Origin of the sequence: Carboxylicivirga longa (assembly GCF_050589825.1) — a bacterium.
GTDB lineage: Bacteria > Bacteroidota > Bacteroidia > Bacteroidales > Marinilabiliaceae > Carboxylicivirga > Carboxylicivirga longa.
The window spans coordinates 1-57,671 of the sequence record NZ_JBNGOZ010000012.1; the positions used below are offsets into that span (position 1 = coordinate 1).

The window sequence follows — 57,671 nt, forward strand, 5'->3', positions numbered from 1 at the left end:
TTCTTTTATTTTGGCGGTATCCATGGCATTTTCTCATTAAGTTACAAAATTAAAACGCTATTGTAAACTACAGCCTTATGAAAACCTTATTACTTTACCTCTGTTTACCCCTTTTGACCCTTGTCTTTACAAACTGCTCACCCAAAGTTGAAAAAAGCCAATTAGTTCAAGAGAAAATTCTTAATTACCCGGTGCTCAAGGGTAAGGAAGATAATCCCCTGTTGCGAATAGCCATCGAAGGTCAGTTGCAGGATGAAACTAAGCTAAGTGCCATTGGTATTGATTTGGGATCAGTATCAGCAAAGCAATTTAAAAACTTTCGGGTTTATTATACAGGGCAGGATTCTGCATTTAGTAAAGCCGTACAGTATGGTAAATCAGTCGATCCAAAACAACAAACCACCATTAAGGGTCAGCAGGAGTTGCAGCCGGGTCTTAACTATTTTTGGCTGGCTGGAGAGTTAATGGAAGATGCCAACCTGGATGCATTTATTACAGTTAATCTTGATTTTGTTGAGGTGGAAGCTAAACGCCTGAAGCCGATCTTTCAGGAGGATAAACCTCTTCGCATGGGCGTTGCTGTGCGTCAGCATGGCGACGATCAGGTGCATACCTACCGTATACCAGGTTTAGCAACGAGTAAACAAGGCACTCTTTTGGCAATATATGACGTACGCCGCGAATCAGGGCGCGACCTTCAGGGAAACATGGACATTGGTCTCAGTCGTTCGATAGATGGTGGCAACACTTGGGAACCTATGCAAATTGTATTGGATATGAAAACATGGGGTGGTTTACCAGAAAAGTATAATGGGGTGAGTGATGCCTGTATTTTGGTTGACCAATATTCTGATGCGATTTATATTGCCGGCCTGTGGATGCATGGCGTCATTGATTCAAAAGGGCAATGGCTGGAAGGCTTAAATGAAAACAGTAATGCCTGGAATCATCAATGGCGCAACAAAGGTTCTCAGCCTGGCATAGGTGTGAAACAAACCAGCCAGTTTTTACTGACCAAAAGTACCGATAACGGTTTAAGCTGGAGTAAAGCGGTGAATCTGACAGCCATGTGTAAAAAACCTGAATGGTGGTTATGGGCACCTGCGCCCGGTCATGGTATCACTCTTCAAGATGGTACTTTAGTCTTTCCAACTCAAGGACGTGATATAAATGGCCATACTTTTTCAAATATCACTTATAGTAAGAATGGTGGTGAAACCTGGAAAACCAGTAAAGCAGCCGGCACTAACACAACTGAGAGCATGGCTGTGCAGCTAAGTGATGGCAGTCTGATGCTTAACATGCGAGATAATAGAAACAGACAAGAAAAAGGAATAAAGAACGGTCGTGCCATTGCTACTACATACGATTTAGGTGAAAACTGGCAAGTACATCCTACTTCCAACGGCGCATTAATTGAGAGTGTATGCATGGCCAGCATTCATAAGCATGAATACACGGATGCAAATGGCCAAAAGAAAAGTTTGCTGCTGTTTTCTAACCCCAATTCGAAATATCAGCGGCACAAGCAAACTCTTAAGGTAAGTTTTGATGATGGCCAAACGTGGCCTGAAAAATATTGGATTGAGCTGGACGAAGGAAGTGGCGCTGGTTACTCATGCCTGACATCAATCAATGAAAATACCATTGGCATTTTGTACGAGGGGAGCCAGGCTCAGATGACCTTTCAGCGAATTTCCTTGAGTGAAATTATGAAGCATTAATTCTATTCCTACAAATTTTCCCGAATTTCCGTGCTGTTATCAAGACGGAAATTTGGGGATGTATAAATTTAAGCAAACCAGATACTTTAATGAGGTAAATGTAGCTTGACTTAGATATTCAATTAAGTGGGTTATGAATTTCCATTTTTTACTTGCCTTCGGCCTTAAGCAGCGTACGAATAGTATAGATAAAGATGCGTAAGTCGAGCGCCAGGGAATAATTACGCAGATAAAATAGTTCGAGTTTGACCCGTTGCAGCATCTGCGTTTTATTTTCGGCATAGCCAAACAGCACTTGCCCCAATGAGGTAATGCCCGGCCGTACAGTGAATAACTCAAAGATTGCCGGTTCTTCCTTTGCGAGTTGATCAATATAATAACGTCGTTCCGGGCGGGGACCAATGAGCGACATATCTCCTTTCAGTACGTTAATAAATTGCGGAAACTCATCGATTCGCCAGCGACGAAGAAAGCGGCCAAAAGGTGTAACACGGGCATCATCAGCAGAAGACAGTGCTGGTCCGTCCTTTTCGGCATCCACATACATGGTTCTGAATTTCAGTATCTGGAAGGGCTTGCCTTCCTTACCTAAGCGCTCCTGACGGTAGATTCCTGGACCTGACGATTCTCTTTTTATTTTCCAATAGATAAACGGAAGGCAGGGGCTTATTATGAGCAGCCCAAGGCTTGATAGCAGCACGTCGCTACCTCGCTTAACGGTTCGGTTAACAAACAAACGAAAAGGCGTAGTGCTCGCCGGGGCTGGTGTTTTTTGCTTTAGCACTTTGTTCAGCACCTGCTCATAATCACATGTATAGCTTGTTGTTATTTCCATTATTCTTTCCCTGTCCTTCAATATTCCCGTTCTTTACTGCTAAATATAACGCCCCGTTTAACCTTTTATTACATTCGTTTTTCATTTAACTAATAACTGGCAAGTATGTTTTTATTGATGCCTTATGCCGAGGGCTTGTCAATCATTTGTTTACTGTTGTGGCGGCCATATGCAGTATATTGGCCAATGACGCGTAATTCGAATAAAACACTATTTTTGCCGCTATGGAGCGTAATGATTCATATAGGCATAAAGGAATGCGCAATCGTCTTGTGCAGGAATTAGTGGGCAAGCGGATACATGATAAAAGAGTATTGCAGGCCATTGGCAATGTACCCCGTCATCTGTTTCTTGAGAGTAGTTTCGTTAAGTTTGCTTATCAGGATAAGGCTTTCCCCATCGGTGCCGGGCAAACCATATCACAGCCCTATACCGTGGCTCTGCAGTCGCAGTTATTGGCCTTGCGGGGTGATGAAAAGGTATTGGAGGTAGGTACCGGATCGGGTTATCAGGCGGCCGTATTGATCGAAATGGGGGTTAAACTTTTTTCCATTGAAAGGCAGGCTGAACTTTATCAACGCTCTACGCGTTTGCTGAGAGAGATGGGCTATCAGGGGCGCTTTTTCCTGGGTGATGGTTACGAGGGACTGGCAGCACAAGCACCCTTCGATCGTATTATTGTAACTGCTGGGGCACCCGTCATTCCACGGTCTCTGCTTTTGCAACTTAGGGTGGGGGGCATCATGGTGATACCGGTAGGTGAGCAACAGCAAATATTGACCCGGATAGTGCGCCTTGATGAAGATGAATTTGAGCAGGAAGAAATAGAATCCTGTGCCTTTGTGCCCATGCTCAATGGAATAGTGAAAGATTTATGACGAGGGGATTGATGATGTAAGATGTTGAGATCGATGAGTTGTAGTCTGAGGCACTATGGTTTGAAAATATAAGAAATGTAGCTGATTACATTGGAAGTTATGCAATTGTTTGAGTCATCATTAAAATTAAATACCTTACCCAATCAAAAATATCCATAATCCATCCGTCATAAATCATATATCATAATTCAAAAATCATAAAGCAAACTATGAATATTCACATACTATCTATCAATCCCTGGCAAGAGAATACTTACATCTTGTCAGACGAAACCAAGGAATGTGTTATCATCGACCCCGGTTGTTTATCGCCCGAAGAACGTGAGGCATTATCCGATTTTATTAGCCAGAAAGGCTACAAACCTGCGCGTTTGTTGCAAACACACATGCATCTCGACCATGTTTTTGGTAGTCGTTATGTAGCCGAGAAATATGACCTGAAGCTGGAGGCGCACAAAGACGACGCTTTTTGGGGTGATCAGACCGTTGAGTACGCAGCTAATTTTGGGATGCAGCTCGACTCAAATCCTCCGGCCATTGGTAATTATCTCGAAGACGGTGATACAATAAGCTTTGGTAATTCATCATTAAAGGTGATTCATGTGCCGGGGCACTCACCCGGAGGCATTGTTTTTTATAGCGAAAGTGATAAGCTGGCCATTGTGGGCGATGTGCTTTTTAAAGAGAGTATCGGACGTGCCGATTTGCCCGGTGGTAACTTTGACCTACTAGTATCCGGTATTAAAGAAAAATTGCTGACGTTAGGCGATGATGTGGTGGTTTATCCCGGACATGGTCCCTCTTCCACCATTGGTCATGAGCGTGCCAATAATCCATTTCTCACATGATAAATCTGGTGGGAACAGAGAAACGAATAAACGAGGCTGCATCAAATTCATTTTGATCAGCCTCGTTTTGTTTGATAATTATTTTCTAATAAACAAGCAAATATCATTTTCTTTTAGGGATTTTATTCCTCATTTTGAAAGCATCAATCAGTGTTTAATAAACTAGCTAATAAATACAAAAAATATGGGATACGAAAAGTTTGTCAATCGTCATATTGGTCCCAGGGATCATGAGGTAGATGCGATGCTTGCTAAGTTGGGAGTGTCGAGTCTTGATGAGCTCATCGAGCAAACGGTGCCGAAGGCCATACGTCTTGATAAGCCATTGAATATCAATAAAGGGCTTACTGAACGTCAGTATTTCAGGAAGATACACGACATTGCCCAACAGAATAAGGTGTACAACACCTATATTGGAATGGGCTATTATGATGTGATAACCCCCGCGGTAATTACGCGTAATGTACTCGAAAATCCGGTGTGGTATACCTCATATACACCCTATCAGGCCGAGATATCACAAGGCCGTCTTGAGGCCTTATTGAATTTTCAAACTGTGGTGACAGAGATGACCGGCATGGAGCTGGCCAATGCCTCGCTGCTCGATGAAGCAACGGCAGCAGCAGAAGCTATGATTATGCTGTTTAACGCCCGTAGCCGCAAGCATGCCAAGGCCGGTGTTAATACTTTATTTGTGGATGAAAACATGTGGCCACAAACCAAGGAGGTGCTGATTACCCGTGCCAAGCCGCTGGGTATTGAGCTCCAATTTGGCGACATTCATAATTTCGAATGCAATGAGCAGTTGTTTGCCGTGATGGTTCAGTATCCTAACTCCAATGGCAATATCGAAGATTATAAGGCCATCACCGACAGGGTACATGCCCAAGACTGTCGCATTGCCGTGGCTGCCGATCTACTGTCATTGGCTTTGTTAACACCGCCGGGAGAGTGGGGTGCCGATGTGGTTTTTGGCACCACACAGCGCTTTGGTATACCCATGGGCTATGGAGGCCCTCATGCCGCCTATTTTGCCACTAAAGAAGCCCTGAAGCGTCAACTGCCTGGTCGTATCATTGGTATTACCAAAGATGTAAATGGTAAGCGAGCTTTGCGCATGGCACTGCAAACGCGCGAACAGCATATTAAGCGCGAACGTGCTACATCCAATATTTGCACTGCGCAGGCCTTACTGGCCACCATGGCCGGTTTCTATGCAGTTTACCATGGAGAGGAAGGCATTCGTCAGATTGCTGAGCGCATTCATGCCATCGTCTTTCAGATTACCCGCGAGGTGGAGAAGTTTGGCTATAAGCAGTTGAATGCTGACTATTTCGATACCGTACGTTTCGCCCTGCCCGAAGGGGTGAAAGTGGAGGATATTGAGCGCTACAGTCTCGATCTGGAAATGAACTTCCGCTATTATGAAAATGGTGATGTGGGCATCAGTATCGATGAAACCACTAACCTGTTCGACCTGAACTGGATCATCGAAGTATTTGCTAAGGCCGCTGGTAAGGAAGTTCCTGTTATTGGTGACTTTAGTGAAGATATGTGCATTAAGCCTGAGCTTAAGCGCACAAGTGCTTTTCTGACACAGGATGTTTTTAAGAAATACCGTTCCGAAGCGGAAATGGTTCGTTACATCAAAAAGCTGGAGCGCAGAGATATATCGCTTACCCACTCTATGATTTCACTGGGATCGTGCACCATGAAGCTCAATGCTTCAACCGAGATGTTCCCACTGAGCTGGATTGAGTTCAATGATTTGCATCCCTTTATTCCTACCAATCAGGCGTTGGGGTATCATATGATGATGGATGAGCTGCGCAATGACCTGGCTGAAATTACTGGTTTTGCCGATGTTAGTCTTCAGCCTAATTCTGGCGCTGCCGGTGAGTATGCCGGTCTCATGGTGATACAAGCTTACCACGAGAGTCGTGGCGAAGGACATCGCAATGTGTCGCTTATACCGGCATCGGCGCATGGTACCAACCCTGCTTCAGCAGTGATGGCAGGCATGAAAGTAGTGGTGGTAAAATGTGATGATAAGGGCAATATCGATGTGGATGATTTACGAGCCAAAGCCCAGGAGCATAAAGATCACCTGTCCAATCTCATGGTGACTTATCCTTCTACTCATGGTGTGTTTGAGGAGTCCATCATTGAGGTGTGCCAGATCATACATGATAATGGTGGTCAGGTGTATATGGATGGTGCTAATATGAATGCACAGGTTGGATTGACCAGCCCCGGACATATCGGGGCCGACGTGTGTCACCTGAACCTGCATAAAACATTCGCCATTCCGCATGGTGGAGGCGGGCCTGGCGTTGGTCCCATTGGTGTGGCAGCGCACCTGGTTGATTTCTTGCCTACCCACCCGGTCATTGATAACGGACGTAAAGGTATTACAGCCGTGGCTGGAGCACCATGGGGCAGTGCCAGTGTGTTACCCATCACCTACGGATACATCAAAATGTTGGGCGGCGAAGGCTTAACGCAAGCCACTAAAATTGCCATTCTTAATGCCAATTACATGGCTGAAGCGCTCAAAGAGGATTACGGTATTCTGTACACCGGTAAAAATGGTCGTGTGGCTCATGAAATGATATTGGAGTGCCGTCATTTCAAAGCTTCTTCAGGCATTACGGAAACGGATATTGCCAAGCGCCTGATGGACTATGGCTTTCATGCGCCCACCCTTTCATTCCCTGTGCATGGTACCCTGATGGTGGAGCCTACCGAGAGTGAGTCAATGGCTGAACTGGATCGTTTCATTGCTGCCATGAAATCCATTCATGCTGAGATAAAGGAGGTAGAGAGTGGTACTGCCGATAAGGAAGATAACGTTCTGAAGAATGCGCCACACCCCGCTTATAAAGTGGTGGCGGATGAGTGGCAGCATCCTTACGGACGCGAAAAAGCAGCTTACCCACTGCCTTATATCCGCGAAAATAAATTCTGGATTGATGTGGCCCGTGTGGACGATGCCTACGGTGATCGTAATCTGGTGTGTGCCTGCGAGCCCATTGAGAGTTATATGGAATAATTTTTTTTCAATTTGTAAGTATCAGCCTGATCGTTCCTTGTGGATGGTCAGGTTTTTTATTTTAAAAATCGAAGATTATGTGTTGTAACCTTTGTGCGCTATGAGCGTAGCAGAAAGGGTTATAATTGATAATTAAAAGGATGATGAAACAAATTTTTCTATTTCTGTTACTGACTATGCCGCTGGGTCTTATGGCGCAGGATATGCCGCTTGTGGCAAGTGCCAACGAATCGTATAGCAATGTATCGGCCATTAGCGTTGAAGGCGAGTTTTGCAAGGTGGATGTTCGCCGCGGTGAAGCGATAACACTAAAAGCTGAGTTGAGAGCCGCTAAAGAGCTAGAGGGCTATGGCGTACAAACCACTCAGGAGGCCGGTGTGTTGAAAGTGGTAATCACAAAGCCCGAGTCCGGATGGACTTCCCATGCCGGGTTTGTAAATCTTACCGTGGCCGAAGGATTGCCTGTTACCATCAATACAACGTCCGGTTACATTACCCTCGACGGACTTGCAGGAGGAGATATCAAAGCGCAGTCTAAATCGGGTAAGATAAATGCCGCTAATATCACAGCCAATACTGCTTTGACCTCCCGTTCTGCCTCCATCAAAGCAGAAAACATTAAGGGTGAGCTTAAGATGAAATCCAAAGGAGGTAGCCAGATTGCCCGCAATATTGAAGGAGCTACTTCATTTTACACCAGTAGCGGTGCCATGACCGTTGAAGGAGTGAATGGTGCACTCACTACCGAGTCAACCGATGGCGAACAGGTGATTAAAAATATAAAGGGCGATATTTATTTGAAAACTAAATCGGGTGCTGTGAAACTGTCAGATTCGCAGGGAAGCATTGGTTTGTTGTCGGCATCGGGTACACTCAATTTATTTAATGTGGAAGGTGTTTTTAACCTTGTAGCAACAAAAGGTTCAATCATTGGTACCCGTGTTAAACTTAGTGAGTCATCTACCTTTAACACTACCGAGGGGAAAATAAAACTTAAGTTTGTGAACCCTAAGGAGCAATTTACCTTCGCTTGCCAGTCCGATCATGCTTATATTGTGGCCTACGGAAAGTCAAAAAAGAAGAAACTGAAAATGGGAGATGGCCCTATTGTGGTAACTGCCATCAGTACCACAGGCGCCATGAATTTCAATAAGTAAGATTTTTTAGTGTTGTATGAAGATGCTCAATGTTCTTTTATGCAGTAAAAATAGCTGGCATAAAATAATCTTGAGCACCTTCTTTTTTGTCTGTGATGGATGTAATCTTTATCTCATCCATCTTGCACTCCCTATTTTTAAGAAATACTTTCTCTTTTTGGAATTGCAAGGTGGTTTATTGTTGATCTTCAATAATCTCGCAAAACACCTCTTTAATATTGAGTCCGGCGGCTTCAATCTGCTGAGGGATAAAGCTGGTGACGGTCATGCCGGGTGTAGTATTCACCTCTAGCAAGAAAATTTTATTGTCGTTTATAATGTAGTCGATGCGGACAATTCCCTTGCAGGCAAGTATGTCGTAAATGAGCGACGAGATAGATTGGATGCGGTCACGTACCTTGTCATCGACGCGGGCAGGGGTGATCTCCTCCACTTTACTAGCCGTGTACTTTGCCTCGAAGTCAAAAAACTCATTTTGACTTACCACTTCGGTTAGGGGCAGCAGAGTCTGGCCTTTTTGGGTTTTGTAAAGGCCACAGGTAAGCTCTGTTCCGCCAATAAATTGCTCTATAATTACCTGATCGCTTTCCTCAAAGGCCTTTTCAATGGCCGCCAATAACTGTCCTCCTTCCTTCACTTTCGTGATGCCAAAGCTGGAGCCGCCAGCATTGGGTTTTACAAAACATGGTAAGCCCAATTGCTCAATTATGTTATTGCTATTGAATTGATGGCCTTTGCGAACAAGTACCGAGTCGGCCACAGCCACGCCAAAACCCTTCAGGTAGGTGTTACAGGTAAACTTATTAAAAGTAATGGCAGCTGCCTCTACATCGCAGGTGCTATGGGGTATACCCAGCATATTGAAATAGCCTTGCAAAAGGCCATTTTCGCCCGGTGTGCCGTGTATGGTAATATAGGCATAGTCTATATTGATCTTCTCACCGTTTTTTACAAAAGAAAAATCATTCTTATCGATGACATATTCCTCTTTTTCAATGACGGCACACCATTTTTCGCGTGTGATTAAAATGGGGTAGCGATTGTATTGGGTGGCATCAATAAAGGACATGACACCGTCCTTGCTTTTTTCCGATACAATTATTTCTGATGAATAGCCTCCGTAGATTACTCCAATATTTTTTTTACTTGTGTGCATGTCTGCTTCAATGATATAACACAATTAAACCCGTTATTTTTATGTTGATGGTCGCAGGCGATAGTCGGCACTGCCTGATGATGATTCGCTCTGCTTTTGACCTGATTTTTAGTCGTTCTCGCGGCCGGCAATATAGGCCCGCCATTTTTCAATGCATTCCATCATATCATCAGGTATCTCGGTATTGAAATCGATGTATTCTTTGGTACTTGGATGTACAAAACCCAGTGTTTTGGCATGCAGAGCCTGTCGAGGCAATATCTTAAAGCAGTTCTGAACAAACTGTTTGTACTTGGTAAAGGTGGTACCCTTCAAAATATTGTGGCCGCCATAGCGCTCATCGTTGAACAGGGGATGCCCCAGGTACTTCATGTGTGCCCTTATCTGGTGAGTACGACCCGTTTCCAGGCGGCATTCAACCAGGGTAACATAGCCCAAGCGCTCCAGTACTTTATAGTGTGTTACTGCATGTTTACCGCGGTCACCCTCCGGAAAAACAGCCATTTGTTTTCTGTCTTGCAGGCTGCGGCCAACATTGCCGGTGATCGTTCCCTCGTCTTCTTTAAGCTGACCCCATACAAGAGCTACATAGGTGCGGGTCGATGTCTTCTCAAAAAACTGACGCGCCAGAAAGTTTTTGGCTTGCTCTGTTTTGGCTACAACCAGTAAGCCCGATGTGTCTTTATCAATACGGTGGACAAGGCCGGGGCGTGGGTCTTCTGAGTTAAATAGTTCCACATCTTTCAGGTGCCAGGCGAGGGCATTTACCATTGTGTTGGTATAGTTGCCATGGCCGGGGTGCACCACCATACCCGGTTTTTTATTGATGATGATGAGGTCATCGTCCTCGTACGGTATCTCCAGCGGAATATCTTGTGCAATGATTTTCAGTTCACGCCGCGGAAATGACATTACGATGGTAATCACCTCGTTGGGTTTAATCTTATAGTTGGATTTTACAGGTATATCGTTCACCCGAATATTACCAGCTGCTGCTGCATCTTGTATTTTATTGCGCGATGCATTCTCAACTCGGTTAACAAGAAACTTATCGATGCGAAGGGGTTTTTGTCCCGCATCCGTTACAAAGCGATAATGCTCATATAATTCATTACTTTCTTCCAGTTCGTCAAATTCCTCTTGTGCAATATGCTCTGCCATGGGTTGATAATTTGTTGATTGTATATCAAGGGAGGCATGGGGTAATTAAAGTGTATTTCTACCGGTATCTGCCTCTTTTTTTTATGTTCCTACTATTAGTTAGGTATTATTCCATATCAAACAAATGATTGACGATGGCCGTGTCAACACTGAGCCATACATCGATGGATGCACCTAAGGGCATGCGTGCTCCGGTATCGGCCGATGGCTGCTGCTGCCAGATAACGGCTGCTGTGGAGTCTTCTGCTGTTTGCACCGATTCATCATACATGATTGCGCCCACATTGAGCGATACAGATACAGAGTAGTCGCGCGCCTCGTTTAGCGTTAACGCTCTCAGGTCAGGTACGTTGGTGCGTTCGTTGCTCAGCCCTTTCCCAATATGAAGGTCAATTACTGAGCCTTTCAATACCACCGTGCCGGGTTCCACCGGTTTGCCTTTGTATAGCTGCTGAAGCACCAGGTTGCGAAATTCGCTGGGTACATAAATCAGCTCGCCGGGCACCAAGCCATAAGACTCAAGAATCACCTTGGCATTGCGTAGCGAGTAATCTACCAGGTTAGGTATTTGCACCCGCTCAGGAGCAATGGCCTTAATCGTGAAATGGATGTTACGGTTTTCTTTCACCATGCTGCCGGGTGCCGGTATTTGCTCAATTACAGCGCCCGGCAAAAAGCCATCAACGTGTGCCGAGTCAATAATCTTATAGCGAAAGCCTTTTTCCTTTATCAGCTCACTGAACTGATCCTCAGTAAGGCCTTTAAAATCAGGAACCGGGTAGTACTCGCCATGATTGGTGTATATATTTAAGCTTACGAAGGTGGCAATAAGGGCTACTGCAATTACCACAAAGGCCAGGGCAATGTTTTTCACAAATACATTACCAAATATTTTTTTAATTATCGACATACGCAATTTAGTATTATGGGTCGTTAGTATCTGAAGCCGTCCTTTGTCTGCTTTGTTATTATCATACACGCTGTTTATCAGTTGTATGATAGGTGTTGCAGTCGCAAAACGAGTGATCACCTGTTTACAGCGAGGCAAAAATAGTAAAACTTCTGCAATCTGTGTGGAAATGTTGCTTTGTGTGCTTAAGCTTGGATCTATACTATGGTAAAACTAAGGTTAGCCAAACAAGCGACAAAGGAATTGATGATGCTCTGATGTTATAGTAGGTAAGGATAGCAGCTTTTGTTTGCATAATGGGAATTGAATGCGGTCCTGAAATAGCGGAACGGTTTCTCGTATGCATCTTAAGGGTGGACAAGAATTAACAAATCCATAAAAGTGGGTATTGGTGACTATCCAACTTTTTGCTTAGAAACAGAATTGTCATCCGACCCCTGAAGAATTCAGGTGGGGTATCCTTACGGTGGGGGCAAAAAAAAAGTAAAGAATCCAAATTGGGACTCTTTACTTTTTATATTTTAAAAGCTAATAATTAAGCTTTGTGTCTTTTTTCGCTTGAAACGCTTAATTTCTTACGTCCTTTAGCTCTTCTGGCAGCTAATACTTTACGGCCACTTGCGCTAGCCATTCTTTCGCGGAAACCATGCTTGTTTCTTCTCTTTCTGTTCGAAGGTTGAAATGTTCTTTTCATTGCTATGTAATTTTTTTATTCTCATTGTGCAAACATTCCAAAAGAACAAGTTCGGGAGCATTATTCTTCCGGATTGCTTAAAAAGCTAATACGTTAACTTTTCGGACTGCAAAAATACACGTTTTTTTTATCTTCCAAAAAAAAAAAGGATGCTTTTTTAAGATTGCTTAATCTTAGTACATCAGGGTGCTTACATCGAAAGATGGATCACTTTTTTTGTTTCGAAAAATTCTTCTTCAAAGTAATTGGTAAGCGGCGTTACCGAGATACGGCTTTTAAAAGCTGCTATTTCAGCATTAAAATCACCCCCTTTTAAATAGATAATACCATTGCTGATGGCATTTTTGTTCTCGGGCGAAATTCTATTGCGGCAAAGCTTCACAAAATCAGGGAAGGCAGTTACGGCGCGGCTAATGATAAAATCGTATTGTCCGGAATGGTTCTCCACACGCACCTGCTCGGCACTTAAGTTATCCAGTCCCAGAGTCTCAGCTACACCTTTCACCACCTTAATTTTTTTGCCAATAGAATCTACCAGGTGAAAGCGACATTGTGGAAACATGATGGCCAGGGGTATGCCAGGAAAACCGCCACCACAGCCTACATCTAAAATGGTGGTGCCTTCCGTAAATTGAATGTAGGCAGCAATACCCAGCGAATGCAATACATGGCGTTCGTAAAAATGATCCATGTCTTTGCGCGATATCACATTGATTTTCGCATTCCATTCCGTATACAGATCACCTAGCATGGCTAAGCGTTCTTCGCACAGCGTATCTAAATCGGGAAAATATTTTTTAATTATGTCCATAGTAAAGTAGAGGGTGTATTACCCTTATTGGTATTATAACCTGCAGCTTTTGTTATCTTAGTTGACTTTGATATCCGAGTTTTTCAGGGTGTTAAAGAGTAGCTCGCGTGCCCTGAATAACTGAGCTTTCACCGTGCCCAAAGGGAGGTCTAACTCTTCGGCAATTTCTTCGTAAGAAAATTCTTTGAAGTAGCGTAATTCTATTAAAATGCGGTAACGTGGCTTCAGTTTTTTTACTACGGTCCGCATCAGCACTTTTTTTTGTTGCTTTATCAGGTGTTCCTCAGGGTCAGGTGTTTCGTCCTTCAGATGTATGGGCTGATCATTATCTTTATCGTCATTCAAACCACCGTCGATGGATACAATGTTATTACGTTTCTTACGCAGGAAGTCAATGCAATTATTAGAGGCAATTTTAAACAACCAGGTACTGAATGCATAGTTGGGCGAATACTGGTGGATGTTTTTAAAAGCCTTTCCGAACGCTTCAATGGTTAAATCTTCGGCATCACTTTTGTTATTTACCATCTTAAGGAGCATAAAGTAGATGGCATCGCGGTATCGCCCCATGAGTTCAGCAAAGGCTCTTTGGTCACCTTTGACTGCGTATTCCACTAAGTCTAAATCATATTTTGCCTTATCAGATAGATTCGGATTTACTTCCATTTCTTCTCCTTTGCACTAACAATATTAATAAACCAAACACAGCCTACAATCATTGGTGTGAAGAGGTCAAACAGCAGGGTTGCCCAATGTAATTTTCCTTCACCCAGCTTATTGGCCGCCCTGCCAAGCACGATATGCACCAGCACAAGTCGAGCAATAAATAGCCCTACGGTTGTAGGGGCAAAAGTAGGAAAAAAAAGTGAACAAAGTGTTAATAGCCAAAATATTTGCCTTGTCAGTGCTTCGCCCGCCAGCCAGCTTTTGATGCCTGCCTTATAATAGGGTGCAGTGCTTAGGTGCCGTCTTTTGCGACTCAGCCAGTCACCGAAATTACGGGGAGCCACTGATATAGTTTGGCTATCATAATGAAGGCATACATTGGTGTTTTTATTGTTGGCACAGCGTCTGATAAATAAATCGTCATCACCCGATGCAATATTTAGTGTGCCTTTAAATACATCGCTTTTTTCGAAGAGCGATTTGGTATAGGCCATATTTCGGCCAACGGCCATAAATGGTTTGCCGCGCAAGGCAAAGCCCATATACTGCACTGCATTATAAAAGGTTTCGTAGCGCAGGAATAGGTTGAATAGCGTTTTCTTCTTTTCGAAGCGCCCATGACCAATCACAATTTCATGGCCGTCGCTGAAACCGGCACTAATGGATTTTAACCATTGATCAGAGGTGGGTCGGCAATCGGCATCGCTAAAGACAAGGTGCTCGTTTTTAGCTGCTTTAATGCCCAGGGTTAATGCCAGTTTCTTTCCTTTAAAATGTTGCTGACTTAAAGGGATGTTCGTGTAATACAGGTTTTTGTATTGTGTTTTTAAGCGTGCCAGGGTCAACTCGGTATCATCGCTTGAGCAATCATTGACAACAATAACTTCAAAATCGGGATAGTCCTGACTGCAAAAGAGGGGAATTACCTTCTCCAGGTTGTGGGCTTCGTTTTTAGCACAGATAATTAGGGACAGGGGAAGGCGCTTATCTGTTGTAGCCGGTAGCTTGCCCGAGGTACGCAGCAGGAAGTACAGGTGGTAAAATATTTGGAAGCACCAACAAAAGCCCAAAAGGCCGATGAGTAAATAGAGTACTATCTCGTTCACGGAATTTAATTTTTCCGCAAATGTGCAATATATTTTTTGTAAATACTTGTTGCGCCACACGCATTTTTGCCTAATGGGGCGAAAAAAAGCAATGGCTGTTGTATATTTGCGGGCTATTTTGTTCCGCAGTAGTGGGCGAGATGTTTAATATTAAATGATTCAGAAAATGAAGTTTGATCTGCAACATACCGATTTAAAAAGTAATGCAAGAGCCGGTGAAATTACTACCGATCATGGCAAGATAGAAACACCTATTTTTATGCCGGTGGGTACGGTAGGCTCTGTAAAAGGAGTGCATTTTCGCGATCTTGAGGAGGATGTGCAGGCGCAGATCATTTTGGGAAATACCTATCATTTATATCTTCGTCCGGGTCTTGAGGTGCTGAAAGCCGCTGGTGGATTGCATAAGTTTAATGGCTGGGATAAACCCATGCTGACCGACAGTGGCGGTTATCAGGTTTTTTCGCTGAGCGATAAGCGTAAGTTAACCGAGGAAGGTGCAGTGTTTCGCTCGCATCTCGATGGGTCTAAGCATTTGTTTACTCCCGAAAGTGTAGTGGATATTCAGCGGGTTATAGGAGCCGATATTATTATGGCACTTGATGAGTGTCCTCCGGGCGATGCTACGCATGATTATGCCAAAAAATCCATGGAACTTACTCACCGATGGCTCAAACGAGGCATAAAACATTTCGACGAAACAGTACCGCTTTATGGTCACGCACAGACTTTCTTTCCCATTGTGCAGGGTGCCGGTCATCGCGATTTGCGTACTCAGTCAGCTGAATTTATAGCTGCACAAAATCGTGAAGGAAATGCTATTGGAGGATTAGCTGTAGGAGAACCTACTGAGGTGATGTATGAAATGGTGGAGTTGGTCAATGGTATCCTGCCAAAGGATAAGCCGCGTTATTTGATGGGGGTCGGAACACCGGCCAATCTACTTGAGAACATCGCTTTAGGAGTGGATATGTTTGATTGTGTTATGCCAACACGTAACGGGCGTAACGGTATGTTATTTACCTCCGAGGGCATTCTGAATATGCGTAACGAAAAATGGAAAAGTGATTTTTCACCCGTAGATCCCAATGGTACTTCGTTTGTAGATCATCATTATAGTAAAGCCTACTTGCGTCACCTCTATGTTTCTAAAGAGATGCTGGCGGCTCAAATAGGCAGTATGCATAACCTCAGTTTCTATTTGTGGCTGGTGAAAGAGGCGCGTAAGCATATTATTGCGGGGGATTTTGCACAATGGAAAGAAGTGATGGTAAAAAAAGTTAGCACCCGTTTGTAAGACGATGAGTGTATAAGGGTCAACGGTTGTCATTATAACATATCCTAGGTTGTAAGGCCATAGAGTTTAAGAACTAACTATTTTTTCGTTCTTTTGTAGGGTGGCATGCACATGACTGAAATAAACACAGACTGTTTTGAAAAAGCTCGATCTATATATTTTAAAAAAGTTTCTTGGTACTTTCTTTTTTGCTATACTATTGATTATTAGTATATCGGTGGTATTTGATGTTACGGAAAAGATTGATAATTTTTTCGAGCATGGAGCCCCCCTCGATGCGATTATTTTTGACTACTACAAGAATTTCGTCCCTTATTTTGCCAATCTATTCACGCCGCTTTTTGTGTTTATTGCCGTTATCTTTTTTACTTCGAAAATGGCGTACCAAACTGAGATTATTGCCATACTATCGAGTGGGGTTAGTTTTCGGCGAATGATGTTTCCCTATTTTTTGGGGGCGGCTATTATTGGCATTTTTTCGTTTTTATTGGGTGGTTATGTTATACCGCCGGCTAACCAAACGCGCATACAGTTTGAAAACGTGTATGTGAAAAATCGACCCTCGAAAGGCTTAGATAAAATACACATGCAGATTGAGCCGGGTGTATTTGTTTACATGGATAAATACCGTACATACAGTGGTAATGGAGAGCACTTTTCCATAGAGAAATACGATGGCAAGACCATGGTGTCAAAATTATCGTCGCGTTATGCCCGTTATGATACCACATCGGGGCGATGGCAGTTGAAGAATTACATACAGCGTGATTTTATTGATGGTATTCAGCAGAGAATCAGTAGCGGTGCCAAAATGGATACCCTAATACCCAATGTAACCCCGAAGGATTTCAAGGAAGAGCGTAAGTATTTTGAGATGATGACCAATACCGAGTTAAACGATTACATCGATGAACAGAGGGCACGAGGTGTGGGTAACCTCGAAGAGTTTCTGATAGAAAAGTATAAACGTGTGGCAGCGCCTTTTAGTGCTTTTATTTTAACCCTGATTGGTGTTTCGCTGGCCTCGCGCAAAGTTCGCGGAGGTATGGGGCTGCATATAGGAGTGGGTATTGCGCTCAGTTTTGGCTATATCTTGTTTATGACCATATCAACCACCTTTGCCATTAACGGTAGTATGAATCCTATACTGGCCGTGTGGTTGCCCAATATTGTTTTTACTGCGGTGGGAATATTTTTGTATATACGCGCCCCTAAATAGCTTGACTCTAAAAAATATAAGTGTGATATTGTGCGGGTTGTAAACATGCATGATCTGACTTTATCCGTTCTGTTTTGAAAAAAAAGTTGTAATTATGCACCCTGAAAAAATTGTTAATCAGGGTAGATAATTTCTATTTTGATTGATACAAGTTAAATCAAATTTTTGGATTATGTCATTGAAAAAACACATCCTTGACCTTCGCAAAAGAAGGGAGCAAGTGCAAAAGGGTGGTGGCGATAAAGCCATTGAGAAGCAAGCAGCCATGGGTAAAATGACTGCTCGCGAACGCATCCTTGCACTCCTTGATAAGGATTCTTTCACCGAATATGATCTTTTTGTGGAACATACCGCACGCGACTTTGGTATGGACAAAAAGCAACTGCATGGTGATGGAGTGATTATCGGTACAGGTACCATTTATGGTGCGCCCATCTGTATTTTCGCACAGGACTTTACTGTTGCCGGGGGATCATTAGGACTGATGCATGCCCGCAAAATCACGAAGATCATGGATCACGCCTTGAAGATGCGTGTGCCGCTTATTGGAATTAATGATTCTGGTGGTGCCCGTATTCAGGAAGGGGTGAATTCACTCGCCGGGTATGGCGAAATTTTCTACCGTAATACTTTAGCTTCGGGTGTTATCCCACAGTTGTCTGTTATACTGGGTCCATGTGCCGGTGGTGCCGTTTATTCGCCCGCCTTAACCGACTTTGTATTTGTGGTGGAGAATATCTCCAAAATGTTTATTACCGGACCGGGTGTAATCGAGTCGGTACTGGGTGAAAAAATTTCGATGGAAGATCTCGGGGGAGCCCGTGTTCATGCCGAAATTACCGGTAACGCTCATTTCTTCTCAGAAAGTGAAGCGGAGTGCTTCGAGCAAATTAAAAAGCTGGTTACCTTTATTCCATGGAATAATAGTAAAAAAGCCAAGGCATTCCCTCCAAAACCTCCTAAGTTTAAAGGAAATATTGAAGATATTATACCATCCGACCCCAAAACACCGTACGATGTACGCGATGTTATCAAGGCCATTGTTGATGATTCTGATTTCTTTGAGATACAGGAGCTTTGGGCTGCTAACATGGTCATTGGATTTGGTCGCTTAAATGGTGAGACCGTTGGTTTTGTTGCTAATCAGCCCATGGTACTGGCCGGTGTGCTTGATTGTGACAGTTCCGATAAGGCAGCACGTTTTATTCGTTTCTGCGATTCATTTAATATACCTATCGTAACATTGGAAGATATGCCGGGATACCTGCCGGGTGTTGATCAGGAACATGCAGGTGTAATCCGTCATGGTGCCAAAGTGCTGTATGCCTACTCAGAAGCGACTGTGCCAAAGGTAACCGTTATTCTGCGCAAAGCCTACGGTGGTGGTTATATCGCCATGAACTCACGTCACCTGGGTGCTGACTTTATGTTTGCATGGCCAATGGCTGAGATTGCGGTAATGGGGCCTGAAGGAGCTGCTAATATCATCTTTAAGAAAGAGATTGATGAAGCGGAAGATAAGGACGCTATGCGTGCACTGAAGGTGGAAGAGTATAAAGAGAAGTTCGCGAATCCTTATGTGGCAGCTGCCAAGGGATACATCGACTCAGTAATTGAGCCGAATGAAACACGCGCACTCCTGTTACATGCCATTGAAGTGTCGGCCGGTAAAGATGATCATCGTCCTGCCAAGAAACATGGTATTCCTCCATTTTAATCGTTGCACTTATGAGTAAAGAGAATAAAGAAGGATTGGTTGATTTTGCGATACTTAGTATGAAGTATAAGACAAAATTGACGAAGAAATTCCAAAACCGTGTTAAGTACGATGATCCGAATCCAAACCATATTTTGTCCTATATTCCGGGTACAATTTGTGAAGTATTTGTGAAAGAAGGTCAGGAGGTTCAGGAAGGCGAATCGCTTTTGATATTGGAAGCCATGAAAATGCGTAACCAGATTACCATGCCGTATACCGGCAAGGTGAAAGCGATTAAAGTATCAACGGGCGACCGGATACCCAAAAACCACCTGATGGTGGAAATCGAATAGAAATACCAGGATATTGGTGATCGAAATTGAGGTTTCACACCAATGTTGGTCAGAAAATTGCAAAGTAAGCAAGTTGTTGAATTCTATTTTTCAATACTTCGCTTACTTTGCTTTTTTTATTAGAGTACCTTGCTCCAGCTGAATAGTCCTTCATAAGCCGGCAACTCGGGTTGCTTCCTGAAAAAGCCATATACTGCAGAGCCACTTCCCGACATGGCTGCATACTCAGCACCGGCCTCATACATATCATGCTTCAGCTTCCCGATGATGGGATATTGTGCAAATACCGATTTTTCAAAATCATTTTTGATGTGGTGCTTCCACTGAGCCAGGGGTAGCTTAATTAGTTCTTTCAATGATTGTGAGGATTGCCGGGGTACAATGCCTGCAAAGGCCTCAGGTGTGCTCACATGTACCGGTGGCTTTAGTAGTGCAATATGGTAGCCTTTTAAATTCATTTCGAGGGGCTCAAGGATTTCACCGATACCCGTGGCGTAAGCTGGTTGATTATTGATAAAAAAGGGACAATCAGCACCCAAACGAGTGGCTAGAGCATGCAGTTGAACCTTGGATAGCCCCAGCTTAAATTCTTTGTTCAGCAGCTTCAGCATAAAGGCACCATCGGCTGATCCACCACCCAATCCGGCACCAAAGGGAATTTGCTTATGCAGGTGTATATGGATAGGGGGCAGCACTTTTTCCTCTTTTAATAATTTAAGGGCCTTAATGCAGATGTTTTCATCCACGGGGGCGTCTACCTCAATGCCTGAGTTGCTATAGGTGTAGGGTGTGTTAGCCTCTTCTGCAATAACAGCTTCCAAGGCATCGCTTAAGGGTATGGGATAAAAAATGGTTTCCAGATTGTGGTAACCATCGGCCCTTTTTTCTGTAATGTTGAGGCCAATGTTAATTTTGGCATTGGGGTAGCAAATCATAGTTTTATGTATTTATTGCAAAGAAATAGCTAATTGCTGAGTTTTTAAAATTTACCGTACACGTATGCAGTCTGTTATATTGCCTTTTGTGATACTTGTAATTGATTGATAGTTAGTTGTATTGTGTGTTCTGAAAAGGAAAGTAGCGTAATCATGCCGGTGCTTTGCCCGCAATTAGTATCTTTGTAATTCTGAATTTTTCCGAAATTATATATGGCCGATAATAGGTATTCAAATAGAAGAAAGCCCATGCCTGGCATTGAAATGGGTAAATTGCCACCCCAAGTTACCGATCTGGAGGAGGCGGTGTTAGGGGCACTGTTGCTCGAGAAAGAAGCCTTTCTTAATGTATCAGAACTCCTCAAACCCGATCATTTTTATAAAGAGGCGCATCAGCATATTTATAAAGCCATCATGGACCTTGAGTCGCATGAGCAGCCGGTGGATATGTTAACGGTGACGCAGCAGCTTAAAAAAATGGGTAAGCTGGAGGAGGTAGGCGGTGCTTTTTACATTACCCAGCTCACCGGCAAGGTGGCTTCGGCTGCCCACGTTGAATACCATGCGCGCATTATCTGGCAAAAGTATTTGCAGCGTCAGATGATTCATATTTCCAGTGACTTGCAGAGCAAAGCCTACGATGATGGTATTGATGTGAATGATTTGCTGGAAGAAGCAGAGAGTACCTTTTTTATGCTGTCGCAGGGCAGCATGAAGCGCGATGCCACGCAGATTAATCCCGTTATTCAGGATGCCATTGACCGTATTAAGGCGGCCTCGGAACGTACCGATGGTATGAGTGGTACGCCTTCGGGTTTTGCTGCACTCGACCGTATTACGTCGGGCTGGCAGGGTTCTGCACTGATTATTATTGCCGCCCGTCCGGCCATGGGTAAAACGGCTTTTGTATTGTCCATGACACGGCAGATGGCTCTTAACCATAAAATACCGGTGGCCATTTTTTCGCTGGAGATGTCCAACGTAGAACTGGTGAACCGTTTGATTGTGTCAGAGACCGAACTGTCGGCCGATAAGATTAAAAAGGGATCGCTGGCACCCTACGAGTGGGAACAGCTGGACCATAAGATTCAGAATCTCATTGATGCTCCTATTTTTGTGGATGACACGGCCGGTCTGTCGGTGTTTGAGCTGCGTGCCAAGTGTCGCCGCCTGAAGAAACAGCATGATATACAATGTGTGATTATTGACTACCTGCAGCTGATGAATGCGAGTGGTATGAATCCGGGCTCACGTCAGGAAGAGGTAAGTTTGATATCGCGTAACCTAAAGGGACTCGCAAAAGAACTGGATGTGCCCATCATCGCCCTGTCGCAGCTTAACCGGGGTGTTGAAGGACGTGCCGGTGCAGAGGGAAAACGCCCGCAGCTGTCCGATCTGCGTGAATCGGGTGCCATTGAGCAGGATGCCGATATGGTGTGTTTTATTCACCGTCCGGAGTATTACCGTATCACCGAAGACGAACAGGGTAACTCATTGATTGGGCTGGCCGAGATTATCATTGCTAAGCACCGTGCCGGTCCTACTGCCGATGTACGCCTGCGATTCCGTGCCGAGCTGGCTCGTTTTCAGGATCTGGAAGATACAGAGTTTGATGATGGAGGCTTTGGACAGAGTGCGCCCTCGCAGACCTTTGGTTCTAAAATGAACCAGCTGAGCGATGGGGGAGGTGCACCGGTGTCGTCCGGAGGTCAGCATCTGCCCGAATTTCCCGAAGGACCAGGCTTTAATAGTGACGTGCCGTTTTAAAAAGATTGGCTTTTACGCAGTGTCCGGGAGTACTATGTTAATACAGGTCTTCTCTGATGATCTTGTTCTCACGCTGTCGGCGCAGGTGATTTTGAGCCTGTTCTGCGCTCATGCCTTTTTCACTCATGTAGAGAGATATTAAGGTTTGTTTCACCTGATCGCCCATGCCGTTGTGGCCACAGAGGTAAATAAGGGCACCGTTGTCAAGCCAAGTCATCAGGCGATCTTTATATTCGCTTAGGCGATGCTGCACGTATTCTTTATTCTCCTGATCGCGCGAAAAGGCGGTGTTAAGAAAAGCCAGTGTATTGTTTTTATAGAAAGAAATGAGTTCGTCTTCGTATAAAAAGTCGTGTGCCTGCTGTTTATCGCCCCATATCAGCCAGGCCTTATTTTTAATACCCTGTGCCTCCATATCCTGCAAGAAAGCCCGGTAAGGAGCGATACCCGTGCCAACGCCAATGAATATCACCGGTGTTGAACTATCTCCAGGCAAGTGGAAATCGGGGTTGCTCACCAGGCGGAAGTGAACGGTGGCGCCTTCTTCCAGTCCCTCATTTACATAGGTAGATCCTGCTCCTTCATATTGGCGTTTTTTATGCTGAAAACGTATTGTTTTTACCGTTAGGTCAATTTGCTCCGGGTGGGCCTTGTAACCCGATGCGATGGAATAGTAGCGCGAATGAATGGGTTGTAGTATGCTTACAAACTCATCGGCATCCATGGGGCAGGGATAATCACTTATTAAATCGAGTATATCTGCATTGTTCAGATAGGCCCTGAGCGCCTCTTTATTGTTGTACAGATCGGCGAGGGCTTGTGCTTTGTTAAGTTTCATGTACCGCCTGAGGACCGGTCGTGTAAGCCTTGTTATCTCAAATTGACGATGAAGCAGATACTCTAAAGAGCGATTATAGGATATTAAATGCTGCGTTTCGTCCAGATTGAGTTTTTCGATAATGCGCCTGATGAGCGTGGGTGGGTTGCTTGGAATAATCTCAATGCAGTCGCCGGCGGCATATTCCACCGTATTCTGTGTATTGTCCAGTTCTATGTGAAAGACAGCTTTTTCAACCTTTGTTTTGGTTAATTGTCTGCGGCGGATAAGTGTCGTGGCAATGCTATCGGGTTTATCCAGTTTCAGATCTGGTTTTAGCGGGTCTTTTTTAACGTCGGCAATAGTATCATAGCTGTTTTGTATCCACTGCAGGGCGGCTTTTTTAAAATCCAGGTCACAGTCTACACGACTCATTAGGGGAATAGCTCCCAGCTTTTTCAGCTGATTATCCAGCATTTTGCCAGCACCGCAAAAGTTATCGTAGCTGGAATCGCCCAGGGCACACAGGGCATATTGCAGCCCGCTGAGCGATGGCATGTCAGGGTGTTGCAACAGTTTAAAAAAGCGGCGCGCATTGGGGGGTAATTCCCCTTCCCCATCAGTACTGATGACCAGCAGTAATTTATTTTCGGAAGGCAGACGACCAACATCATATTTTTCCATGTTATAGCATTCGCTCTCTATACCACATTGATGGTAATACTTGTGCGCCTGCTGGGCTATTAACTGAGCGTTTCCCGTTTTGGTGCCATATAAAATAGTAAGGGGTGGACACTGGCAGTTGTTCAGAATATTGAGGCTGAGTTGCTTTTCTTTCTTTTTAAGCAGGGTGCTGAAAAATCCCATATCAGGATGCATTTTTTTATCTAATAAATAATGAAGGATGATGATCCCTATTCCAGCCTTATTAACAACTCCGGGCAATAAAATGTTTGTCTAACGTGCCATCCATCTCTTAAATCTGGAGGCTTTTTCGCTTGAAATAATCACTTCGTTATTGGTAGGCGGATCCAGCTTTAACTTCAACTTGCTTTTGGCATACAATTGGGCTTCAACAATGGATGTGATATTGACGATGAATTTACGGTTTACCCTATAAAATAGGTGCGGGTTAAGTTCTTCCCTCAACTGCTCCAATGTATGGTTAACGGCGTAATTGTGGCCGTTGTGGGCACAGATATAAACGCCTCTGTTTTCGGCGTAAATATAGGCCACATCCTTAGCAGGTATGGATTTTATCTTGTCGCGATAGTGTACCAGGAAACGCTCGCGGTAATGAGCTTGATCAGTTTGTTGGGCAATGGATTTCCCTAATAATTGATAATCAATATCTATTGTGTTTTTCTTTTGATATTGCTTTCTAAACTTCTCGATGGCCGCTTCTAATTTATCTGAGCCGATGGGTTTTAACAGGTAGCCAATGCTGTTTTGATCAAAGGCCTGTATAGCATATTCATCGTAAGCAGTTGTGAAAATGATAGGGCTTGCTATGCTTGTATCCTCAAATATTTCAAAGCCATTGCCATCGGAGAGGTGGATATCTAAAAAGATAAGATCAACACTTTGATTCTTCAGAAAGTCGATACTTGAAGCAACTGAATCAATCGTACTGACGATGTTAAAATCGGGAGCAAGGTTTTCCAGCAAGGCTTTTAGCTTGCGTGCTGAAGGCATCTCATCTTCAATAATTAAAACATTAATCATCGCAACTTAAAATTAAAGGGATTTGAGCAATATACTTATCGTTTTGTATCGCAAAAACAGGGGCTTCGCAATTTAGTAATTGAAATTTTTCTATGAGGTTTTGTTGTCCTGTTTGTGTTGATATTTCTTTTTGATTCTTGATTTGCAGGTTGTTTTTGATAATTAAGTAATCGTCTTTGCTTTTGATTGTCAGGGATAAGGGGTGTTTTTTTGATATGATATTGTGTTTAATAACATTCTCCACAATTACTTGCAGTGTCAGCGGTGGTATAAGGTGATGATGGCATTGTTCGTTAACCTGCACTGCATAGTGAAAACCCTCTTCAAATCTGAATTTATATAAATTCAGGTAGGTTGTGATAAACTCAAGTTCATCTTTCACGGTTACTAAATTCTGTTTATTGATGGACAGTACATAGCGGTATATGCTGGCAAAATCCTGAATAAAACGGTCAGCCTTCTCAGTGCTTTCGTAAATTAGGGATGAAAGAACGCTAAGGTTATTGAATAAGAAATGATGATCGAGTTGTTCCTTTAAGGCAGCATATTTCGATACCATCTGTTTCTTTTCAATATTCGCCAGCTTAACTTCCAGCTCATTCCGCTCTTCTGTTGCCACAATCATTTCCACCACCACCATTAGCAGCACGCTAATCATCAGCGGCATAATGAATATCATTATCTTAAATTTGTCATCGTGCTTGTGTTCGGGTATCCACCCCTTGTTAAGGGCTAAATTAATTAGTGAGATTACCAAAACGGGGAAGGCAATGGCGATGAAAAAATCAATGAGAGAGCGGATGAACCAATTGCGTTTCCAAGGATAGCTTGTATTTAGCTTTCGGATTACCCAATTATAAAAGTATACCACAATAAGGGCTTCCAAAAAGCCAATGGCCATTCGTTCGTAGGGTATTTGGCTGATTTCGCCCAGGGTGTGAAACTGAAATACCACCGTTAAAATAATGGAAATGCTGGTTATGCCCAGCAGTATAAAGGGCGTTAATAATAGCTTTAATCGCTTGGCTTTGATCAGTGGTTTATTCATCGCTGCTTTCTTGAATGAGTCTGCCGCTTAGCTGTAATAGATAAAACTCAGCTACCTTAGCAGTGTATTGGGCATCGCTGTATTGCACTGCTACCCGCAACAGGTTTTGCTGTGCCGTTCTAAACTCAATGGAAGTAACCCTCCCCAAGGCAAACATTTCCTGCGTTTGGGTAAAGTTAAGATGGGCCTGCTCCAGGCTGCTCTCCTGCAGTTCAACAATGCGGCGCTTGTAAATATAATCGGTGTAGGCATTGGAGGCATCGCGTTCTACCTGCGACTTAAGCTGGCGGGTACGTTCCTGCTGACTGATATAGTCCAGACGCGCATTTTTTTCGCGTGTGCGCTGCTGCCGACCGTTGAATACATTGAAGTTTAATGATACACCCACTTTAGGTCCTTGTGTTTGGTTATACAATAGCTGACCCGCATCGTTATCGGTGCGGTTGTAGCTATACTGCCCGTAGGCCGCTAATGTAGGGTATTTTTTTGCATCGGTGATTTTAATGTCCAGATTACTGATTTGTTCCTGTTGTTGTTGTGCCATCAGCCCGGCGTTGTTCATTAGGGCATCGGTAATAACAGCATCAGACTCAAAATCGTTGCGATAGGAGATGCTGTTATCCACTTCATATACCTGATGGATGGGTACGCCCAATGTCATGTTCAGGTTTTTGCGACTCTGGATAAAGCTTTGCTCAGTTTGCAGCACTGTAGTACTATCGTTATTCATATCCACCTCGGCGTTGAGTACCGCCAGCTGGTTAACCTGACCATAGGCTTTCTGATCTAACGTTTTTTGGTAACGTTCGCGCGAGATGCGCATGGATTCCCTGGCTAGATTCAAGTTTTGCTGTGCACGACAAACCTGGTAGTATTGCTGAGCTACTTCAATAATAGTGGCTTCGGTCTGTTGCCTTAAAACGGTTTCCTGCAGCAGGTCGTTGCTTTTTAATTTTTTGTAAGTATAGATATTGCCAAAGCCATCGAACAAGGTATAGTCGATGCGAGCTGCTGCATTGTAGTTGCTTGAGACAGCACCATCGGCTTCAATAATGGTACCTGTGCCTCCATTGTTAATCTCCATCTCGGTATCGTTACTCGAATAGCTGGCACCTCCGTTGACACTTAGCGAAGGGAGCAGGCCTGCGTTACCCGCAGTGCTGCTATTTCTGGCTTTCTGACGCTGGGCGTGGGTAATCTTTATGTCATAATTATTCACCATTGCTATTTCAATGGCTTTTTGAAGAGTTAATTGCAGGCTGCTATCCGGCACAGACTGTGCCCGGGTAATTAGGGTGCTTAGCAATATAGTAAGGGTGTATAATATTCTAGTCTTCATATTCTTCAATGTATTTCATTTCTTTAATAGCGGGCTCAATCTCTTCACTGCTTACGTTTCTGTCGTAGGCAAACTGTTGCCATTTTACTTTCGCTTTATTGGCAATGAGCAACATTACGGGTAGTAATACAAGTGTTGTTGTGGTCGCCATCGCCATCCCATAACTTACCGAAATAGCCATGGGGATGAGGAAGCGTGCCTGCATACTGGTTTCGAGCAGCATGGGTGCCATGCCCGCAATGGTGGTTAAAGTGGTGAGTATAATGGGGCGGAAGCGTGATAGTGCCGCTTCTGTCAGGGCCTCCTGGTATTTCATGCCTTTCTTAAGGTTGATGTTAAGTGCATTGATTAATATCAGTGAGTCGTTGATCATTACCCCGATGAGGGCAATGACGCCCATACCCGACATCAAACTAAGGGACATGCCGTGTATCCAGTGTCCGATGATAACTCCCACTAAACTAAGGGGAATCATCATATATACCAGAATGGATTGAGTTACGGAGCGCAGTGTAAGGATAACAACTGCAAACATGAGAAGCAGCACCACAGGCATCACTTTTGCCATTGAACTTCCCACCTTTTTACTCTCTCTTTTTTGGCCGTCGTAGTTGGCTCTTACCCCCGGATGTTTTTTATAAATGGGTTGTAATATCTCCTTCTCAATTTTCTCAATCAGGTCGGGTAAAGAGCTTGTCGGATCGCTTTGGTTAGCTTCAATAATTACTTCGCGATCAAAATCCAGGTGCTGTATACTTGAAAAGCCATTAACTATTTTAAGATTGACCAATTCTGATAGGGGATAAGCGACGCCATTGCTCAGTCGGATTTTCATGTTCTCAAGCTGGCCGATGTTTTCACGGTTGTCTTCGCGATATTTAACCCACACTTTTACCTCGTCCTTACCGCGTTGCAGGCGTTGTGCCTCATTCCCCCAAAAAGCCTGCCTCACCTGGCTTACCACACTCTGAAGAGTCAGCCCCAGATGATGGGCTTTTTCCTTTAGTTCTAGTTCGATCTCGCGGTAGCCAACGGGCGATTTATCGGAAACATCTGTTACCTCGGGCATATTGTTCAGGGCGCGCTTTAACTCTTCCTTGGCCGCCCTCAATACATCATTATCATCGCCCAGTAAGGAAATTACCAGTGCCTTGCCAAAGGGATTAAAGCCTTCGAATAAGAGGGCTTCGGCGCCTGGGATATCGCCTACTTTTTCGCGCAGTCGAACGGTTACATCATCGGTTGTTGAGTTACGCGACTCACCATCAAGCAAAGTAATCTGGATAGTGGCGCTGCTTCCGCTTCCCTGGAACTGTTGAAAGGTTTGTTTTATGATGCTTGCATTGTTGGGTTGCAGGGGGCGCATGTCCTCATTTACTTCCCAGATGGCCTGAGTAATCTTGTCCAGCTGTTTTTGGGTAAGCGACTCATCGGTCCCCGATGGCATGCTTAAGCTTACCGTCACATTATCGCCATCCACCTGCGGAAAGAAGGTGACGCTGACCCATCGTGCCGATACCATGCCCATGGATATGATAAAGGCTGCCGTGAAAATGGCGAAAGTGATTGTTTTGTATTTTATGGCAAATTCAACAGCCGGCTTATAGGTGATATCCCGCAGTTTCAATAAGCCGGTTTCGGCCCAGCCCATGTATTTCATCCAGGTGCTTTTGTAGTCTTTATTCAATGCCTTGGAGTGGGCTACGTGGGCCGGAAGAATAATTAAGCCTTCGATGAGTGAAACAAAAAGAATGGCTATCACTACAATGGATATCTCTCTGAACATATCGCCCATTCGCCCATCTAAAAAGATAAAAGCGGAGAAGGCCATCATGGTAGTTAACACCCCTGACAGAACAGCCGGAGTTACCTCCAGGGTGCCATCCACAGCAGCTTTTATGGGTGTTTTACCCATTTGCCAGTGTCGGTATATATTCTCAGCCACCACAATAGCATCATCAACCAATATGCCCAATACAAGTATTAGTCCGAATAAAGAGAGCATATTGATGGTAACTCCTGTGCCCGGCACGAGTATGAACATTCCAAGCATGGAAAAGGGGATGCCAATGGCCACCCAAAAGGCAATTCGGGGATTCAGGAATAGGGACAGGAAGAGCAGGACAAGGAGGATGCCTATGATACCATTTTTACTCAATAAATCAATGCGCTGATCCAGCAGGTCACTTTGGTCGCGTATCACGGTTGCGTTTAACAAGTCCTGATTCGAATTAAAGTTAGCAATGTACTCTTTAACAGCGTCTGTGGCAGTGATGATATCTTCCGAAAAAGTGTTTTGAATGGTGATGACAACACCAGGCTTACCATTGAATAAAACTTCAGATGGCGCATCGGCCCATTGATCTTTTATGTCGGCCACATCTTTCAGTCGTATGATTCCACCTGCCGGTGTGTTGCGTATCACTATATTTTCCAGCTCCTTGCCATGATATTCTCTGTTGCGCACACGGATGAAAAATTCCTCTTCTCCATCCTTAATACTACCACCGGTTAATAGCAAATTGCTGCTTTTTACGGCATTGGCTATTTCGCTAAAGGTGAGTTTGTAGGTTTCCAGGGCATCTTCCTTTACCAGGATGGCAATTTCTTCGTCGGGATAGCCGCCGATGGATATTTTCGAGATTCCTTCCATACGCAGCAGGTCATGTTCCATTTCCCGGGCCTTGGCTTTCAGTTGTTTTAGGGTTACATTTTTCCCTTCGTTGGCCGTGATCACATAGTTAATGGAAAAGTTGACGTCATCGTGCTTATAGGTCACTACTGATTCGATGCCCACGGGAAATGAGGCGATGCGTTCTACCTCATTCTTCACCTTAATGAGGGCTTCGTCCATATCAGTGCCCTTCAGCATTTCTATGGTTACCGTGCCACTGTTCTCTCGCGAAACGGAGGTGATACGTTCCATTCCTTCCAGGCCTTTGACGTTTTCTTCGATTTTTAGGATGGCTCCTTCCTCTACCTCCTCAGGCGATGCTCCGGGATAAACAATATCCACATAGATATAGCGCTGCGGTATATTAGGGAAGAAATTCTTCTGTATATTAAGCAATGAAATAAATCCGAAGATGCCGACCATAATCATGATCAGATTGACAGCCACCGGAAATTTCATAAAATAAGCGATGATATTTTTCATTGGTTTGTTGTTTGATAGTCAGTAGTGAAGTGATGAGAAGTAAGAAGGTTTTTTAAAAGCATTAGTGACTATGTCTTTCTGATTAAAATCAGTCATCTAGCGGTTTGATTAGAGGCGTTTGTAGCGATGAAGCCAACGGAATTTATGCTCACCTCTCATCTCACAGCACTCCCCTCTCATTTTTCATTAATACGTACCGGCATGCCTTCATAAGGACTCTTAATGACCGTTGCCAGCACCGCAGCTCCTTCGTCAAGACCTTGGATAATGGCATAATCGTTTTGTTTGGTAACAACGGCCACCGGCATATGCTTTAGGCGATTATTTTCTACCACATAGATATGATTGTTGTTATCCAGCATCTTTCGTGGAATGCGCATGGCATCTTGGAGGGGTTTTTGTTTAATTTCGGCATTTAGGTACATCCCTTCTTTCAGGGTGCTTCCCTTAACGCGGATAAATACCTTTACACTCTGCGATTGCTCGTCAATACTGCCGCCAATGCGAACTACTTTACCCAACCATTCGCCGCTGATATCGCTTGAACTTAAGTTGGCTTCCGTGCCTATTTTTATCTGCTCAAGACGGGCAAGCGGAATGGTAAGCTCCAGGTCATAATTGGCGGTGTTAATAAGCGTACCCAGGGCTGAGCCTGAGCGAACCGCCTTACCTGCCTCTGCATCAACAGCGGCAACCACGCCATTAAAGGGTGCTCGAATAGTATATTTTATAAACTTCTCTTCACTCGCTTTAACGGAGTAATATTTACTTAGGATTCCCTTGCCCGACAGGAAAAAACGCTCTTGCTCACTCTTAGCGGCAGGTAGCGCAGGGAGTTTTTTATCCATCTCAATAGAGGATACATACTGTCGCCATAATGGGTACGATTCCGGATAGTCGGATTTTAAATCCGGCAGAATAGAAGTGGCTAGGGTGATAAAATCGCTTTTCTGTGCCAATAGGTTCATTTTAAACTCTTGATGATCAATCTCCAGCATAACCTGCCCTTTTTGGTAGCTTTTCCCTACTTTGAAATTGCGTGCCGAAGGCATTAGGCGACCATCTACCTGGGCAACAATTTCAAAGCGATCAACGGCTCTGAGTTTGCCCGTTCCATGGTAGTGATTTTCTATGGTTTCTTTTTGTGGATAGATGACATTGACCAATGTACCTTTGTTTTCATCTGATATTTGTGGCCCTTTTTCTTTCGATGCCGATATAACCCTGTTAAAAATGAGTGCGGCAATAATAATGACAAGGGCAATTAGTAAGGATACTCCTTTTTTGTTCATAACTGAGAATATAATGGTGTTGATGTTACGACTTTAAAATCTGTTGCGAATGTTTAGGTTTTAATTAAATGTACAAAACAATTCAGGATGAATACAGAAAAAGAACGTATGAAAAAGTGAATAGTTGAATTTAAAATTTAAAACGAACTGTGCTCATTCATTCCCCGTACTTATAATATTGCCAATTAAGGCGTTGATAGATTTAGATTGAAAAGCTTGGAACGTTTTTTGAATCAAGTACCTTTGCGACAAGCATCCCACGGGTGCGACTAATCAAAATACATTAGGATGAAACGAATTATCGTACTATTTACTTTTATGTGTATGGCCTTGGTGTCCATGGCGCAGATTGATCAGAAGGATCCCTTTAAAAAGATGGATGATGCTTATCAGCAACGTCTCGATAAAATGAATCAGGATTATGAATTAAGGCTTCAGGCTATGCAGGAAGAGTACGATGCTCGTTTGAAACAGATGAATAAGGCCTTTAAGCAGTATCTGAAGAAAGGATTTACCCAAGTGGAGCAAACAGAAGAGAAGGTGAAGCCCGTTGAGGTGCCTAAACCCGTTGAACAACCTGTTTTTACGCCCGCTGATGATGTTGATACAAAACCCGATGAGCAGAGTGATACAGATTCTGATGAAGTGATTGAGCAGGCTGTTTCTATGCCTTCGGCGCCAGTGCAAATCGATGTAGATCTTGCTGAGACTGATGCTTTTTCTATTTCGCCTATCTTACAAGTTCCTGCCGATGTTGATACTTATGCAAAGCCCATCACTGTTGACTTTTTTGGCAGTCCTGCACATCTAATGATCGACAAACGAACGAAGGCTCTTGCCATTAAATCTGTTAAGCCGTCTGCATTTGCCAATTATTGGGAGGATTTTACGGCTACTCATTATCAGGTTTATATTGAATCGCTTTTGCGATATGCCAGGGATAAGAATCTGAATGACTGGGGTATCTACCAACTCATAGATATAACATCGCGCCAGCTGCATACTACGCCCAATGGTCGTGCAATGTGGACTTGGGCTATGCTCAATCAGGCAGGCTATCAGGCTAAAATAGGATATTCGGGTAACACGGTGTATTTGTTACTCCCTTTTATGCAGGTGGTGTATGAGAAACCTTTTTATAGCATAGATGGCAGTAACTTTTATCTGATGGGCGCTAAGAAGAATATCAAAAATATGATGACTTATACTGAAGATTTTGCTGCTGCCACTAAAAAAGTGGATTTACATTTGCCTTACGCCCTTGCTTTTAGTGAAGAGCAAAATACTGTTGAGCGCAAAACGACACTGCCCGATGAATCTGAGGCCTTATCGTTGAAGATGAATAAGACCGTGATGGCCTTCCTGGCCAGTTACCCCCAAACGATTAATACGGTCTATCTGAATGCAGCCATGTCTGCGGATGTGAAGGAAACGTTATATGAGTATATTCAACCGCGCATTGAAGGAAAGAGTGAGACACAGGCTGTGACCTATCTCCTGGATTATCTGCACAACAGTTTTGAGTATAAGACCGATCGCGATCAGTTTAACAAGGAAAAGATGTTTTTTCCTGATGAAATTTTTTACTACCCTTATTCCGATTGCGAAGATCGTACCGTACTGTTTACTCGCCTGGTGAATGAACTGCTGGGACTTGATGCCATCGCTATCACCTACTTTAGTCACATGGCTGCAGCGGTATCTTTTACTGCGCCCGTTGAGGGTTACTCATTCCTTGTGGATGGCCGCCGTTACACCATTACCGACCCCACTTATATTAATGCTCCTATTGGCTCGGTAATGCCCGATTATGAGGGATATACCCCCATGGCAATTAAGATTAATAACGATAGCCGGTTGAATAATATATGGCAGATGATCGCCCGCTCGCTGGAGAAGGGCAATGAGGGAAATATTTTTATTGCCGACAGGGCTTTGGCCGAAAATGGCAATATGGTAGTGTCGGGCTGGTTTAGCAATGTAATTACCATTGATGGTAGGCGCTATGAGGCAACGGGAGGCACGCGCGACCTTTGGTTTGCCACCTTTGAAAGGGGGGGAGCGCTTCAGTGGTTTACGCCGGTTAATTGCAGTAATAATGGTTTTACGCAGGCTTTTAATGCCGGTAAAGAGGGTAACGTTTATGCCCTCATTAATTATAATGGAGCCCTGAGCATGGGGCAACGACGCCTGGCACAAAGCGATCAGCCGGCGCACTTGGTGCTGGGGCTCTCTCGTGGGGCACGACCCATATTGGCTGAAGCCATTAATTTTGAAGCGCCCGAGGGGCAGAAGCTTGCTTTTTACGGTAAGTACAAGGCCGATGGCACTCGTATCGACCTGCTTTCGTTTCCTACCGATGAGGTGCGTTTTGAGCCTAAGATAACGGTTGACTCAAAAAATGAAGTGGTGGTGCGCGGCGTGGTTGGCGATATCGAAGGGCTTACCAATGAGGTTCCCATCATGCTGTCGTCAGCCAGTTTTAGTGCCGAAAATCAGATAGAGGCCTCAATGAATCGATATGAACAGCAAGGTGTCAATCGCCATATGATAGCACTTTTTTCTACCCTTGACCTGTTGGCAAAAAATGGAGGCCGCGTTTCGGGTATTACTGTTCGTAACTTGATGAATAAACACAATCCGGATTTTTACAAGCGAAACCCAAGCATTTACAAAGGCTTGTTGAGTATGCAGTTTGTGATAAATGAAGCAGGGGTAGTGAAGGTGGAAACCTACAAAGGGCAAAAGGTATCCCTCTTTGCAATGCGGATCGCAGATAATAGCAACTTGCAAATTATAAGGCCAGATGAAGATAGCTATCGTATCCGGTTTTTAAACGGTGTTGAGATTGGGAAAGCCATTGTGTGGTACAATTTGAATGCCATGGACTTAAAAGCTGACGGGCGTATGGTTTTTGATTATGATGCTGAACGAATGAAGCGAAGTATAAATATCAATGATTTTATTGTGGAATAAATATACCTGTAAACTCTTTTTGAGACTATGCTAACATAGCAGTATAATAGCGCCTTACATGGCGCTATTTTTTTAGAAAGATGTATTTCAGCTGTCTTCGCTGACGGATTTGTGATTGGTAACTTATGGGGCAGGATGTATGGATCTTATAATAATCATACATTAATAATTTGTTAACTAATTGGGTATTATTAATGCGTTAATATGTACATTTGCACTCTTATATAATCTGTCATGAAAGTGAGTGAATACAATTATTAATGTATAATGTTATGAATGTTTTTTTAGAATATCTTATTCTGTTAACTGCCTGCTCTTTGTTTTATCTGCCTGTTGTTTATTACTTGGGTAGAAATTCGATAATTGCGAAAGTTGCGATCTATTTTTTGCCCAGTTTAGCCACCTTGGCTTTTACCGCTTTTTCCTTTGGCGTAACGCGTAACTATTGGTTGTTTGTGCCGGCTCTTGGAGCCTTGTTTGCAACTGTTTATGTGCTCCAGTCTGTGGTGAAAAAGCCAATTGGAAAAATACAAGAAATTATATCCCATTTAGAGCAAGGTGATTTAAAGAAAGTGCAATTGCTTGAGAATGTTGAGGCTAAAAATGAGTTTGGTATTATTAGTCGCGATTTGCAAAAAATGAGTAGCAACATTGCAGGTATTATTCAAAATATTAAACTGATTTCAACTGAAATAGTTAGCCATGGCGAACAACTTTCTCATGCCGCCAATCAGCTCAGTGACTCCTCTAATAGCCAAGCTGTTAGTATTGAGGAGGTGAGTGCAAATATGGAAGAGGTAAATAGTAATATTCAGCAGAGTTCACGGAATGCCAGCGATGCGGGAACGATTTCTAAAAATGCGGAAAAAGGTATAAGAGACGTAGCGGTTAACGCAGAGCAAACAGATGGAGCCATGCAGAAAATTAATAAAGATGCAATGTTGATAAATGAGATTGCGCTTAATACGAAAATCTTAGCTTTAAATGCCGCTATTGAGGCTGCAAAGGCGAGTGAGCATGGCCGTGGGTTTGCAGTAGTCGCCAAAGAAGTTAGGAAGCTTGCCGAAAGTACCGAAGAGATTGCTGAAAGTATAACCAAAGAAGCGTTCAATACAGCTAATTTAACTGTGGGGGTCAACGCTCGTGTAATGGAAACTGTGCCTGAAGTTCAAAAAACTATGATGATGGTGGGAGAGATCGCCAATAGTGCTTTTGAGCAAACAAAAGCCATGGAGCAAATTACTTTATCTATTCAACAGCTCAATGAAATAACCCAGGAAAACAGTGCCAGCAGTGAAGAGCTAAGTGCTAGCGCATCGCGTTTGTTCGAACAGGCCAATGAATTAAATAAATTGGTAACTGTTTTTAAGATTTAATCGGGTACGGAAGTATATAATTGAATAATAAGTCGAGTAAATTGCAAGTAGCCACCCTTTTAGGGTGGCTTTTTTGTTTCCATAATATTTAAATTATATTAAATATATAATTGGCAAAATACCGAATATACTCTGTGGATCAACAGGGTCAATAATAGCAATTTTGCCAAAAATTACCTGTATAGAATGTTAGATATAATTGCAGATAATATCAGAAGAAAAAGAAAGGAAAAGGGTTTCTCTCAGGAAACATTAGCACTAAAAGCCGGAATTGATCGATCATATATGGGATATATTGAAAACGGGAAATATAATATATCCATTTTGAAGTTAGCGCAAATAGCCAAAGCATTGGAGGTCAGTGTTACTGATCTTATTAACGAATTATAGTTCACGAAAAAAAGTCATGAAAAATTTAAATCAATTAATTGAGGTTACTTATCCTTACAACTCTTTAAAGGATATACAAACAGAAAATAACAGCGTATCTGCAATTTTTGATCAGGAATTATTCGATTCTAGTCAGATAGCGGGTATTACACTGGCTGAGGCTGGGCGGCACATCGCCATCTTAGGAAGCCTGGCAGTTGCCAATATTAATCCGGTAAAAAATAAGCACTTTTATTTGGCAAGTAAGGCGGTAATTAAGCGAGTGCACAATCGGCCTTGCCTGTCTAAAACCTATAAGGGCGAGATGAATGCCCTCGAGTTTACTAAGAAGCATGGCTTGGCTGAGGGTGCCATTTATGATCAGGATGGTGAGGTGCTATATACTGCTCAAGTGGAGTATTCTGTATTGACAGTGCAGCTTTTCGAACGTTTTTTTCGGAAATATCGATCCGCTGAATTTCGCTCAGAAGGATTCAGCCCTTATGGAGATGTTGTTACACTGTATGATATGAATCTGTGTGTTGATACCAGTTTTGCAACGCTTGGAGAGGTGCGTCCTGAATGGTGCTTGGGGCATTTTGATCACTATCCGGCATTGCCTGTGGCACAAATTAGCCAGGGGCTTATGAATTTAGCGGCTAATCAAAATCAACTCGTTAAAAATATGAAAGATCCCTTTTGTATTAAGGAAGTGAAAATGAATGCAGAGTCATTTATTTTTGCCGGGCAGGAACTAAGTTTCAAAAGTGAATACGATACAAACCAGGATTTTTATAAAACGAAGGCTTTTACAGAAGAGAATAGCGATGCGGTATCGCTTGATTGTTGGCTTTACTAAGATAAAAGAGAGGACATAATTTAGGAAGGCAAGGAGAGGGTCAGCTACTCCTTTGCCTTCCTGACTGATTTTTATTCCTTTCTTCGTATGATAGACGAAGCGGTCTTTCTTAGTTTCGCTCGCAGACCCAAATGTTTCTCGAAAATAGCTTCCCTTTTTTTTCTACTTTACAGGAATCAAGCAACCTTAATTCAGCCTGATGTATAAGCTCATTAATATCTGTTGTAGATACAACTATTAAACGATTGGCTAATCTGGCCGCTGAACGAATGATGTGCAAGGCATTATCATCGTTGGAATGGCTGAATACATTATAGGGCAGGTCAACAATAGCAGAATCATACTTGTTTAAGTGATCTTTTAAATCGCTGCGGTACACATTGGCTGAGTATCCATAGTGCGCCAGGTTTTTACGTGTTGCTACACAGGCTTTCCAGTGTATGTCGCAACCTTCAATATCGAATCCGGCAATGCAAGCTTCCAGCATCACTGTGCCAACGCCACAGCCGGCGTCTAGCAGGCGCTTATTCGTATCTCCCTTGGAGGCGAGGCTCACCAGCGTTTTGGCAATGTCCATATTAATAGCGCAGCTAAATGATTCGGGTTTGTTCTTGTGTTTAAACCACTGGGTGTTATGCTTTGTAAGTATGCCAAAATGCCAGGTACTGTTATAAAAGCATACCGAATATATAATTTCCGGATTCGTATAATCGGGGTCGCCTTTAATTGCATAGCCAATGTCTTTTAACTTGCTAAGGCGTATGTCGTATGGGGTGGTGTCCCCATGCAATATCAGGTATTCAGCTTTAAAGCCATCTTGCTCCATTGCACGTTGTCTTACTTTTTCCAATAGTGCGGTATATTCATTTGCTGACTCCAGAACTTCAAAGCGATTTTTAATAAACGGACTGATAGATGGGTCTATCTCAATGTCGGTAATCAACATCTTCTTTGCTGCTCCTTCGCCAAACAGTTGTCTGGATTCCAACTGGCATAGGTGGGCGTTATGTGTGTCGTATTTAAAAGTGTAGATAAAGCGGTGGAGCATTGATGTATGTTTTTGTTAAATCTTATTTTAAGTTTCCAGCATTCAATTCCGTCACTACGATAAACGAATTTTTCAACTGGTATTATTCAGTGCGTTAAGTCATCGATGAAATATTGACTTGAATAATCTAAATGATTATCATTGGTTATTTCATTTGCGAAGTCAGGTGCTCAAAAATATTGCTTATTAGCATTATGCATCTTCGGTCTTATCTAAAATCGATAACCCGCTTTCTGGATATCCTGTAAATTGGTAATTGGTTTTTCTGGCTTCAGGTGGGCGCTCATGTGTTTGTATATCTTAACCCGTATTTCTTTGGCTGTTTTAGTGTCCATCCGGTCAAAGGAGTGGCCTCCCGGTATCTCCTCATATATTTCGTACTCAAACTTTTTATTATCGGCCTTCAGTGATTTAATCAAGTGTTCAACTTCCAGTACATGCACATCATCATCGTTGGTGTTGGTGTGTATCAGCAGGGGAGTGTTCTGAAACTTATGGGTATTCCATGCGGGGGATCTGCGGCGGTATTCCTCCACATTGTCGTGTGCCGATTGCCCTATGTGATAGTCGACTTCATAGAGTTCCCTGTAATAGTCCTCGTAGTAGCCCATGCGCGCTACCAAATCGCTCACGGGCACCCCGGCATAAGCTACGGCGTAGTCTTTGGGATGATTAAAGATGTTGAAGAGTGTGATGAGGCCACCATGGCTCCATCCCATTATACCCACTCTTTTGGCATCGATAAAAGAGTAGTTTTCCAGCATGTAATTTTTGCTGGCCAATACATCTTCCACCTCCAGGCCACCGTAGTCAATTTTCTCGTAATGACTTTTCCCATAACCCGTGCTACCCCGGTATTCAGCGGCTACCACCACATAGCCCTGACTGACCAATTCACGAACGATATGGGTGTAGTAAGTGCTGAAATCGGAATGCACACCCCCGTGTGGCAATACCATCAATGGATATTTCTTACGGGTATCGATATCTTTAGGAAAAAAGAGGTAAGACCAGAACTTTACTGGGTTGCCGGCACCCATAGCCGTCGGGTTGGCTTCCTTCCATTTAGGAGGTCCGTACATATACACTTTATCAACGTAGGCAAGATCGCTCAGTCGCTGCTCCCAACGCAGGTCATCCACCATCTTTTCCAGTATATCCAGTCGGTGGCGCAGTGTTTCATTCTGTTTTTTCAGTCCTTTTTCAAGGGCGCTTTCCTGTGCCATAGTTGCTGTCAATAGCACCATTAGCAGGGTAAGGCCTGAAATTAATCTTCTCATTGTGTTTGGATTTAAGTGTAAGTTAAGTGGTTCATCTTCTGATGTGTTTACCGGAAAATGAACTGTAAGATACACAATCTGTCAGATAGATCAATAAATCACAAGTTACTTATCGGATGACGGAATGAAAAAGTCATCTGACAAGTAACATGATTAAGCCTGTCCTTGATTGAGCACATCAGGACTTTTTGTTTACCTTCTTAGTTTATCCTATTTCAACCAGCGTGATGCCGCTGCCTCCATATTGCACATGTTCATCTCTGAACGAGCGAACAAAGGGAAGTACGTTGAGTTGCTCACGAATCATCTGACGCAGTATGCCGTTGCCTTTGCCATGCAGTATTTTCACCTCCGATACCTCGCAAATAACGGCCTCGTCGAGGTGATTAAGTACTAGCTGTATGGCTTCTTCAGCTCTTTTACCTCGTACATCAATGTCGGGTTTGAAGGTGAGTTTGCGCTCGCGTACTTTATCGCCTACATTGGAAATGGAAGCGTTGGGGTTGGTTATATTGGCGCGCTTAACTGCTTTGTTGCCCACACGCTCCAGCCTGTTTATTTTTACAGTGGTGCTGATACTGCCAAAGGCCACAGTGGCTTCTTTACCTTGTATCTTAAGGATCTCACCCGGCGTGCTTTGCCCTTTCAGTTTTACATTATCACCTACCTGTAAGGGCAGTTCCTCCCTCTTAGGGCGCAATGTTGCCGCTACTTTGTTGTCGTCTTTCTTATTTTTCTTGCGCTCGGCCTTTCTTTTTTCGCGCTCCTCAATCTGTTTTATCTTACGATCAATTTGTGCGTCTTTTTCCTTATTTTCGGTGGCCAATTCTTTAAACTGCTCAAGCTTTTGCCGGGCATGCTTTGTTTTTTCTTTGTTCGCCTGGCTTTCCTTAATAGTTCTTATGGTGTTTTCAATCTCCTTATTGGCATTGGACAGCAGGTGTTGTGCTTCAGCTTTGGCTTGCTCAATAATTTCTTTACGTTCTTTTTTAATATTTTGCAAATCTAGCTGATAGCGCTCTAATACATCGGCCAGCTTCTTTTCATTAATGCGTATGGTATTACGCTTCTGCTCCCAATAACGTTTGTCACGCACTATCTCGCGCAGGTTCTTATCGTAATCAACATGCTCCTGACCAATTTTCTCCTTGGCGCTGGCAAGTATATCTTCGGGTAGGCCAATCTTACGGGCTATTTCAAAGGCAAAGGAGGAGCCGGGTTGGGCGATTTGCAGTTTATACAGGGGCATTATGCGTCCGGTGTCAAACAGCATGGCGCCGTTTTCAATGCCTTCGGTCTGCGATGCCAGGTGTTTCAGGTTAGTGTAATGCGTTGTGATTACACCAAATACTTTTTGTTTATTGAGCTGCTCCAGCACACTTTCGGCAATGGCGCCTCCCAGCATGGGCTCTGTTCCGGTACCAAACTCATCAATCAATACAAGTGTCTCTTCCTGACTGTGTCGCAGAAAATACTTCATATTAAACAGATGGGAGCTATAGGTACTCAGGTCATTTTCGATGGATTGCTCATCGCCCATATCCATGAATATATGTTTGAAAACACCCATACTTGAGCCTTCGTTCATGGGCACCAGTAGTCCGCACTGAAACATATATTGCACAAGTCCTACCGTTTGCAGACATACCGATTTACCCCCGGCATTGGGTCCTGAAATAAGCAGCAGCCGTTGCGCTGGATTAGTTAGTGTGATATCGAGAGGTACAACTTCTTTATTAGCTGCTTTGTGTTGCAGATAGAGGAGGGGGTGCATGGCCTCTTTCCAAATAAAGTTCTGTTGTTGCTTATAATCTGGTAACAGGGCATTGATGCTGATGGCAAAACGGGCCTTGGCGCGAATAAAATCAATGGTACCCATAAAGCGGTAGGAGGCCAAAAGTTCGTCGATATAAGGTCGGATCATATCGGCCATTTCAATGAGTATTCGTGTTATTTCACGGCGTTCGGCATATTCCAGCTCTCGAATCTCATTATTGATTTCAACCACTTCGGCGGGTTCTATAAATGATGTTTTTCCCGTGGCCGATTCATCCTGTACAATACCGCCAACCTTGCGCTTGTTAGCCGATGGAACGGGTATTACGGCACGTCCGTCGCGTATGGAAACCGTAACGTCAGCATCCACCAGGCCCTCGTGTTTAGCGCGTTTGAGGATGGCGCTGAGGCGGCGTGATATACTATTTTGTTTATTGAATATTTCCTTGCGGATGCGTGCCAGCTCAGGTGATGCCTGGTCTTTTATTTTGCCAAACTTGTTAAGTATGCCGTCGATATTATCGAGGATAAAGGGAAAGACAGCAACCTCGGCTACCAGCTCCTTCAGTCTGGGATAGTCTTCATCTTCTCTCTTGTTGAAAAAGCGACAGATGTCATTAATAGTTGATAAAGAGCGCTTGAGATCAAAAAGCTCACTCTCCTCCATGAAACGGCCTTCTGTTCGGATGCGTGACAGGGGTTCGCGCACATCAATAAAATATCCACTTGGGAAGTTATCCTCCTCAAGGCATACCTTTTTAAATTCGTTGGTGCGCAGTAAATTGATATTAACCTTATCGAAATCACTGCTAAAGGTCATTTCGTCAACGGCTTCTTTGCCCAAGGCGCTCATGCAGCTCTCTTTTACCAGCTCGCGAATACGGGTAAACTTTATCTTATCTTCGAAACTATCCGGGTAAATCACGTAATATTATTTTGTGCAAAAATAATAATTCGTCCTAGCTTTTTGAAGTAACAGGGGTAGTATAAAAGGTTAATCGAAAAAAAAGTGTTAAAAATCTTTTTTTTTGAGGCATAGGTCTTGACACCACCAATATAGGGTCGTAATTTAGCTTTCGAATCTAAATATAGCACGGCTCTCCTGGTCCCCAAATATAGAAACATTCGGATGTGTGTGAGGTTTAGGTTAGAATTTTTTCTTAGAATGTTTCTTTGCCTGTCTCCCCAGACAGGCTTTTTTATTGGCCTGACTTTTTTCATGAAAAAAAAGATAAAACAGTGATTTTCGTCTTGTTTTCGCAAGGGGGGGCTTTCTACATTTGAAGCACAAAATTGAACAACAATGAGTGCGTTAAAAAAACTGAGAGAGAGGGGCTACCTGGAACGTCGACGCTATGAAGCGTTATTCTTCTTATTGTTTTTTGGTGGCTTCTTTGGCTATCTTGGACATGTAATGGGGCTCACTAATTTATTAAACACCCTGATGCGCACGGCGCACGATTTATTGATGAATACGGTATTCTTCATAATGGGTATCACTGTGCTTACCGGAGCCTTGGGGCGCTTGATGATTGAATTTGGTGTGGTGCGTTTACTTGAAGTACTGCTGGCACCCTTGATGCGCCCTCTATTTAACTTACCGGGTGTTAGTGCGTTGGCCGGTTTAATGACTTTTTTTTCTGATAACCCGGCCATTATCAGTCTCTCTAATGATAAAAACTTCAGTCGTTATTTTAAGACCCACGAACTGATTTCCCTAACTAACTTCGGTACCGCTTTTGGCATGGGGCTAATTGTGCTGGCGTTTATGACGGGTCTGGGCTTTTTTTCGGGCGCTATGATTGGCTTGTGCGGTGCCGTAATAGGTGCTGTTGTATCAACACGCCTGATGCAATATTTTATAAAAGATGAGATACCAGTTGATAAAACATATACAGGCGATGGGAATGCCGAGAAAATATCATTTGAGAGTCAGGGGAGTACCTTTCAGCGTTTTTTAAATGCCATGCTTGATGGCGGCAAATCAGGAGTTCAGCTGGGACTGGCTATTATACCCGGTGTCTTGGTTATCAGTACCATGGTAATGGTTATTACCTTTAAGCCATTGGATGCATCGCTGGGTTATCAGGGGCTGGCTTACGAAGGAGTGCCGTTATTGCCAAAGCTGGCCGGTACGCTTGATTGGCTTTTTGAGATGCTTTTTGGTTTTGAAAATCCTGAACTCATAGCTTTCCCGGTAACCTCCTTAGGAGCCGTTGGTGCAGCTTTGTCTATGGTAAAGGCTTTTATTGCGCAAGGAATTGTCGGGGGGAACGAAATTGCTGTTTTTACGGCCATGGGCATGTGTTGGAGTGGTTATTTAAGCACGCATACCGCCATGCTTGATACCTTAAAATTTAGGGAACTTACCTCTAAGGCTCTGTTGGCACATACCATCGGCGGATTGTTGGCTGGTATATCTGCGCATTATATTTATGTACTGCTCAGTTCACTGTCCTGGGTTTAAGAGCTCAGTTATTAGCCAAACGATTCAAGAAACGGTCAATGCCCAATAGTGCGAGCAGGCCAAGTGCTGTGAAATATAGGATAGGAGGTAGTTTTCCAAAACTGTCTCCTATACTTGCAAAACCTTGCGATAGGCTTGAAAGATTAGCCAACGTGGTGCTACCGGTAATTTGTTGCCAATAGGAGCTCAATACGGTGGCATCTACCAGGAAAGTGACGGTTAGTAGTACTGCACATATACCGAGCAGCCACCAACGATTGGTCTTACTGATCAGCGGGGAATAACCAATGGCTTGTTCCGTCCAGTCGTTTAGGATACGACTCATCGCCCTACTCTTTATGCCAGGTGGCACTTCCTCTTCGGTAAAGTTTTTAAATAGTGCCTTAAGGGTACTGTCATCAAATTTAACTTGGTGCTTATGTTCTTTATTCATAGTAGCTAGTTTTAGAACAATGAACTCGGTTCTATCTCAAGGAGTCTTTTTAGTGTGTCATGCATCTGCTTTCGCGCCCGGTGCAGTTTTACCTTGATGTTGGATTTGCCTAAGCCGGTTGCATCGGCAATCTCTTCAATGCTTTGCTCTTTGTAATAATATAAAATAACAATAAAAGCATCGTCTTCTTTCAGTTGCTTTAGTGCTTTTTTCAAAATTATTTTACGTTCCTGCTGCTCCAGCCTTTTCAAATCATCGCTCACCACAAGGTCTTTGTTGGTTTTTGCCTCTTCCACATCAAGGCTGATACTCTTTACTTTGTGGCTGCGTAATTTTGAAATGGCTGTATTATACACAATGCGATACAGCCACGTGGAAAACTCAGCATTACCTTTGAAGCTGCTAAGTGCCTTGTAGGCTTTAAAAAAGGCATCCTGCGTTACTTCTTCTGCTTCCTCACGATTTTTAACAATGCTATTGGCCAGTGTAAAGGCCATTGGCTGATGACGATCGATTAGCTGCGCAAAGGCACTGACGTCACCAGCACGAATTTCTTTAATGTTTTTTATATCGTTTGCGTTGTTCATTCAACAAGTAAGACGTTGCCTTTTGATAATCGGTTACAAGGGATTATCATTGTTTTTTGGGGTTGAAGGATGCGTCGATTCCGTATCGTTAAGTAATTAACATTAAACTGTTCGCTACTGCTAATAATAAACAAGTTAGAGCACTGGGTGTTCAATGGCAATATCCACCGACAGAGGTGAAAGATACGCTCAGCGAGGAAAAGTGATTTTTTTGTAACCGTTGTTCCTAAATGGAAGTCCAACGAGTAGACATCCGGGTTAGGATGCTACAGAAAACAGAGTAAAAACTTAAATAATTACGGTTATGGGAGTAGAAATAGTAGTACCCACGGTATTTTTTGGAAGTATAGCGGCTATCATTATATCATTGGCCTATCTTCGTCAGCGACGTTTAGAACGCACAGCTTTGATTGCAGCCGGTAAGGATGCCACAATCTTTGACACGGGCAATCCACGTCATTTTTTAAGCCTTAAATATGGTATGCTGCTGGTAGGCATTGCCATTGGTATTTTGGTTGGTAACCTTATAAGTAATACTACCAACATGCCCGATGTGGCCGCCTTTTTATCGATGATATTATTGTTTGGTGGAGGTAGTTTAATTCTTTTCTACCTTCTTCAGAAGCGTCAGCCCGAATAGGCGGGGAGCTGAGGCTTGGCATCTATAGTGCTAGATAAAACCGCGTATTTCACAAATGATGATGAGTAGTTCAAGTATCTCATCATCGCTTAAAGCCTGGCAGTTAAGAATGGCATCGAAAAAATCGATGTCTTTCTTGCCTCTCTCAAAGTAGTCTCTGAACAGGGCACGTCGTTTATCCTGAGCCAGGCATGCCTTTTTTGCCTCGCTAATACTCATTTTTTCTTCACGCGCTACCACTTCGGCTCGCCAATTAAGTGGAGCCTCCAATTTGAGGTGAAACGATCGTTTAATATTTTTTGTAATGGCCTCGCCTGCTCGCCCAACAATGATTACATAGCCTTGTTCGGCTTCATTGTGTATATAGCGGGCTATTGTATTTTTAATGGTGGCGTCACCCGGATAGAAGTCTTCGCTGAAGAAAAGTGCCAGATCCTTAAAAAAACTGCTTTGACGATATTCGCTCAAGTCCTTTACCAGACTGGTCGATAGTTTTAATTCTTTGGCCGACTCCTCAAGAATTTCCTTGCTAATCCAACGCCACTGTTTGTTTTCACCACTCGCTTCACTTTTCATACTAAGCACCTGAGTAAGCTTCTCGGCGATGCGTTTGCCATGGCAACCGTATTCGCGCGAAATGGTAATGACGGGACCCGGATTGAGGCTGATGCGCTGGGGCCTCTCTTGTTTTCCTTCACGAGAACCCATATACTTTAAAAAGAGATTGTCCATAGTTTCGATTTGCTTAGTTAACACTTTGAAAGATACAATGTTTTGATCGAAATGGAAATAATGTATGTAACAGTGGGATAAAGAAAAAGGGCAGATTATTAAAATCTGCCCTTACCCTTAATCAGTTCGTTAACTAAATCCAAAATCTATGAAAAAAAATCTACACTGCAAATGTCTGAAAATTATTAGTGAAGAAATATAAAGCATCGTTAAACCATGTTAAATAAAAAAAGGACAGATTGAGAAATCTGTCCTTACCCTTAAATCAGCTAACTAAATCCAATTTTTATGAAAAATCCTTGATGCAAATATGAAACTTTTTCTCCAATAATTACAAATCATTACAGTTAAGAATTGTTAAATTATAGATTGATACTTATCGCTAGTTGTAGGTAACGATTATTGGCAGAAGTGTTTTTGTTGTCGGATAAAATTTAGAGTGCATGAAGGGGGGCCAGGTACTTGATCCTCTTATTCTGGATAAACCATTGTATGCTGTTTATGATAGTGCTTGAGGGAAAGCCCTTTCTGTGATTAGCAAAGCACCGAAATGCTCCGTCTTAAAAAATATTGTATTATTTTTGTACCCACCTGACTTATTTATCCATTCAATTTTGTCAACGCCGCCTTGCGGTAATAAACTATTTACTTCATGCTCAAGTATATTCGACTTGTAACATTTTCGCTATTCATCATGTCGGTTTTTACCGTTAGTGGGCTGAATAATGAATACTACACGACTAACCTTACAACTGTTGATGGGCTTGCCGATAACAACATACACTGTATACTTCAGGATTCTTATGGTTTTATGTGGTTTGGTTCTGAAGAAGGATTACACCGTTATGATGGTTATTCCTTTGAAGTATTTCGTCATGATGCCAATGATGAGAATAGCATCTCTGCTAATATAGTAAGGGCTTTATATGAGGATGGGTATGGGCGTTTATGGATTGGTACAGATGGAGGTGGTATCAGCATATTTGATTTAACAACGGAGCAGTTTATTGCACTTGGGCAAAATGCCCAGGCAATGCTTACCTCAAATGATGTTTTTTGTTTTGCCCCATCTCGGGATGATCACCTGTGGGTAGGAACGGAAGATGGTCTTAATCGCATTAAAATTAGTGATGATAATGCCAAGCCAATATCGGAAGTTACACACTATCGCCATCGCCAGGATGATCCTAAGAGCTTAATTTATCCGCATGTTTATTCCGTGTTGGAAGATTCAAAGGGTACCCTTTGGGCTGGAACTACAGAGGGGGGATTAAGTCGGCTGGATGCTGGTGCCAATGGATTTATTAACTATTATGCTGATGATAAGGAGGGCTCAATAAGCAGTAGAGGCATTATGGCAATATACGAGGATAAGGCAGGGGAGCTTTGGTTGGGTACCTGGGCGCACGGACTTAACCTATATGATAGAAAAACGGATTCCTTCACTACTTTTTTGCATGACCCACAAGATTCAACATCGCTGAGTCATGACAATGTTTACGCTTTATGCGAAGATGAAGAAGGTTTTTTATGGGTGGGTACATACGATGGTGGCCTTAATCGCTTAGTGAGGGGAGAAACAGTTGAAGCTTATCATTTTAAACGCTTCAAGGAGGAGGAAGAGGCCCTGAAAAGCCTTTTTAAAAACAAAGTAAAGGTGATTTATCCTGACAATCAGGGTAATCTGTGGGCCGGAACCCTTGGCGGTGGAGTGATACAGATTCTAAAAAAGCGAGAGAATTTTGTACATTATAAAAATGAGGTGGAATACCAAGCTGCTGCTAAAGCCAAGCGGGTGAATCAAATTGTACTGAGTGATACCGAAGCCATGCTGTGGGCTACTTCTACTGGGCTTTATGAGGCAAAAAAGCAGATAGGAGGCTTTCAATACAAAGCCATACTCAGTGATTCAACACGGACACCAAATTTGTATAAAAAGAATATTACTGCCATTTATAAAAATGCAAATGGTCATTTGTGGGTGGGTACAGAAACGGATGGTTTGATGCACATTGTATTGGATGGTGATAAGTTAGTGTCATTTAAGCAGTATACCGAAACGAAGCCGACGCCCCATAAAATTAATGGCAATACTATTCAATCTATTTTTGAATGGAATGCTTATCTGTGGGTTATTACTAACAATGGGGTTAATATATATGATAATAAACAGCAGCGTTTTGTCTATGAAAAAGCAGATGGATCACGCCTTTTCCCTTGTTCTGAAGTGTTTATTTCGCACTACATAGATGAAAAAAATCGCTTGTGGCTGGGTACCGAGTTTGAAGGTGTCTTTTGTTTTTCCATTGATGGCCCATTGGCAGGGGGAAGTCTGGTTCATCGTTTCAATACTGATACCAAGCCCATTGCTTTGGCCGATCGTCAGGTGCTGGTTATTGCCGATGCCGGGGGCGGCGATGTATGGATTGGTACTGCCAAAGGTTTACATCGTTTAAATCCGGATACGGGTACCAATATTGTTTATAAGGAAAAGGACGGACTGCCCTCATCGGCAGTGAGTCAGATACATCAGGATGGTAGTAGTGTGATGTGGATGGGTACCTTGCAGGGATTGGCTCGTTTCGATACGGTTTTGGGCGTTATTACACCCTATTTTATGCCGGGCGGTTTTCAGCGCAATTATTTTACGCCGGGTAAAACAGTTACCCTGAGCGATGGTATGGTGGCTATGCCTACGAGGGATGGTATTTGGACCTTTTATCCGGATAATATCCAGCGTAATCCCCATCAGGCAACGCCGGTGATACGCCATATAAGCTTATCAGGCAAGCTTGTAAAACCCAACGATAAAGTCAATAACCGCATTATTCTCAGCAAGGCTTTGCCGCTTACCGACGAGATTAAGCTGCGTTACGATGAGAATGTGATACGCCTTGAGTTTGCGGCCTTGTCGTACTATGAGCAGCGTAAAAATAGTTTTATGTATCGTTTGGATGGTTTGGATGAAGAGTGGAACCTAAGCAATGCCGGTAGACGCTCAGTTACCTATTCAAACTTGTCGCCCGGTAACTATACTTTCCGATTGCGAGCAGCCAATAACGACGGGGAGTGGGATACGGAAGAGGCCGTTCTTAATATTGTTATTCGTCCTCCATGGTATAGAACCTGGTATGCTTATTTGGGATATTTTTTACTTGTGGTGCTTGGCTTGTTTTCAACACAGCGTTTGATTGTTGTCAGGGTAAAAGAGCGTGAGCGCCTCAAACGGGAAAAGATGGCGCGTGAAAAAGAAGCATCATTGCATCAGATGAAAATTCGTTTTTTCACCAATATATCTCACGAGTTCAGGACACCCTTGACACTGATAGCCGGCCCTCTTCAGGAGATGTTGGATCATGATTCCACGCTATCGAAAGCCACTCGAAGCCAACTGTCACTGATGAAGAACAATACGGATCGTCTGTTGCGCCTGATCAATCAATTAATGGATTTTCGTAAAGTGACTCAGGGAAATATGCATTTAAGCATAAAGCAGCGTAATATTAATGGTTTTGTGCGGCGCATTGCTGAGTCTTTCCAGGGAATTGCCGATCAAAAGCAGATTCATTTTGAGTGCAAAATCGATTCACGACCACTGATGGTATGGTTTGATTCTGAAAAGCTAGAGACAATTATCTTTAATTTGCTTAGTAATGCATTTAAATATACGCCAACCAATGGGAAGGTTTCCATGGTGCTGGAGCTGCAGAAAGATAAAGTGTTGCAGCTGCGTGTGAGTGATACGGGTGCTGGTGTGCCGGATAGTGATAAGCAAAAAGTATTTGAGCGTTTCTATCAACTTGAGCATAATCAAAGCCTGGGGGGTGCTGGCACTGGAGTGGGGCTGTCGCTGGTGAAGGAGTTGGTGGAGATGCACAAAGGTTCCATTCGCATCGAGGATAATCAACCTTGTGGTTCGGTCTTAGTGGTGGTTCTTTGTGTTGAGCGAAGTCGTTTTAATGACGATGAGATAATCGATGAAGAGCAGCAGGTGGAACCCTCTGAAGTGTCCTCTGAAGATGTAGAAACGGAAGTTTCCAAACCCATTGTAACCGAGAGTGGTGATAAGCCTAAGGTGCTGGTGGTGGAAGATCAGCACGATTTGCGCGCTCATCTGTGCAAAATTCTGCAACAGCATTACCGTGTTGATGAGGCCGGAAATGGGGTTGAGGGTCTGGAGAAAGCTTCGTCATCGTTACCCGATATAATTATCACCGATGTGATGATGCCTGAGATGGATGGGTTTACCTTCTGTGACAAGCTGCGAAAAAACGTAATTACGAGTCATATTCCCATCATTATGTTGACGGCCCTCGATAACATGGATTCAAAGCGCGAAGGCCTTGAGACGGGCGCCGATGCCTATGTGGTGAAGCCTTTTGATAAGCAATTGTTGGTAACGCAGATACAGAACCTGCTGGCGAATCGTCAGCTTCTAAAGTCCCGATTTAAGGAGCAGTGGGACTTTGTGGAGGAGATCGCCACCACATCCACCGATCAGCAGTTTGTAAACCGAGCCATTCAAACGGTGGAGGAAAACATGTCGGATGCCGGTTTTAACGTATCGGAGCTGGTGAAGAAAATGAATGTAAGCCGAACGCTTCTTCATATGAAGCTACGTGAGTTAACCGGACAGAGTACCAGTGAGTTTATTCGGACTATCCGCCTCAAGCAGGCTGCTAAATTATTGAAGCAGGGAGAGTTGAATGTGTCGGAGGTGACTTACCAGGTAGGTTTTAACGACCCTAAATATTTCTCAAAGAGTTTCAAGGGCTTGTTTGGCGTAACACCTACTGTATTTCAAAAGGGCGATGCATCAGGTGGTAAGCTAACGAAATAAAGAAAAGGCTTGTTCCATTAATTTCGATTGTATGGAACAAGCCTTTTCTTTGTATTGTTAGTGTAACAGTTTATTTTTTCGAACTTACTTCTTTTTCGTAGTGGCGACAGAATTCTTTTAGGCCACAACGGCTGCACTTGGGTTTGCGGGCGATACACACATAGCGCCCATGCAGTATCAGCCAGTGGTGGGCAATGGCCAGCAGCTCCTCCGGAAAGTGCTTTACCAGCTGTTTCTCGGTGTCGAGTGGTGTTTTTGAGTTGGTGGTTAAGCCAATGCGTGCCGCCACCCTGAATACATGAGTGTCAACCGCTATGGCAGGTTTTTCATATACCACCGAGGCAATCACATTGGCTGTTTTTCGTCCCACGCCGGGCAGTTTTTGCAATTCTTTGATGTCATCGGGTACGATGCCCTTAAATTCCTCCATCAGCATTTTTGCCATGCCCACCAGATGCTTGCTTTTGTTATTGGGATAGCTGCATGAGCGGATCAGCTCGAAGATTTCATCGGGTGTGGCCAGCGCCATGTCTTCGGGTCTGGGATAGCGCTCAAAAATGGCAGGTGTCAGCTGGTTGACCCGTTTGTCGGTGCATTGAGCCGATAGTATTACAGCCACCAATAGCTCGTAGGGATTGCCGTAATGAAGCTCGGTTTCTGCCACCGGCATCTGTGCCTGAAAATAGTCAATAACCTTTTGGTAGCGTTCTTTCTTCAGCATGGTAGGTATTATAAGTTCATTAGTTTGAGTCCAAAGTAAATTGTGCGCGGGCGTGCCGGCCCGTAAATATAGTTACTATCGCGGTTTTTGCCCCTATCAAAGTCATCCTGATAGGCATTAAACAGGTTTTGAACGCCGCCAAACAATTCGACGCCCACACCAACATAGCGCCAGTCGAGCGCATAGCTGACCTTGAGGTTGGTTTCCATAAAAGAAGTTGATTTCAGCAGCTCGTCATTGATGGGGTTGCCGCTGCCATCGTCGCTTCCGGCACCAAAGTGAGGAATCAGCATGGAGCCTGTATAAACGCCCGACAGTGCTGCCTTGATGCCCCACACCGGATTATAGGTTAAGGTGTAGTAGCCGTACTGCTCAGGGGTGCGTAGGTAGTCTTTTGTACCTTCAATACGCTCTGACCATTTAACAGCTTCATCGTAGCGGCTCGATTGGAGGGTGTAGCCCGCCTCCAGCTGCCATAGTCTATTATAGTTAGCGCGTGCTTCCAGGGTAATGCCTTTAACGGTAGAATTACTACCATTGCGTTTCTCAAGCAGTACATTGCCTTGGGCATCCTCACCGTTTTCTTCCAGAATAAAGGCATCAAACAGAGTGGTGTAAAAGCCTTCCAGTGTAAGTCCCCAGATATATTTCTCATGGGGTTTATCGTAATTAATGGAGGCAGTCCAGCTTTGCGAACGCTCTTCTTTCAGATCATCAGTCAATTCAATGCGTTGAATACCTCCGCCGGCAAAGGCAATGTGCATATCGGCATCGAAAGCCTGTGGCGCCCTGAAGCCTGTGGACCAGCCTGCCCTCAGCTGCATTCCGTTTTGTTTGTACAGCAAAGAAACCCGTGGGCTGAGTATCATCTTATCCACCATATTGTGCTTGTCGCTTCTAACACCCGTCAGTAGGTTCCATCTTTTGGCTATCTCCCAATCACTTTGCAGGTAAGCGCCAAAGTTACGTGTGGTCTGATCCAACAGATAGTCATAGGCCTTTATCTCATCCGCAACCCTATCGTAGTTGTATTCGACTCCCAGTGTCAAGTTATTTTTACCATTAAAGAAGTTAGATACCATGTGGTTGAACTGTGCCCCACCCATATAGGTTTCATTTTCCGTGAGTCCGTAAGGAGGATTCTCCAGGTGTTGTTGATATTCAGGTGTTCCCTTATCGGGAAGGATGCCGGTATAGTGATCACGATCAGTCCTTTGTCCGGCCACATACACATCCAGTGAGCTGAGGTTATCGTTGAACGAAAAGCTGTAGTCCAGGCCTCCCATCAGAACATTGTGTGTGCGTTCCTCGGTTTGTTGTGCCTGGTAGGCCGGTTTTTCTTCGCTGTCGCCCCCACGCCGGTATTCATACATGCTTGATAGGCTGGCTTCCAGCTTGTGCTTAGGTGCCGGTAGAAGGAAAGCTGTAAAGCCAAAGGAGTTATTTTTTAGCTTGGGCAATTCACTAAAACCGTCATCATTATGATCGTATGAATCGCGATTGCGATTGGCAGCAAAAAGTGTCAAACCGGCATTTTTACGGTCGGATAAAATACCTGCATTGGCCAGTATCTGGCTGTCACTGGCATCGCCATTAATTACCGACTGTGTTGTAGATGCGGAGAAACTGCTCGATTCCGGAACTTTGGTAATAACGTTTACTGTGCCGCCCACGGCGCCGGCACCATAAAGGGCTGATCCGCCGCCCCGCACCACTTCAATGCGTTCAATCATATTGGTGGGTATCTGCTCAAGACCGTAGAGTCCTGTGAGTGGGCTAAAAACAGGTCGGCTGTTAATGAGAATTTGTGAATAGGCACCTCCCAGGCCGTTCATGCGGAGCTGGGTGTAATTGCAGGTCTGACAGTCGGTTTCCATGCGCAGTCCCGGCTGAAAGGCAAGTCCCTCCGATAGTGTTCCGGCCTGAAGCATCTCCAATTTCTTGCCTTCCATTACATTTACCACCACGGCCGATTCTGTTTTGCGCTTAAAGGTTTTGGTGCCTGTAATCACAATGTCATCCAGTGACATCACCTGTTCTTCCATCACAAAATTAATTTCCTGCGACTGCCCTTTGGTTATGGTTACCGTTTTTTCAACCGGCTTGTATCCCATTAGACTGGCCACCAGTGTATGGGTTCCTTCGGGTAGGTTGGTTAGCATGTAGTGCCCCGACAAATCTGTCATGGTGCCATATTGTGTACCCTTAAGGTAGACGCTGACAAAGGGCAGGTGTTCGTTTTCGGCCTGCACATCGCCAAAAATATTGGCATCGGTTTTTTGAGCTTGTGCGTATCCTGCGAAGAGTATAAATAGATTTATTAGGTATAAAAACTTCTTCATATTGTTAATCACATTTTTTTACAAAACAGCTATTTCACTTCAACCACCTGTTGGCAAAAAGGTTTAGGAAAAAGTATGATGTTCGTGATTAATCTATAGGTTGGGCAATGAATAGTGGATTTAAGGTTCATTGCATCAGCTGTTTTGTATAGTAGAGCGTTCCGTAAGTTTTAGAGAATGGTTATCTGTGATAAAATACTGATAACGAAACGTTCCGTAGAAGCTATGATGAATAGGAAGCTTTCAAAACTTAGTACAAGCCTTCAGGAAAAAGATGTTTTTTAAAGAAATAACAGCAGGCTAATGGCCATTACGGCCATGCCGGCAAACAAACCGTAGATGGAAAGGTGATGTTCACCGTATTCTCGCGCTGAAGGCAGTAGTTCATCAAGACTGATAAACACCATGATGCCAGCCACTCCGGCAAAGATGATACCGAAGGTTAATGGTGTCATAAATGGCATCAGTATCAGATAGCCAATAAGTGCACCAATGGGCTCGGATAAACCTGAGAGGAAACTCAGGCGGAAGGCTTTTTTGCGGTTACCCGTGGCAAAATACACGGGTACCGATACGGCAATGCCTTCGGGGATGTTGTGTATGGCAATGGCAATGGCAATGGCGATACCCAGGTTGGGGTCTTGCAAGGCTGCGGTAAAGGTGGCAAGTCCTTCGGGGAAGTTATGGATACCGATGGCCAGTGCCGTAAACGTACCCATGCGCATCAGCTTTTTGTCCTTTACTTGTCCGCTGCGGCGGTTCATCTCTTCAATGGAATGCAACTCGTGGGGGTTTTCGGCGGAGGGAATGAATTTATCGATGAGGGCAATGAAGATAACGCCGCCAAAAAAGGCCAGTACGGTGTACCAGGTACCGGGTGCCTCGCCATAATTGGCGATCAGTGTGTTCTTAGCTTTCATAAAAATCTCAACAAACGATACATAGATCATAACGCCCGCAGAAAATCCTAGTGAGAGAGCCAAAAAACGTGTGTTGGTGCGCTTGGCAAAAAAGGCCATGGCACTGCCAATTCCCGTGCTCAGACCCGCAAAAAGGGTTAATGCGAAAGCAAATAGTATGTTGTTAAATTCCATTGTGTATATTTTATGATGTGCCGACTAGCCGCCTAATTATGTGCTTGTTTATTGTCCGCGAAGTTAATAGTTATTTGTGAAATGGAAGTAATGAGTGTTTCAAACGAAAAAAGACTTGCAGAATAAATCTACAAGTCTTTTTCTTCAATTGTCGGGATGACAGGATTTGAACCTGCGACCCCTGGTCCCCCAGTACTAAGGATTAGACTAATTAAAACACAGTAAGTCAAAGAATTAGGAAAGGTATTATTTTTCAAAAAACTAAAATAAAACTAAATTACAGGCCTCTTGAGGCTCTTTTGTTATTGTTTATACTTGGACATTATATCATCATAGCCAGGGAATGAGTTAGGATTTAAAAGAACCTTATTCGCATTTTTGGCCATGTTGATGATGTCGAAGCTTGGAGCTGGTTTTGTTTGAACAATGTATTTTTCTAACACTAAAGCTCCCATTGCGTTTTTTGCCCTAAATGAATACTCATAGGTATATGAAGCTGCCTGGTTAATTGTGTCGCCAAGACTTAGCTTTTTTGCTTCAATGTCTTTTAATATTCCTTCCAACTTCTTAATGTTGCCCTTGTAGTCTTGTATTTGCTTTTCGTCAGTTAGCTCTGCCAGCAAGCCGCCTCTATTTCTTGCATCTTCAGCGCTTTTTAGCATGTCTTTATCTGATTGCAAAAGCCACTTGATATTTTGTTTTTTGTATTCGATATTATCTCTGTACAATACTGAATCAATAAGCTTTAGGCTTGCAAATTCATAGCTACTCGGGTCGTTTAGTTGTGGTATTGTGTAGAGTTTTGCGTTGCGTTTTACAATGTCGTATTGAGTTGGTTGTTTTGAGCAACCTAATAGCGCTATTAATACGAAAATTATTGTTAAGTACTTCATGGAATTACATTGGGTTTTTCATCGATTTTATGTAAGGATTAATTAATATTATACGAATTACAAAAACTTAACTTCTGTTTGAACTTTTACAATATTAAGCAGTTGCCTAACTTCTCTTAAATCAACTTCAAAATCGCTGTATTCGGGTGAATCATTTAATGAGTGACATTTGATAACACCTCGTTCCACATCGTGTTCAACTATCTGCTTACACATGATTGAATTTTGATGAACAATGATCCAGTAAGGAAACTTATTGAAGTGTAATTTATCTTTCCAATATTCTTGCTTTACATCGCGTGCCAATACAGTTGAGCCGTCTGGTATACTCCTTTTAGAATCATCATCCATGCTATCGCCTTTTATTTCAAAAGCGTAGTACTTGCCTTTTCCTATGAAGTCAACCACAAAATCTACATATTCAAATCTTTCTTTTAATTCGTCAGCTTGATAATCGGTAAGATATTGGGCGTAAGCGTAGGCAGGAACTAGCGGAACTGAAACTTTATATTTGCCATTATTCAAGTCTTTGTATGTGTTGCCGGTTGGACCAGTGTGTAAATAATCTTTCCTTGTTTGTTTTAATAAATACTCTTCTTCTATTGTTGAGATTGGGCGAAAGCATTCATCAACAGCTTGAGAGCCAAAATTAGTTTTTAGCATCTCAATAAATTGAGATGGGATCTTATTTGTAATCTTTCTCATCTGTCTAATACCTTCAGCTGAGTAGTTACCCATAGATTTTTCACTCAGTATTTCGTATGTTAAACCTTGTCTTTCTAGGAAAATGTCTATGTCAAATCTATTTTTCGATTCTTCCAATAACTCTTGAGCTTCTTCATTGCTTTTTAGTAGCATCTCGCCTTGTCCAGAAATTAACCAACGAGGATTTATATTTGGATAGATGGTTAATAAATTATCTATCGCATCTGAATTTAATGTCCCTTTTTTTGCTTTCCCCTTAAAGCTTCCATAGGTCATTCCAATTTTTTTCAATAAAAATTCAATACCAATGTTTTGATTTTTAGCAAAGTAGAGAACTCGCTCTTTGATGGTAGTATAATTATTGTCCATAAGCATTTGATGATAGTATAAATTTATACTATACTTGCAGTGTAAATAATAAAAATAAGCACAGGCCAAACGGCACATTTGAGCCCGTGCAAATAATAACAATAATAACGAAGATATGAAAAATCTTGAAACTAGACCTATACCGTCGGTATTAAGAAGTATGGTTATTGGCTCAAAAGAGGAATTTCCAATTAGTCAGTACGACACATTAAACACTCGTAGATACCCTGTTGGCAAGAGCATGGGTGGAGCGAAGTTTAAACTTGAAGATGACGGGAAAGTTGTAACTGTAACCCGAACCGCCTAATGGAAGTTGCCACAATCAAAACAACTATGAGCAGTCGGGAGATTGCCGAGTTGACAGGGAAAAGGCACGATCATGTTTGCCGTGACATTAATAATTTGAACGGTCATTACGCAAATATGGGCCTCCCCAAAGTTGGGGAGGGGTATTACACCCATCCTAACACAGGTAGCCAGCAACATCGTGAATACTTATTGACCAAGATGCAAACCTT

45 protein-coding genes (1 of these 45 running past the window's edge) are annotated in these 57,671 nt (G+C 43.3%); 19 read left to right on the forward strand and 26 right to left on the reverse strand.

The genetic code is table 11. The features are described from left to right. Window positions 1-77: 77 nt before the first annotated feature. A complete protein-coding gene (locus ACRD7A_RS11450; RefSeq protein WP_430811344.1) occupies window positions 78-1,724 on the forward strand; it encodes an exo-alpha-sialidase in 1,647 nt (548 codons plus the stop codon). A 148-nt stretch (window positions 1,725-1,872) separates the two neighbouring features. On the opposite strand, the gene ACRD7A_RS11455 is transcribed toward ACRD7A_RS11450, so the two are convergent. Then, window positions 1,873-2,559 carry a sugar transferase gene (locus ACRD7A_RS11455; RefSeq protein ID WP_430811343.1) on the reverse strand — a complete coding sequence of 229 codons (687 nt, stop codon included), beginning with the start codon at window positions 2,557-2,559 and terminating at the stop codon, window positions 1,873-1,875. A gap of 257 nt (window positions 2,560-2,816) precedes the next feature. On the opposite strand from ACRD7A_RS11455, the gene ACRD7A_RS11460 reads away from it, so the two are divergent. The 4 genes from ACRD7A_RS11460 (at window position 2,817) to ACRD7A_RS11475 (ending at window position 8,494) form a co-directional block, all read left to right on the forward strand. Then, complete coding sequence (locus ACRD7A_RS11460; RefSeq protein ID WP_430811342.1) at window positions 2,817-3,437, forward strand: protein-L-isoaspartate(D-aspartate) O-methyltransferase; 621 nt, start codon at window positions 2,817-2,819, stop codon at window positions 3,435-3,437. A 209-nt stretch (window positions 3,438-3,646) separates the two neighbouring features. Continuing rightward, window positions 3,647-4,285 (forward strand): MBL fold metallo-hydrolase, encoded by a 639-nt coding sequence (locus ACRD7A_RS11465; RefSeq protein ID WP_430811341.1) that lies wholly within the window; start codon window positions 3,647-3,649, stop codon window positions 4,283-4,285. Window positions 4,286-4,469: 184 nt separating this feature from the next. Continuing rightward, window positions 4,470-7,337 carry an aminomethyl-transferring glycine dehydrogenase gene (gene gcvP / locus ACRD7A_RS11470; protein ID WP_430811340.1) on the forward strand — a complete coding sequence of 956 codons (2,868 nt, stop codon included), beginning with the start codon at window positions 4,470-4,472 and terminating at the stop codon, window positions 7,335-7,337. 140 nt (window positions 7,338-7,477) lie between these two features. Further along, window positions 7,478-8,494 carry a DUF4097 family beta strand repeat-containing protein gene (locus tag ACRD7A_RS11475; protein ID WP_430811339.1) on the forward strand — a complete coding sequence of 339 codons (1,017 nt, stop codon included), beginning with the start codon at window positions 7,478-7,480 and terminating at the stop codon, window positions 8,492-8,494. A 175-nt stretch (window positions 8,495-8,669) separates the two neighbouring features. Here ACRD7A_RS11475 and ACRD7A_RS11480 read toward each other — a convergent pair whose 3' ends face one another. The 7 genes from ACRD7A_RS11480 to ACRD7A_RS11510 all read right to left on the reverse strand — a co-directional run bounded on the left by ACRD7A_RS11480 (window position 8,670) and on the right by ACRD7A_RS11510 (window position 14,998). Continuing rightward, window positions 8,670-9,650, reverse strand: a complete 981-nt coding sequence (locus ACRD7A_RS11480) for a D-alanine--D-alanine ligase (RefSeq protein ID WP_430811338.1) — start codon at window positions 9,648-9,650, stop codon at window positions 8,670-8,672. 108 nt (window positions 9,651-9,758) lie between these two features. Continuing rightward, window positions 9,759-10,811, reverse strand: coding sequence for an RluA family pseudouridine synthase (locus ACRD7A_RS11485; protein WP_430811337.1), 1,053 nt, complete (start codon window positions 10,809-10,811; stop codon window positions 9,759-9,761). 106 nt (window positions 10,812-10,917) lie between these two features. Beyond that, window positions 10,918-11,721 (reverse strand): PASTA domain-containing protein, encoded by an 804-nt coding sequence (locus ACRD7A_RS11490; protein ID WP_430811336.1) that lies wholly within the window; start codon window positions 11,719-11,721, stop codon window positions 10,918-10,920. Between the two features lie 535 nt (window positions 11,722-12,256). After that, window positions 12,257-12,415: a 50S ribosomal protein L34 gene (gene rpmH, locus ACRD7A_RS11495; protein ID WP_200464190.1), complete on the reverse strand. Its 159-nt coding sequence runs from the start codon at window positions 12,413-12,415 to the stop codon at window positions 12,257-12,259. A gap of 190 nt (window positions 12,416-12,605) precedes the next feature. Next, window positions 12,606-13,226 (reverse strand): 16S rRNA (guanine(527)-N(7))-methyltransferase RsmG, encoded by a 621-nt coding sequence (gene rsmG / locus ACRD7A_RS11500; RefSeq protein WP_430811335.1) that lies wholly within the window; start codon window positions 13,224-13,226, stop codon window positions 12,606-12,608. A gap of 57 nt (window positions 13,227-13,283) precedes the next feature. After that, a complete protein-coding gene (locus tag ACRD7A_RS11505) occupies window positions 13,284-13,892 on the reverse strand; it encodes an RNA polymerase sigma factor (RefSeq protein WP_430811334.1) in 609 nt (202 codons plus the stop codon). Continuing rightward, window positions 13,883-14,998, reverse strand: a complete 1,116-nt coding sequence (locus ACRD7A_RS11510) for a glycosyltransferase (RefSeq protein ID WP_430811333.1) — start codon at window positions 14,996-14,998, stop codon at window positions 13,883-13,885. The genes ACRD7A_RS11505 and ACRD7A_RS11510 overlap by 10 nt, the downstream gene beginning before the upstream one ends. 166 nt (window positions 14,999-15,164) lie before the next feature. Here ACRD7A_RS11510 and tgt point away from each other — a divergent pair, with 166 nt between their 5' ends. From tgt to ACRD7A_RS11530, 4 genes are all read left to right on the forward strand, one after another. Beyond that, window positions 15,165-16,295 carry a tRNA guanosine(34) transglycosylase Tgt gene (gene tgt / locus ACRD7A_RS11515; RefSeq protein ID WP_430811332.1) on the forward strand — a complete coding sequence of 377 codons (1,131 nt, stop codon included), beginning with the start codon at window positions 15,165-15,167 and terminating at the stop codon, window positions 16,293-16,295. Window positions 16,296-16,431: 136 nt separating this feature from the next. After that, a complete protein-coding gene (locus tag ACRD7A_RS11520; RefSeq protein ID WP_430811331.1) occupies window positions 16,432-17,514 on the forward strand; it encodes an LptF/LptG family permease in 1,083 nt (360 codons plus the stop codon). Between the two features lie 172 nt (window positions 17,515-17,686). After that, window positions 17,687-19,231: an acyl-CoA carboxylase subunit beta gene (locus ACRD7A_RS11525; RefSeq protein WP_430811330.1), complete on the forward strand. Its 1,545-nt coding sequence runs from the start codon at window positions 17,687-17,689 to the stop codon at window positions 19,229-19,231. Between the two features lie 11 nt (window positions 19,232-19,242). Continuing rightward, complete coding sequence (locus tag ACRD7A_RS11530) at window positions 19,243-19,566, forward strand: biotin/lipoyl-containing protein (RefSeq protein ID WP_430811329.1); 324 nt, start codon at window positions 19,243-19,245, stop codon at window positions 19,564-19,566. A gap of 119 nt (window positions 19,567-19,685) precedes the next feature. Here the strand turns inward: ACRD7A_RS11530 and ispE are convergent, their stop codons facing one another. Beyond that, complete coding sequence (gene ispE / locus ACRD7A_RS11535; RefSeq protein ID WP_430811328.1) at window positions 19,686-20,501, reverse strand: 4-(cytidine 5'-diphospho)-2-C-methyl-D-erythritol kinase; 816 nt, start codon at window positions 20,499-20,501, stop codon at window positions 19,686-19,688. Between the two features lie 249 nt (window positions 20,502-20,750). On the opposite strand from ispE, the gene dnaB reads away from it, so the two are divergent. After that, the gene (gene dnaB, locus ACRD7A_RS11540) at window positions 20,751-22,268 is read left to right on the forward strand and encodes a replicative DNA helicase (RefSeq protein WP_430811327.1); all 1,518 of its coding nucleotides are present in this window, start codon (window positions 20,751-20,753) and stop codon (window positions 22,266-22,268) included. Window positions 22,269-22,305: 37 nt separating this feature from the next. Here dnaB and ACRD7A_RS11545 read toward each other — a convergent pair whose 3' ends face one another. The 6 genes from ACRD7A_RS11545 to ACRD7A_RS11570 all read right to left on the reverse strand — a co-directional run bounded on the left by ACRD7A_RS11545 (window position 22,306) and on the right by ACRD7A_RS11570 (window position 31,646). After that, window positions 22,306-23,952 carry a diflavin oxidoreductase gene (locus tag ACRD7A_RS11545; protein ID WP_430811326.1) on the reverse strand — a complete coding sequence of 549 codons (1,647 nt, stop codon included), beginning with the start codon at window positions 23,950-23,952 and terminating at the stop codon, window positions 22,306-22,308. A 90-nt stretch (window positions 23,953-24,042) separates the two neighbouring features. Continuing rightward, window positions 24,043-24,810 (reverse strand): LytR/AlgR family response regulator transcription factor, encoded by a 768-nt coding sequence (locus ACRD7A_RS11550; RefSeq protein ID WP_430811325.1) that lies wholly within the window; start codon window positions 24,808-24,810, stop codon window positions 24,043-24,045. Further along, entirely contained in the window at window positions 24,803-25,858 is a 1,056-nt protein-coding gene (locus ACRD7A_RS11555) for a sensor histidine kinase (RefSeq protein ID WP_430811324.1), read from the reverse strand. The genes ACRD7A_RS11550 and ACRD7A_RS11555 overlap by 8 nt, the downstream gene beginning before the upstream one ends. Continuing rightward, window positions 25,851-27,197 carry a TolC family protein gene (locus ACRD7A_RS11560; RefSeq protein WP_430811323.1) on the reverse strand — a complete coding sequence of 449 codons (1,347 nt, stop codon included), beginning with the start codon at window positions 27,195-27,197 and terminating at the stop codon, window positions 25,851-25,853. The genes ACRD7A_RS11555 and ACRD7A_RS11560 overlap by 8 nt, the downstream gene beginning before the upstream one ends. Next, entirely contained in the window at window positions 27,187-30,354 is a 3,168-nt protein-coding gene (locus tag ACRD7A_RS11565) for an efflux RND transporter permease subunit (protein ID WP_430811322.1), read from the reverse strand. Before ACRD7A_RS11565 ends, ACRD7A_RS11560 begins: the two co-directional genes overlap by 11 nt. A 176-nt stretch (window positions 30,355-30,530) precedes the next feature. After that, on the reverse strand, window positions 30,531-31,646 hold the full coding sequence (locus tag ACRD7A_RS11570) for an efflux RND transporter periplasmic adaptor subunit (protein ID WP_430811321.1): 1,116 nt from the start codon (window positions 31,644-31,646) through the stop codon (window positions 30,531-30,533). Window positions 31,647-31,934: 288 nt separating this feature from the next. On the opposite strand from ACRD7A_RS11570, the gene ACRD7A_RS11575 reads away from it, so the two are divergent. The 4 genes from ACRD7A_RS11575 to ACRD7A_RS11590 all read left to right on the forward strand — a co-directional run bounded on the left by ACRD7A_RS11575 (window position 31,935) and on the right by ACRD7A_RS11590 (window position 37,226). Continuing rightward, window positions 31,935-34,622 (forward strand): hypothetical protein, encoded by a 2,688-nt coding sequence (locus tag ACRD7A_RS11575; RefSeq protein WP_430811320.1) that lies wholly within the window; start codon window positions 31,935-31,937, stop codon window positions 34,620-34,622. A 272-nt stretch (window positions 34,623-34,894) separates the two neighbouring features. Next, window positions 34,895-35,998, forward strand: coding sequence for a methyl-accepting chemotaxis protein (locus tag ACRD7A_RS11580; RefSeq protein ID WP_430811319.1), 1,104 nt, complete (start codon window positions 34,895-34,897; stop codon window positions 35,996-35,998). 186 nt (window positions 35,999-36,184) lie between these two features. Next, entirely contained in the window at window positions 36,185-36,388 is a 204-nt protein-coding gene (locus tag ACRD7A_RS11585; protein ID WP_430811318.1) for a helix-turn-helix domain-containing protein, read from the forward strand. Between the two features lie 16 nt (window positions 36,389-36,404). Further along, entirely contained in the window at window positions 36,405-37,226 is an 822-nt protein-coding gene (locus ACRD7A_RS11590; RefSeq protein ID WP_430811317.1) for a hypothetical protein, read from the forward strand. 109 nt (window positions 37,227-37,335) lie between these two features. On the opposite strand, the gene ACRD7A_RS11595 is transcribed toward ACRD7A_RS11590, so the two are convergent. The 3 genes from ACRD7A_RS11595 to ACRD7A_RS11605 all read right to left on the reverse strand — a co-directional run bounded on the left by ACRD7A_RS11595 (window position 37,336) and on the right by ACRD7A_RS11605 (window position 42,255). Then, entirely contained in the window at window positions 37,336-38,274 is a 939-nt protein-coding gene (locus ACRD7A_RS11595; RefSeq protein WP_430811316.1) for a TRM11 family SAM-dependent methyltransferase, read from the reverse strand. Window positions 38,275-38,486: 212 nt separating this feature from the next. Next, the gene (locus ACRD7A_RS11600) at window positions 38,487-39,554 is read right to left on the reverse strand and encodes an alpha/beta hydrolase family protein (RefSeq protein WP_430811315.1); all 1,068 of its coding nucleotides are present in this window, start codon (window positions 39,552-39,554) and stop codon (window positions 38,487-38,489) included. Between the two features lie 205 nt (window positions 39,555-39,759). Continuing rightward, complete coding sequence (locus tag ACRD7A_RS11605; protein WP_430811314.1) at window positions 39,760-42,255, reverse strand: endonuclease MutS2; 2,496 nt, start codon at window positions 42,253-42,255, stop codon at window positions 39,760-39,762. Window positions 42,256-42,633: 378 nt separating this feature from the next. Between ACRD7A_RS11605 and ACRD7A_RS11610 the strand changes: the two genes are divergently transcribed. Next, window positions 42,634-43,797, forward strand: a complete 1,164-nt coding sequence (locus ACRD7A_RS11610; RefSeq protein WP_430811313.1) for a CD0519/CD1768 family membrane protein — start codon at window positions 42,634-42,636, stop codon at window positions 43,795-43,797. 4 nt (window positions 43,798-43,801) lie between these two features. On the opposite strand, the gene ACRD7A_RS11615 is transcribed toward ACRD7A_RS11610, so the two are convergent. Next, complete coding sequence (locus tag ACRD7A_RS11615; protein ID WP_430811312.1) at window positions 43,802-44,230, reverse strand: hypothetical protein; 429 nt, start codon at window positions 44,228-44,230, stop codon at window positions 43,802-43,804. Between the two features lie 11 nt (window positions 44,231-44,241). Next, entirely contained in the window at window positions 44,242-44,817 is a 576-nt protein-coding gene (locus tag ACRD7A_RS11620; RefSeq protein WP_430811311.1) for an RNA polymerase sigma factor, read from the reverse strand. Between the two features lie 304 nt (window positions 44,818-45,121). On the opposite strand from ACRD7A_RS11620, the gene ACRD7A_RS11625 reads away from it, so the two are divergent. Next, entirely contained in the window at window positions 45,122-45,457 is a 336-nt protein-coding gene (locus ACRD7A_RS11625) for a DUF6249 domain-containing protein (protein WP_430811310.1), read from the forward strand. A gap of 30 nt (window positions 45,458-45,487) precedes the next feature. On the opposite strand, the gene ACRD7A_RS11630 is transcribed toward ACRD7A_RS11625, so the two are convergent. Further along, entirely contained in the window at window positions 45,488-46,189 is a 702-nt protein-coding gene (locus tag ACRD7A_RS11630) for a cytidylate kinase-like family protein (RefSeq protein WP_430811309.1), read from the reverse strand. A gap of 652 nt (window positions 46,190-46,841) precedes the next feature. On the opposite strand from ACRD7A_RS11630, the gene ACRD7A_RS11635 reads away from it, so the two are divergent. Continuing rightward, complete coding sequence (locus tag ACRD7A_RS11635; protein WP_430811308.1) at window positions 46,842-51,029, forward strand: hybrid sensor histidine kinase/response regulator transcription factor; 4,188 nt, start codon at window positions 46,842-46,844, stop codon at window positions 51,027-51,029. Between the two features lie 70 nt (window positions 51,030-51,099). Here ACRD7A_RS11635 and nth read toward each other — a convergent pair whose 3' ends face one another. The 5 genes from nth to ACRD7A_RS11660 form a co-directional block, all read right to left on the reverse strand. Then, window positions 51,100-51,750 (reverse strand): endonuclease III, encoded by a 651-nt coding sequence (gene nth, locus ACRD7A_RS11640; RefSeq protein ID WP_430811307.1) that lies wholly within the window; start codon window positions 51,748-51,750, stop codon window positions 51,100-51,102. 8 nt (window positions 51,751-51,758) lie between these two features. Next, complete coding sequence (locus tag ACRD7A_RS11645; protein ID WP_430811306.1) at window positions 51,759-54,092, reverse strand: TonB-dependent receptor; 2,334 nt, start codon at window positions 54,090-54,092, stop codon at window positions 51,759-51,761. Between the two features lie 281 nt (window positions 54,093-54,373). Beyond that, on the reverse strand, window positions 54,374-55,186 hold the full coding sequence (gene zupT / locus ACRD7A_RS11650; RefSeq protein WP_430811305.1) for a zinc transporter ZupT: 813 nt from the start codon (window positions 55,184-55,186) through the stop codon (window positions 54,374-54,376). A 302-nt stretch (window positions 55,187-55,488) separates the two neighbouring features. Continuing rightward, window positions 55,489-56,079, reverse strand: coding sequence for a hypothetical protein (locus ACRD7A_RS11655; protein ID WP_430811304.1), 591 nt, complete (start codon window positions 56,077-56,079; stop codon window positions 55,489-55,491). 57 nt (window positions 56,080-56,136) lie between these two features. Beyond that, window positions 56,137-57,153, reverse strand: a complete 1,017-nt coding sequence (locus ACRD7A_RS11660; RefSeq protein ID WP_430811303.1) for a S24 family peptidase — start codon at window positions 57,151-57,153, stop codon at window positions 56,137-56,139. Window positions 57,154-57,268: 115 nt separating this feature from the next. Here ACRD7A_RS11660 and ACRD7A_RS11665 point away from each other — a divergent pair, with 115 nt between their 5' ends. Then, the gene (locus tag ACRD7A_RS11665) at window positions 57,269-57,460 is read left to right on the forward strand and encodes a hypothetical protein (RefSeq protein WP_430811302.1); all 192 of its coding nucleotides are present in this window, start codon (window positions 57,269-57,271) and stop codon (window positions 57,458-57,460) included. After that, a protein-coding gene (locus tag ACRD7A_RS11670) for a phage antirepressor KilAC domain-containing protein (protein ID WP_430811301.1) crosses the window boundary here: on the forward strand, window positions 57,460-57,671 show its 5' portion. Its footprint extends 499 nt past the window's final position; only the first 212 of its 711 coding nucleotides appear in the window; its start codon is at window positions 57,460-57,462; its stop codon lies beyond the right edge, outside the window. The genes ACRD7A_RS11665 and ACRD7A_RS11670 overlap by 1 nt, the downstream gene beginning before the upstream one ends.

Excerpts from the sequence above, each read along its gene's own strand:
- ACRD7A_RS11450 (WP_430811344.1), top strand. The coding sequence starts at position 78 with ATGAAAACCTTATTACTTTACCTCTGTTTACCCCTTTTGACCCTTGTC.
- ACRD7A_RS11455 (WP_430811343.1), bottom strand. The coding sequence starts at position 2,559 with ATGGAAATAACAACAAGCTATACATGTGATTATGAGCAGGTGCTGAAC.
- ACRD7A_RS11460 (WP_430811342.1), top strand. The coding sequence starts at position 2,817 with ATGCGCAATCGTCTTGTGCAGGAATTAGTGGGCAAGCGGATACATGAT.
- ACRD7A_RS11465 (WP_430811341.1), top strand. The coding sequence starts at position 3,647 with ATGAATATTCACATACTATCTATCAATCCCTGGCAAGAGAATACTTAC.
- gcvP (WP_430811340.1), top strand. The coding sequence starts at position 4,470 with ATGGGATACGAAAAGTTTGTCAATCGTCATATTGGTCCCAGGGATCAT.
- ACRD7A_RS11475 (WP_430811339.1), top strand. The coding sequence starts at position 7,478 with ATGATGAAACAAATTTTTCTATTTCTGTTACTGACTATGCCGCTGGGT.
- ACRD7A_RS11480 (WP_430811338.1), bottom strand. The coding sequence starts at position 9,650 with ATGCACACAAGTAAAAAAAATATTGGAGTAATCTACGGAGGCTATTCA.
- ACRD7A_RS11485 (WP_430811337.1), bottom strand. The coding sequence starts at position 10,811 with ATGGCAGAGCATATTGCACAAGAGGAATTTGACGAACTGGAAGAAAGT.
- ACRD7A_RS11490 (WP_430811336.1), bottom strand. The coding sequence starts at position 11,721 with ATGTCGATAATTAAAAAAATATTTGGTAATGTATTTGTGAAAAACATT.
- rpmH (WP_200464190.1), bottom strand. The coding sequence starts at position 12,415 with ATGAAAAGAACATTTCAACCTTCGAACAGAAAGAGAAGAAACAAGCAT.
- rsmG (WP_430811335.1), bottom strand. The coding sequence starts at position 13,226 with ATGGACATAATTAAAAAATATTTTCCCGATTTAGATACGCTGTGCGAA.
- ACRD7A_RS11505 (WP_430811334.1), bottom strand. The coding sequence starts at position 13,892 with ATGGAAGTAAATCCGAATCTATCTGATAAGGCAAAATATGATTTAGAC.
- tgt (WP_430811332.1), top strand. The coding sequence starts at position 15,165 with ATGAAGTTTGATCTGCAACATACCGATTTAAAAAGTAATGCAAGAGCC.
- ACRD7A_RS11525 (WP_430811330.1), top strand. The coding sequence starts at position 17,687 with ATGTCATTGAAAAAACACATCCTTGACCTTCGCAAAAGAAGGGAGCAA.
- ACRD7A_RS11530 (WP_430811329.1), top strand. The coding sequence starts at position 19,243 with ATGAGTAAAGAGAATAAAGAAGGATTGGTTGATTTTGCGATACTTAGT.
- ispE (WP_430811328.1), bottom strand. The coding sequence starts at position 20,501 with ATGATTTGCTACCCCAATGCCAAAATTAACATTGGCCTCAACATTACA.
- dnaB (WP_430811327.1), top strand. The coding sequence starts at position 20,751 with ATGCCTGGCATTGAAATGGGTAAATTGCCACCCCAAGTTACCGATCTG.
- ACRD7A_RS11545 (WP_430811326.1), bottom strand. The coding sequence starts at position 23,952 with ATGGGATTTTTCAGCACCCTGCTTAAAAAGAAAGAAAAGCAACTCAGC.
- ACRD7A_RS11550 (WP_430811325.1), bottom strand. The coding sequence starts at position 24,810 with ATGATTAATGTTTTAATTATTGAAGATGAGATGCCTTCAGCACGCAAG.
- ACRD7A_RS11555 (WP_430811324.1), bottom strand. The coding sequence starts at position 25,858 with ATGAATAAACCACTGATCAAAGCCAAGCGATTAAAGCTATTATTAACG.
- ACRD7A_RS11560 (WP_430811323.1), bottom strand. The coding sequence starts at position 27,197 with ATGAAGACTAGAATATTATACACCCTTACTATATTGCTAAGCACCCTA.
- ACRD7A_RS11565 (WP_430811322.1), bottom strand. The coding sequence starts at position 30,354 with ATGAAAAATATCATCGCTTATTTTATGAAATTTCCGGTGGCTGTCAAT.
- ACRD7A_RS11570 (WP_430811321.1), bottom strand. The coding sequence starts at position 31,646 with ATGAACAAAAAAGGAGTATCCTTACTAATTGCCCTTGTCATTATTATT.
- ACRD7A_RS11575 (WP_430811320.1), top strand. The coding sequence starts at position 31,935 with ATGAAACGAATTATCGTACTATTTACTTTTATGTGTATGGCCTTGGTG.
- ACRD7A_RS11580 (WP_430811319.1), top strand. The coding sequence starts at position 34,895 with ATGAATGTTTTTTTAGAATATCTTATTCTGTTAACTGCCTGCTCTTTG.
- ACRD7A_RS11585 (WP_430811318.1), top strand. The coding sequence starts at position 36,185 with ATGTTAGATATAATTGCAGATAATATCAGAAGAAAAAGAAAGGAAAAG.
- ACRD7A_RS11590 (WP_430811317.1), top strand. The coding sequence starts at position 36,405 with ATGAAAAATTTAAATCAATTAATTGAGGTTACTTATCCTTACAACTCT.
- ACRD7A_RS11595 (WP_430811316.1), bottom strand. The coding sequence starts at position 38,274 with ATGCTCCACCGCTTTATCTACACTTTTAAATACGACACACATAACGCC.
- ACRD7A_RS11600 (WP_430811315.1), bottom strand. The coding sequence starts at position 39,554 with ATGAGAAGATTAATTTCAGGCCTTACCCTGCTAATGGTGCTATTGACA.
- ACRD7A_RS11610 (WP_430811313.1), top strand. The coding sequence starts at position 42,634 with ATGAGTGCGTTAAAAAAACTGAGAGAGAGGGGCTACCTGGAACGTCGA.
- ACRD7A_RS11615 (WP_430811312.1), bottom strand. The coding sequence starts at position 44,230 with ATGAATAAAGAACATAAGCACCAAGTTAAATTTGATGACAGTACCCTT.
- ACRD7A_RS11620 (WP_430811311.1), bottom strand. The coding sequence starts at position 44,817 with ATGAACAACGCAAACGATATAAAAAACATTAAAGAAATTCGTGCTGGT.
- ACRD7A_RS11625 (WP_430811310.1), top strand. The coding sequence starts at position 45,122 with ATGGGAGTAGAAATAGTAGTACCCACGGTATTTTTTGGAAGTATAGCG.
- ACRD7A_RS11630 (WP_430811309.1), bottom strand. The coding sequence starts at position 46,189 with ATGGACAATCTCTTTTTAAAGTATATGGGTTCTCGTGAAGGAAAACAA.
- ACRD7A_RS11635 (WP_430811308.1), top strand. The coding sequence starts at position 46,842 with ATGCTCAAGTATATTCGACTTGTAACATTTTCGCTATTCATCATGTCG.
- nth (WP_430811307.1), bottom strand. The coding sequence starts at position 51,750 with ATGCTGAAGAAAGAACGCTACCAAAAGGTTATTGACTATTTTCAGGCA.
- ACRD7A_RS11645 (WP_430811306.1), bottom strand. The coding sequence starts at position 54,092 with ATGAAGAAGTTTTTATACCTAATAAATCTATTTATACTCTTCGCAGGA.
- zupT (WP_430811305.1), bottom strand. The coding sequence starts at position 55,186 with ATGGAATTTAACAACATACTATTTGCTTTCGCATTAACCCTTTTTGCG.
- ACRD7A_RS11655 (WP_430811304.1), bottom strand. The coding sequence starts at position 56,079 with ATGAAGTACTTAACAATAATTTTCGTATTAATAGCGCTATTAGGTTGC.
- ACRD7A_RS11660 (WP_430811303.1), bottom strand. The coding sequence starts at position 57,153 with ATGGACAATAATTATACTACCATCAAAGAGCGAGTTCTCTACTTTGCT.
- ACRD7A_RS11665 (WP_430811302.1), top strand. The coding sequence starts at position 57,269 with ATGAAAAATCTTGAAACTAGACCTATACCGTCGGTATTAAGAAGTATG.